The following is a 57,671-nucleotide window of genomic DNA, read 5'->3' as shown; positions in this document are numbered from 1 at the left end:
TTAAATATTATGGATTATTGTTATATAGAGTTCGCATCAAAAGATACAAATTCTCTCTCCCGCGCGATTGAACTCTTCACAATGATTAAGGTTGCAAAAGAGACCGATGAGACAACCAACGATCGGCCATTGATAAACTATTTGACCGACGCAGAACGTTCATATTTTTGGAATCCCTCCCCTGAAGAAGAACAAGAGTGGAGCGACGAATGGTTTTCCACGCCGATCGAAATTCGCCTCTCTTCTAGAATGCTGACCCCACCGTGGGATTTAGAATCTATGCTCGATGGGTTTTGGATGGGAGATTACGAGCTGATTGACATTCAAGAACAAAAAGGAAAATACTACTTAAGGTTCGCTCCGCATGGCTATCCATACGGTGGTACAGGTTGCATGGTCGCTTTACTTGAGTGCTTTGGTCATAGAGTTGTGGGCATAAATGATGGCGCTGGGTACGAGAAATACACGCCGAAAACTGAGTTTTGGAAGCCGAAGCAGAAGGGATAGAATGCACCTCAACTTTCACAAAACAGAATCTGGGATTAAATACTAACTATCTTGAATTGTGGGAGACATTGCCATATTTTGTGCTTGTTTCTGCATGAATTCAATGTCCGATCGCAACCAAGTGCGGGCCCGACTGCACTGATGAGCAACTAACAGCCCCCACAGCCCTTTTTTCGTTAAAATTGGCACGACTAAATTGGCGCGAACCTTCATGCTGCGCAGAAACTCTCGGTGGCATTGGTGAATTGGTTCTGTTTCAATATCTGCAATTGCTCTGACTCTGCCGTCTTGGTACAAAGCAGCGTATTCGCCGTTAAAACACTCGTCTGGCCCCGTCGAACCCAAGATTGAGAGTTCGATCGCACTTAACATCTCGCAGGTAACTTGACCTTGCCACTGCCTGTAAAAATAATACAGCACCGCGCGATCGCTCTGCAACACTTCTCGAATGTCGTACAGGGATTTTTCTATTAATACGTCGCGCTTGAGAGTATCTGTCAAGCGGTTAACAATGTGTTGCAGGCGATCGCCAGACATGGTATTAACTCCTTAAGTATCTGCCTAAAGTTTACCTCTATTAAAGGTAGCAACTGCTAGGATAACTTTACAGCTAGAGGAAACATCAAATATGTCTGTAGTAGAATCTGCTTGGAAACACGAATTTATCGCTACAAACGGTATCAAACTGCACTGTGTCACTCAAGGCTCGGGGCCGCTGATGCTGATGCTGCACGGATTTCCTGAATTTTGGTATTCTTGGCGCCATCAAATCCCGGAATTTGCATCAGATTATAAAGTGGTGGCTGTGGATCTCAGGGGTTACAACGACAGCGATAAACCCAAGGATAAATCTGCTTACGTGATGGCAGAGTTTGTCCAAGATGTCAAGGGAATTATTCAGGGTTTGGGATACGAAAGCTGCGTTTTAGTCGGTCACGACTGGGGAGGCGCGATCGCCTGGAATTTTGCCTATGCTTATCCCGAAATGGTGGATAAATTAATTGTGATGAATCTACCGCATCCGGCAAAGTTTGCGGAAGGTTTACGCACTCCCCAACAATTGCTGAAAAGTTGGTACATTTTTTTGTTTCAGTTGCCTTTTTTGCCGGAATTTTTAATTAAGTTGGGTGACTATCGGGCAATTTCTGCTGCTTTGGAAGGCATGGCAGTTGACAAAAGCACCTTTACCCCCTCAGATATCGAAGCTTACAAAGATGCGGCTGCCAAACGGGGCGCTCTGACTGCTACTATCAATTATTACCGCAATATTGCTCGCGGATTTCTCGATCGCCCCCACAGGGATGTGCTGCAAGTTCCGACACTGATGATTTGGGGCGAAAATGATGTTGCTCTCGGCAAAGAGTTAAGTTACGGAACTGAAGATTACGTGCGGGATTTTCAGATTCAATACATTCCCAATTGCAGCCACTGGGTGCAGCAGGAACAGCCGCAGTTAGTGAATCGGTACATGAGAGATTTTTTGGCAAGCAAGGCTGTTTGAGCAAATATGCAGTTTGATTCGCCACAAGCGCCGATAGCCAACCGATTTTAAACAAAAAAAATAGTTTGCAATTAGGACTGAAGTCCTTACTACAAACATTTTTTATTATGAGCTATTCCACGGAGATTATATTAAATCTAGGTAACGGATTCGCCTAGCCCAAAGTGTCTTTGAGCAAGCTGATAAAGCTTTGTTTGGTCAAAATTTCGATCGCCAGCAGGGAAACAAAGCCAATCATTGCAAAGCGTCCGTTAACTTTCTCGGCATACTCGGTAAATCCGGTGTTGACTGTGCTGTCTACATACATCTTAGGCTCGATCGCAAAGTTGTTCAGCAGGCCTTGGTCGTCAATAATCAGGTTGCGTGAAGTCATTTGTTTTTCCTTTGTTGCTTTATGTAAATAAATGTAACAAAGTGTTAAGTTTATTAAAGTGATATAACGCACAAAAATATGTGATGCTCGTCACATACTTTTGTACTAAGCTTAGAATCAAAAATTTAAAATCCCAAATCTAAAATGGTATAACCCTTGCTTCGCGGGCATTGTGCCCGATCGCCAAATTAAATTTAAATGTATGAGAGCGGACAGTGCGGCATTTTGAACTCTTCTCTTCGTGGTTTTGCGGGCGATCGGGCGAGTGCGTTTGAGTATCAATTACAGGGAAGTATTATCAATAACTCTGTGCAAACTCTTGACTCTCAAGAGCGAGTGTCAGCGGTCTCTGCAACCGGGCGGCGGGTGGTTGGAGTGGGGAAGGTCGGTCGTTTTCCCGATCGGGCAACTTACACTCTTTACGACCCCGACACCGACATTGTGAAGTTCCGAAACCTCTGCTACAGCAGGCGCAAAGGGTTTGGGTCATAGTTCCGTCCCCAGTGGCGACTGCGGCAAAAATCCCTAGGGCTGACGCACTCTAAGAGCCTGAGAAACCGGGTTTCTTGTCAGGGGATTAGCATCAAAGCGTAGATTTTTGTCAAGAAACCCGGTTTCTTGGATTTTGGGTCAGTCCCGATCTCAAATTAGTTGACATAAATTATCAATTAACTTAAACTGCATATTGTATTCCAAGTAGCGGTGAATCCCATGACTTTTTCCACCTACACTCCAGCCTTGTACGCTAGTTTCAGACACCAGACTTTCACCTGCCGCCAGTTAGTCCCCGTGCCTTCTAAAGGCTTGCTGCGAATAGAACGGGGAGCTGTCCGAACCGTGACTTGGAGCGATCGGGGGACACCAATGACGCTGGGATATTGGGGAGTTGGAGACGCGATCGGTCAGCCGCTGTCAGGTGTCCAACCTTATCAAATTGAATGCAAAACTCATGTAGAAATTAGCTACATTCCGGAAAATTTGTGCGATCGATCCTTGGATGAAATTTTGTCGCACGTTCAGCAAACTCAAGCATTTTTCTGCATAGTTCGCACCGAATCTCTGCGCGATAGACTGCTGCAACTATTGGTTTGGTTGGGACAAAAATTTGGTCGCGAAGTCGCACAAGGATTGTTAATTGATTTGAGATTGACTCACCAGGAGATTTCCGAAGCTATTGGAATTACGCGGATTACAGTAACGCGGCTGATGGCGAGGCTGGAAGAGGAGGGATTTATCGATCGATCGCGCCCTCAATACATTGTTTTAACTTCGCGTTAGTTTGATTTTCACATAAGAGATATTTTTAATCGCAGATCGGCGCTGATTAACGCAGATGCTTTTTGAGAGCATCTGCGTTAATCTCAACTAATTTAAGTTGTCGGGATTGCCTTCAACAGATAAGCGCGAGTTCCCGTTAAGGTCGCGCCCTTGGCATCTCTGTACGTGTAAGTTCCGTAGGCAGAAATATCGCCGAAGTTATTGATGCCACTAGCGCGAGTCAAAGTCACTTGCTGGCCGCCAAAGCTGGGATTTGTGAGTACCAATTTATTCAAGTCTTGGAGTTTACCGTTGTTCCAGACAAAAGCGCGGTCTTGAGCAGACATATTTTGGGAGTAGCCGACTACTTGACCGAATTGGTTGATGCCGGCGGTTTGGCCGTTTGCACCGCCAAAGCTGCCGAGGTCGATTTTTTGGCCGTTTTGTAACAGGAATGGGGAACTTGTGGCTGTCGCGCCGGTGCCGCTGGCAGTCCAACCGATGATTTGTCCGGCATCGTTGATGTCGCGGAGATTGGCTTGTTCGGCTCCAAATGTGCCGAGGTTGGTCAGTTTGTATTTACCGTCTGGGCCTTTTTCCCACAAAGCCGCAGTGTTGACAGTTTTGTCGTTGAGTCCGTCACTGTCAATTTGTCCGACGATCGTACTTTTATTGTTAATTCCATTTGCGACACCGGTGTCACCGCCTAAATCGGGCAGCGGGTTTATGAAACCCTGGTTTACAGAGAAAGGTCGGGTGCGATTGGCAGCCGTTGCAGTTCCACCGGGCCCGTAAATGTGGCGGCCGGCGATTTCGTTTTTGTTGTTGATGTCGAAGAAATAGCTTTCTACACCGGGCAAGTCGGTGATTTGCAGGCTGTAGTCAGCCCCATCTTTCTTTTGCCACAGCAAGCCGCGGTCTGTGGCTTGACCGGCAATTTCATCGCTTGTACCGGCGATCGCGCCTAAATCGTTGATGGCCGCAGTAAAGCCACCTCCACCCCGCTGAGTAACGGTTTGTCCGGTGAGGAGGCCGCCGCCATTTTTCACGCCGGTGCTAGTCAGCGGCTTGAGTTCCCCGTTTTCCCAAATAAACCCTTGGTTGCGGAACCCCGTGCCCAGCACTTCGGTGGTTTGGGAACGGCCGACTATCTGTCCTCGGTCGTTAATGGCATTAGCTTGGGTGGCATTGCCTGTGGGTGCGATCGCACCCAAATCAACAACTTGGTAGCGGTAGAGGGGTATATCGGCCGAAATTATTGCTTTCTCGACTCCTGCAGCTACATTTGTGACCATTGCCAATAGGTCATCTTCGGCTTTGACGAGGGTGTTGCCCCCTTCGATGACAAGGGAGATGGGTTTACCTACGAGGCTGCCACCTAAGCGCAGTTTATCGGCGATCGGATTAAATCCAGATATGGTAACAGAACCTTCGCCTGCTTCGAGAACGATTTGATCGCTGCCATTGCCGACAGAAACTGCATCATTGCCAGTTCCTGGTTTAATCACGTTATTGCCGTCGCCTGCATTGATGTTGTCGTCGCCTTGACCGGTGTAAATTTGGTCGTTGCCGTCGCCTGCGGTGACGAAATCGTTGCCGCTTCCTGTGACGACGCGGTTGTTGCCTTTGCCGGAGAAGACGCGATTGTTGCCTTCTCCACCGTTGATGATGTCGTCGCCTGCTGTGGCGTAGATGGTATCGTCGCCGGGGCTGCCGGTGATGATTTTATTGCCGTCGCTAGCAAAGATGGTGGTTGCTGTCGATCCGGCATCAATAATGTCTTTACCTTGGCCTGCAAAAATAGTACCGCTGGCGTCGCCAGTGATGAGGCTGTCATCATTTTGGAAATTAATTTGTGAAGCGGTTCTTTCTGCATTGAGACTGCTTGGTGAGCCGATCGACTTTGACAACAGGCTTTCTGCAGCTGATAAACCGCTGGATATTCCCAAATCTGCGACTGCCGTGTTGGGAAATAGGGGAGATGTTGTTGTATTTGCGGATGTATTGAGCACGTTATCGGGAACCATTGAGAACTCCTTTGATATTTACGGTTGAACGGTATTTAAGCGTGTAGAACTGCACCCAAAAGTCAGAGTTGTGGGGAACAATATTGATGCTATAATCTCGAAAAAACCTTACGAGAGTTGAGTTGATTTGTTAAAAAATCAACAATAATTTACCTGGAATCCAGGGCCAACGCATCTAATGAAAGAAGTTTCCCCGCATAGCGTTTTTAGCTTTCACAAGCGCTATCTGCGGGTCAGTCGATTTTAGATTTTAGATTTTAGATTTTAGATTTACTCTCGCATTGAATTAGGGAGCAGGAACTAGCGTCTAAAATTTTTGGATCTCCACGACAGGAGTCGGAAAGCAAGTATCCGTTTTTGGGCGGGTCAAGCAATGTCAACAGGATGCAGCAATCTCGATCGATAGATCGATCGAGATCCGCCCTTTCTCTGACAGGCTCGGATTATTTTCTCAGTCAAAAGACTAGGAGAATCATGTATCTGCAATTACTTTGAAGCGTTTGGCTCCAATTAATCTAGACGAAGTAGATTGTAAAGCCTATTGCTAATTAAAGTCAACTAGCTTGTCTGAAATAATAATTTTTTTTACATCCAAAATCTTTGTAACTACCTATATACAAAGGTTTCACGGCTGAAATCAGTTATCGACCGTTCTCGTTAATAAGAATGTTATCAATAAATTTTCTTAAGAATTGTTTAAGAAAACTAGCCGATTAACTGGTTGGGCTTAAAATCCTTGTCGCAACTATCTCTTGAGTATTATTTTCAATAAATGCCATGAATTCAAAACCGCGCAAGTCCCTGAATTCGACTTTAGTTCTCGTTTGTCTGGCAGTTAGTTCGATCGCCGGTACAGCCACTATTAGTTCTAACTTGCAAGAAACTGCGCTCCTATCGCTCCTGCAACCGGAAAGCGCGATCGGCCAAACCCCGACTCGCACCCAAGAATCTCCAGATGCGATCGTCCGCTGGAACGCTCTCACATTAGATATCATCAAAGCCGAAAAAACATCGCCGCCAATGGCAGCCCGCAACTTAGCGATGGTTCACGCTGCCGTTTACGATGCCGCGAACGCTGTTTCCAAAACTCGCAAACTATACAAAGTGCAAGTGCAACCTCCCGCCGGCGCATCAGCCGAAGCAGCAGCAGTAGCAGCAGCACACCGCGTATTAGCAAATTTGTACCCGAAACAAACAGAAACTTTAGATGCAGCAAAAACAGCATCTTTGGCCGCAATAGCTGAAGGGAAATCAAAAACCGACGGCGTGCAATTGGGAGAATTTGTAGCAGGCAAAATCTTAGAATGGCGCAAAGATGACGGCGCAAATGCCGAGGTGACATATACTCCTACTAATCAACCCGGTTATTGGCAACCTATACCGCCCGATTTGAAACCAGCTTCCATGCCGCACTGGAAAAATGTCAAACCTTTTGCAATGACAAAAGGTTCGCAGTTTCAGATTGCAAATATGCCAAGTTTGACAAGCGAAGAATACACAGCAGAGTTTAACAAACTTAAAGAACTAGGAGCCAAAGATAGTAAAGTTCGCACAGCAGATCAAAGTGCGATCGCCAAATTTTGGTTGAACAATCCAGGTACTGTCACTCCTCCCGGACATTGGAACCAAATTGCTGCGGATATTGCCGTTCGCCGCGGCAATACCTTCGAGCAAAACGTGCGTTTATTTGCAGTGTTGAATATCGCCCTCGCGGATGCCAGCATCATCGACGGCGACCAAAAATACACCTTCAATCGGTGGCGGCCGCTTACAGGAATTCAGCAAGCAGATAAAGACGGCAATCCCCAGACAGCAGCCGATGCAAATTGGACGGCGTTACTGAATACTCCATCTTCCCCAGCTTATGTTTCTGGACACAGTACCTTTGGCGGTGCAGCGGATGCAGTTTTGACTGCTTTTTTCGGCGATAATGTTAGTTTTACCGCCGTCGCAGATGCTTCGGTAAATTTGCAGCCTCGGGCTTTTAAAAGTATTGCTGAAGCTGCGGAGGAAGCCGGGATGAGTCGCGTTTACGGCGGTGCTCATTGGCCGTCGGACAATCGAGATGGGTTGAAGGCGGGCAGGAATTTGGGCAAGTATGTTGTGGAGAAGTTTTAGTTACAGGAATTACGCAAATTTTCTCAATGTATTTGACTGTTGACTCAGGACTAATAAAATAGACATCTCCAATAACTCTTGTGGGAAGTAGGGGTTAGGCATCCTGCAGGCCCAAGACTGGGTTTTATGGAGATGTCTATTTTTAAATTGGAGCACCCATCCCTTGCGATGGGTGCAGCAGGCGGAAAGTACGCGCGGCGAAGCTATCGTCCGCTGGAATCGCCCAAAGCCCTATTCGCGAGTCTCAAGATGCGATCGTCCGCTGGAACGCTCTGACATTAGATATCATCCCTGTATAAAAAAACCTCGCGTGCCAATGGCAGCAAGCAATTTAGCGATGGTTCGCGCTGCGGTTTACAGCGCGGCAAATGCGATCGGCTTGGCACTTATGAGATAGACTAGAAGTTGTGCCAAATCCTAAGAGCGATCGAGTAAGTCCTAGGCTTGACATTGTAACCGTCCTGGCTGTTGATATAAATTTGAGTAAAACGGATATTTTTATTTATGAAGTCTAATCGATTTCAAGAATTAGATATGATGAGAGGCTTTGCTGCCTGCTGGGTACTGGGGGTTCATTTTTGGTACTTCAATTTCATCCCTCCATTTTTTGGATACAGTAACTTTTTTGAGTATGCAAAAGTAGTGGGCCCAGCCTCGACTATCGCCAAGTTTTTACCCCTGCCATTTAATAGTCTGGGGAATATAGTTTTGGATTTGCTGAATATATTTTTCTTGCTTGGATATCAGGGAGTTCATATTTTTTTCATTCTCAGTGGTTTTGGACTGGCTTATTCAAGAATTTTAAAACCTGATGAAAGCTGGAGCATTTTTATCAGAAAAAAGTTTTTCCGAATCTACCCTACCTACTGGATACTTTTAGCCGTATCTTTGATAATTCCTCGGTTAAGAGCGGATTTATTTTATGGCTATTTTGATTGGCATTCATTGTGGAGAAGTTTGATTATTCTCGATAAAGCAATACCATTTTCTTGGTTTATGTTTCCACTGATTCAATTTTATTTGTGTTTCTTTTTGCTCTTTAAATACTTACAAAAACTTTCGGTTTTTCAGTTTATTTTTACTTCTCTTTTCATTAAAATAACCTATGCTTTTTTAGTTTTAACGTTAGGCTTTAACCGATTTCAGCCAATATTAGGCGACCTCAATTATCCAGGATATTTAGCAATTTCAAGGTCATTTGAGTTTTGTTTGGGAATGGCAATGGCAAAGGTTTATGCAAGTAATCCTACTCTATTAATTAATTTCCTAACTAAGCCCGTTACAATAGCCATAGCAATTGTCTTGGAAGTTTTGGGTATTCTGGGTTCTTTTAAATTTACAAATAACATAAAATTTTTAGGCATAATTTTACCTTTTGGGCTGTCTTTTTATGATGCTTTCATTGGATTTGGCATATTTGTAATTGTATTTAATATATGTAAAAATTTAATAAATCTATCTGGATTAATAACTAAATTTTTGACATGGGTTTCTCGGATTTCCTACGAACTATATTTGACGCAGTTTATTGGGTTAATTGTGATACCAAATTTTTTTACTGTGGTTGTTCGAGGTGAACCGGCACTTTTGACTGCTAGCCGTGCTATTTTACTTTATGTATTAATCATTGAAATTTGTATAGTTAATGCTTGTTTATTGCAACAGCTAACAAACTCGATCGCCAGTCGAGTTAAATTAGCGATGGCTCTCTTTACGTCTGACAGAAAATAACATATAATCCGGCTGCCTGGGAATAGTCCACAGTCAGCCGACTTGAGATTCTAGTCTAGATCGCTCCTGGACGCACTAAGGCCAGAGAAACCGGGTTTTTTACCCTTACTGTGGACTATAGCGAATGATTTTCGTACAAAAACTCGGTTTCTGACTACCCGTGCGTCCAGGACTATAGATTTGAGAATTATTCCCGTCAATCAGCCTGCGAAGGAATCCGGGGGATTTTGAGAAACGATGCGGAGATTTTATGTATTTTAAAAGTTTTACTAAAGTGGCGAAGTCATCGGGGATGAGTCGCGTTATAATTTTTGACATTGCCTACCTCAAAAAAAGCGATCGAGCAAATCAATTTTTTGCAGTCTGTTTTTATCACATCAGACTGATCAGAAGCCCAGAGTTTTATCCTTAGACGTAAGTTATCAACCTAGTGTTATCAAAAACAACAATTAGGAATTTTACCCTCGCCCTTTTAATTGCCATCGGCATAGAGTTGTTCAGCGGAACGACAATTTTTGCTCAAAACGTCGTCGCAATTAAATTCTCCCGCACTGCTGCGGGTGTCAGCACTCGCTACATCGGTGCAGTCGAGGGCAACATCAACTTTGACCTCAAAGATTTGCAAGATTTGGGAATTAATACCTACCGCATTTACGGCGGGATGTCCCGGTGGGAACCCGAAGACGATGACGCTAAATACGGCTGGCCGGAAATCTCCCAAATTAAGGCAAATCCCAATATAATTAATTGGGCGCATTGGGATAAAATTATGACCGATCCGCCCCAGGGCAGCGATTATTGGTGGTCGGGAGCACCTGGCACTGTTTGGCAAGGCAATGCCAGGACTATTTTTAATACTCTCAAACAAGCAAATATTCGCCCGGTTGTCAGCATTCGCAATGTTGATAGTAGCTGGAATCCGTCCTGGGCGCTGCAACTGAATCCGCCGCGCGCTAAAGAAGATTGGAACGAGTGGTGGGAACACGTTTTTGCTACTGTTTATTGGTTGAACGTGCGCAACGATTACCGCGTTGATGATTGGGAAATTCACAACGAACCGGATAACCGGGAACAGGGTTGGGGCGGGACTAGGGCTGACTATTTTGAGTTGGTGAAGGTGGCTAAAGATGCGATCGACTTTGTTTACAAAACTTATTTGCCTGCGCGCGCTTACCGCATCCACGGCCCGAAAACCGTAGGCGGCAGCAATTGGCCGGCTGATGCTTTGCGAGAAATACCCAATTATTTCGATACTGTCAACTTCCACAATTACGATGCAGATCTTTCTAACTACACCCGCAAAGTGCGCGGCTGGATGAAGGGTACTGTCCGCGCCAACTCGCAGCTTTGGGTGGGAGAATGGGGAAGTTATCAAATTAGCTATAACGATTTCCCTTTAGCTTTAAGTTTGATTAAAAATTTGATCCGAGCTTCCCAACCGGGGGATAATTATATTTATGGGAGTCACGTATTCTGTTTGTACGACTGGGGAAAGCCGGGACTGGCGGAAGGTTTGCTGGGGGACGGAGGAAAACGGCGCGCCAGCTACTATGCTTTGCGGATGGGAATTCGGGCTTTGCAGGGCGGTAGAGCTAGCTTTTTTCCTATCACTAACAGTTCGGATTTAATGGCAGTTGCAACTCTTGATGCTAGTAAGAATGTTTACTTGCTGGCTGTTAACGACCGAGCCAAATCTTATACTGTTCGTGCCGATATTTCGGCTCTGATCGAAGCTGGTAATGGTACGGTGCGGGAGTTCAGTTTTCGGTCAATGGATGAGGTTGTTGGTAGCTTAAGCCTCAAAGGCGGCAATGCGACTTTTGCGGTGCCGGGGAACAGCGCTATTCTCATCAAGTTCGATCGCCCGAATTGAATGTCAAATCCTCGGAGTTCAGAATTGGGATAAGATAGAATTAGTTACGATCGCAATTATTTATTTTCGGCCTGTTTCGCCCTATCTCCCCCTCGGACCCTCTCCCTATCCCCCTCGGACTCTAATTGCACAGTTGAAATACCTAAATCGTCATGTTGCGATCCCCCTCGTGTCGCTGGTAAATTGTTAGCGTGCAGGTATCTTGCCTCCAACAGAATCCGAGCGAGAGTTCCGTTGAAGGCCAGAAATTCGGGTGCACTCAAGACGATCGCAGAAATTATTGCTCGTAAACCCTCAGCAGTTAGACTGGGCGAGGAATTGCCGGCGAGTCCAAAGTCCACCCTCTGGCAGGTAGCATTGCTTCTGACTTGCCGAACCTGTCAATTGTCAGGATTTGGCACGGAATTAATTTTCAATGCCAAGATGCTGGAAGTAGGGGTGATTTTAATCGTACAGAAACTTTGAGCGCGTTTGGAAACCTCGCGGGCAAAGCCTCTCAATCAACCTGCTGTCGGCTGTGGCGATCGGGTTTTTCTAACAAATATCACTCTTATGCCCCCTGATGTTTATTCCCTCTCTCAGTCAGGTCATTAACCGCAATCCCCTCACCGTCACCCCTGGGACGCCCGTAGAAGAGGCGATCGAGCTGATGAGCAGCACAGGAGCCAGTTACGTCCTCGTGGTAGAACCGCGCGGGCATTCTCAACTCGGAAATCCCACGAACGGGACTTCTCCACAATCGCGCAAACAGTCGGGTTTCTACCACGGCGTACCGCGTGCGCTACCGCCATCCGTCAACGGGCCGGGTCTCAACGGCTCAAAACCATCCTATCGGGCTGGGCAGACGGTGCTGGGGATTTTTACAGCGCGTGATGTCGTACAGCTAAATTCGATCGGCGCTGCTTTGAGGGGATTTGCGATCGAACAAATCATGATCCGAACCGTAACTGTAGCAAGAGAATCGGAAATCCCCGACTTTTTTGCCTTAGCAAATCTGCTGGAGAAAAATCAGATCGGCCATTTGCCAGTCATCAACGACGCTGAAGAACTTGTCGGTTTAATTAGCTCTCAAAGCTGGGTTCAACTGTTGCAGAAAATTGGGGAATCGGCACAACCAGCAATTAGCAGCGCTTCGCCACCGGCGGCGGTCTTCGCGTTCCCTCCACCGCTGCCAATTTCACCTCCGAAATTAGAGCTGCCCGCTCATTTAATTAAACTCGATCAAATCCCTCAAATTGCAGCCTCGCGAATTATTCACGCTCCAGCTACGGCTTCGGTTCGCTATTTGGCGCAACTGATGTTCCGACACAATGTTAGTTATGTATTAATCACTGAAACCCCAGAACAAACCTCGACTGGTGCTGCTCAAAATTCCAAATTTACAAATCCCAACCTCCACAAACTGGTTGGGGTGGTAAGTTCGCGGGACATCGTGCAGTTGCAGGCCCTAGACAGAGACTCCAACAGAATTAAAGCGGGAGCAATTTGCAACAGTTCGCCGCCGCTGGTGCGATCGCACTCTACCCTGGAAGCAGCCATCGCCCTGCTGCAAAAAAACTACTGCCAGTTGCCTTTATTAGTCATCAACGACAGCAATCACCCGATCGGGATTGTCAATCCTCAAACTATCCTTTTACAAGCGCTGGATTCAAAATCTCTGCATTCAGGCTTGATCGCTTTGCAGCGCCAGCTAGAATCTAGCAACGCGCAATACAAAAAATTCTTGGCCCAAATACAGCGAACGGCCGCCAATCGCCCCCCAAGTGCAGAAATTGCTGAAAACAGTTTCGCCGGGCCTCTCAATCTCCCCGCTACCGTCAACAATCAGGGGATTTGGGATTGGAATCTCGAAACTGATGAGTTTTTTTATTCGGCGCAGTGGCAAGAAATGCTGGGCTACAAAGAAGGGGAAATCTCGAATCGGCGATCGGAATGGTGGAGTCGCATTCACCGAGACGACATTGACGGAGTAAAAGCAGCTTTAGAAGATCACTTCGCACAAAAAACACCGGATTTTGCAGCAGAATATCGGATGTACTGCAAAGACGGCAGCACTGTCTGGGTGCTGAACCGAGGTCAAGTTTTGCGGAGCGCTGCGGGCAAACCGCTGCGGGTAGTCGGAACTCATACAGATATTACTCCAAACAAGCAGTTAGAACTCAAAAACTGCGAGAACGATCTCGACCAATTCCAAGTATTTGACTCTTTGAAAGCAACAGTAATTTTCCAGATGGATGCCGGGGGAATTTGGACATTTCTCAACCGCGCTTGGACGGAAATTACTGGGTTTTCGGTTTCCGAAAGTTTGCAAACTAATTTTTTAGATTGGGTGCATCCAGATGAGGGTCAGCATTGTAGAAATTTATTGGAGTCTTTGCTGTCGTCCAAGTCGGCATTTTATCGGCGAGAACTGCGAATAAAATACAAGTCGGACTCGGGCCAAAACGAATTGGGAATTCACAGTAATTCGGGCTTTGTTTCGGTTGAAATATTTGCCCAAGTCCGGCGGAATTCCCAAGGTGAAATAGTGGGAATTTTAGGGACTTTGCACGATGTCTGCAACCGCGTCGAAGGGGTTGAGGAACTGCGGGAAAGCGAGCGGGCAATTCGATCGCTCTACGAGGTAATGGTGGGCTCGTCCGGCTCTTTTGACGAGCGAACGGCTCGGTTGCTGGCAATGGGTTGCAGTCAGTTTGGGATGGATATCGGGCTGTTGGGCAGGGTTTTGGGCGATCGCTACGAAGTGCTCGCGGCTTATGTACCGCAAGATTTTCCCTTCGGATTTGCCAAAGGAGACGGTTTTGCTTTGAGCAGAACCTTCGAGCGAGAGGTTTTGCGATCGAGCGAACCTATTTCGATCGAATCCGCCGGCACTACTGAGTGGCGCAACCACCCCGCTTACGCCGTGCGCCGGTTGGAGGCTTTTGTCGGCACGCGGGTAATAGTACAAGGGCGAATTTTTGGGACTTTGAGCTTTACTTCCCGCACCGCTAAACCTCCTTTAAAACCGCTGAATTTTGAAATTTTAAAGTTGATGGGCAATTACATCGGCGCGGAAATTGCCCGCGAAGAGCGAGAGCGAACTTTGCAGCGTCAGTACCAGCGCGTTTTGCTGCTCAAACAAATTACTCAAAAAGTGCGATCGACCTTAGACACTCAAGAAATTTTTCAGACTACCGCCACCCAAATCGGCCGCGTATTCGGCGTCAATCGCTGTACAATTCACACCTATCTTGCCCAACCTTATGCCCACCTTCCTTGCGTCGCAGAATACTTAGAACCAGGTCACGAATCGGCTTTAGATTTAGAACTTTCTGTCACTTACAACCCCTACACAGAAAAATTGCTCGCTGAAGATATAGCCCTGGCATCTCCCGATGTGTTTGCCGATCCTTTGCTCGAATCTTCCGTGCCGATGTGCCGCCGCATCGGATTAAAATCTATGTTGGCGGTTCGCACTTCCTATCAAGGAGAACCGAATGGCATTATTACTTTGCACCAGTGCGATGCAACTCGCCAGTGGACTCCCGACGAAATTGAACTCTTAGAAGATGTTGCCGCTCAAGTCGGAATTACATTAGCTCAAGCACGACTTTTAGAAACGGAAGTTCAGCGACAGCAACAGTTGGCCGAGCAAAATGAAGCTTTGGATCAAGCGCGACAAGCGGCGGAAGTTGCTAACAGAGCTAAGAGTGAATTTTTAGCGACGATGAGTCACGAAATCCGCACTCCGATGAATGCGGTAATCGGGATGACGGGTTTGCTGCTGGATATGCAACTAACTCCAGAACAGCGCGATTTTGTGGAGACAATTCGCACCAGCGGCGATGCTTTGCTGACTATTATTAACGATATCCTCGACTTTTCCAAGATTGAATCGGGCAAAATGGATTTGGAACGCAGCCCCTTCGAGCTGCAAAACTGTATAGAAGAATCTATGGAATTGCTGGCTCCGAGAGCGTCGGAAAAAGGTTTAGAGTTGGCTTACTTTATTGATGATTCTGTTCCTAAAAAAATCTTAGGAGATGTCACGAGGCTGCGCCAAATATTGGTAAATTTGCTGGCAAATGCAGTTAAATTTACAGAATGTGGAGAAATTGTCGTCTGCTGTACGGCGAGAAAAATAGAGCTTTTACCTGCTAAGAGTTTGCCGGAAATCAGCAATATTCTAGAGCCGCAAAAGTTGGCAGGTAGGAGACAATACGAGATTCAATTTGGTGTCCAAGATACGGGCATTGGCATTCCGCCAGACAGGATCGATCGCCTGTTTAAAGCTTTTTCGCAGGTGGATGCTTCGACAACGCGACATTACGGCGGGACGGGTTTGGGACTGGCTATCAGCCAGCGTTTGAGCGATATGATGGGGGGTAAAATGTGGGTTGTCAGTCAGGTTGCTCCGGGAAATTCTAAGTCTCAACCGACAGTTTCTGCGATCGGACAAAGTACGGCAGGAAAGCCGCCTGCGGAATTTTCTGCGCCGTCGATATCGGGTTCGGGTTCGATTTTTTATTTCACGGTGATTGCTGAAGCGACGGAAAGCGCGGCTGAGGAAAAACAGCCGGAATTTGCGGCTGGTAAGCGTTTGTTAATTGTCGAGAATCATGCCATTAACCGGCAAGTTTTGATCCGGCAAGCTGAGTCTTGGGGCATGATACCCGTGGCTGTAACTTCGGGTGCTGAGGCTTTGGAAATCATCAAAGAAAATTCGGCGATCGATTTGGCTATTTTGGCGATGAATCTACCAGATATGGACGGTGTGGCTTTGGCTGTGGAGATTCGTTCATGGGAGCTGAGCAATTTGTCTGGCCGCGACGGGCTAAATCCGAATGTCATCAAAGTTAAAAGCCCTCGCAAAGTTACGCTGCCTTTGGTGCTGTTTACTTATTTGAGCAAGGCGGAAGTTTGGAAAAAACTTGAAACTACAGAAGTACATTTTTCGGCTTTTTTAACTAAGCCTCTAAAACAGTCGCAGTTTTATAATGTATTGCTGCAAGTTTTTGGATATGTTGCCGGCAGAAGCGGCAAGGGAGAACTTTCAAATGTGGCGACTTTGACTTCGGGATTGAAGTATTTTGAAAATTCTCAAGAACAGCACCGCGTGCAGCGGACGCCTGCGGTTTTGAGGCAGGTTGCGAGCAATTCTGCCGCACACGATGCAGCTAATTCTAGTCAGATTCGGATTTTGCTGGCCGAGGACAATGTGGTGAATCAAAAAGTCGCTACGCATTTGCTCGACAGGATAGGATATCGGGCCGATATTGCGGCTAATGGGTTGGAGGTTTTGGAGGCCTTGAAGCGGCAATCTTACGATGCTGTGCTGATGGACGTGCAGATGCCGGAGATGGACGGGTTGGAAGCGACGCGGCGCATTTGTCGGGAATGGCCAGCTAACAAGAAGCCGAGAATTATTGCGATGACTGCTAATGCGATGCAGGGCGATCGCGAAAAGTGTCTGGAAGCCGGTATGGACGATTATATTACTAAGCCGGTGCGCCGGGAAGAGTTGGCGATCGCCCTCAGCAAGTGCCAACCGCTGCATCGGGATGAATTGAATGCCGTTACTGAGTCGAAACATCCAGAAATTTCTGACAAAATTGGCAGTGAGGCTGCTAGAAATTCGAGCGTTCAACCGCCAGCAAATTCGCCGATAGATTTTCATGTTTTGAAAAATCTCCGCGAGCTAGACGATGACGAAGATCCGGATTTTTTGGGGGAGTTGATTAAGATATATTTGTTGGACGCACCGCAGCATTTAGAAACAATGAAGGAGGCTATTTTTCTCGGCGATGCTGACAGTTTGAAGCTGGCTTCTCACACGCTGAAGTCGAGCAGCGCCAATTTAGGAGCGGTGTCTTTTTCGGAAGTTTGCAAGGAGTTGGAGTTGATGGGCCGCGTGGCGGTTGAGTCTGGAGGGGAACAGGTTTTTGATGCGAGGACGGCGCGCGATCGCCTGTTGGAAGCCCAAGCGGAGTGGGAAAAGGTGCGGGCGGCTTTTGAGACGGAATTGAAAACGGGGAATTTGCGATCGCAAATTGAGTAATTGCTAATTGGTAATCGGGAATTGGTAATTGGTAATCGGGAATTGGTAATCGGGAAGATAAACATAAATCCTGTAGGGGCGGGTTCACCAAAATCTCTAAGACAAGTCAGACAGCCTAGTAAACCCGCCCCGAACCCAACCAAGATGCTTCATTAACCGCACTCGATCTAATATAATGTCCCGTTTGCCCGTAATTAGCGAGTGTTCGATCGTTCGGAATGCAAGTCCTCTCTTTATATATGAATTAATAAGGACTTGCATTCCGATGCTGCGAACTAAATTATCGTTGCATAACCGGACATGATAATTACCCATTCCCAAAATAGCTATTTAACTTTCACCTAAATACGCTTTGCGAACAGTTTCATTCGACTGCAAATCGCTAGCAGTACCGGCGACTACAACCTCACCAGTTTGGATGACATAGCCGCGGTGGGCTACACTTAAAGCCATGCGGGCGTTTTGTTCCACCAGTAAAATAGTTGTTCCTTCAGCATTAATATCGCGGACGATCGCAAAAATTTGACTGACTAACATCGGCGCCAAGCCCATACTCGGCTCGTCCAACAATAGCAAACGGGGGCGCGACATCAAAGCCCGGGCGATCGCCAGCATTTGCTGTTCCCCCCCGCTGAGAGTTCCCCCTTTTTGACTAATTCTTTCTCGCAAACGGGGAAATAAATTTAAAGCTTTTTCCATATCCGACTTGATACCGAGAGTATCGTTGCGGAGATAAGCACCCATTTCCAGGTTTTCTTGCACCGTCATGCGCCCAAAAATCAGCCGCCCTTCCGGACTTTGAGAAATGCCCAAACGGACGATCGCCTCCGTAGACAGCGATTCCAAAGGCTTTCCCTCAAACAGTACACTACCCTGGCGCGGGCGCAGCAGCCCTTGAATCGTGCGCAGAGTTGTAGTTTTCCCCGCCCCGTTGCTACCGATTAATGTCACAACTTCTCCCTGCGAGACTGTTAGCGAGACTCCTTTGAGAGCGTGAATATTTCCGTAGTAGGTGTGTATGTCTTTGATTTCTAGCATAATTACTCTTTCTGCTTTGTCCTTTGTTATATTATCCCGACTAATCATAAATTTTTATTGCATTTATTTAAAATTAACCTTTTTTAGAGTAAGCAGTAATTTTACTTAAATCAACACGCAGCGATCGCTCGAATATCAGGTATTTTGAGCAGTTGTTGCCGCCAACTTTACAGAAAGTTTAATCAAATAAAAGATTTCTTGACCGTAACTTTACAACAATCTCTAAGTAAAGGGATAGTATGAATACGTAAGGGAAAACCCCCACTAGAAATTACCCAAATCACAGCACTTAAAATCCTGCAAATTTAAGGAGATTTACCATGAAATTAACTCCCCGTACCGGAGCGATCCTCTTCGAGGGCTTCGCTAACGCATTTTTATTAGCAACTCCTTTAGTAACCGGGTTGACTGTAGGTATAGCGCCCAGCAGTGCTGCCACAATAGCAGGTTCTGCAGCCGAAGTAAGCATTGACAACTTCAGTCACCGACCCACAGAAACAGGTACATCTACTAACACTAACACTCAGACAATAGCTAACCAAGGTATTGTGATTAGCGAAGCGAAAGCTGACGCAGTTTTTATATCTAACTGTCAGGAATTGCTGGCAGCAAATCTCTCTAAAAGTGAAGTCGCAGGCAGCGGCAGCAACTATGCAGGTTTAGCCCAAAGTCAAGCCAAAGTTATCGGCGACTTCGACATAGATGCCGCAGAAACTTTTTCCTTCAATTTTCAGACAGTTTTACATCTTTTTACATCAGTTGACAACAACAAATCAGAACGCGCCCGAGCGATTGGAAGTATATCTTTCTCGTTGATTAACACTGTTACTGACATTCTGTTAGACTCTTTTCAACTTGTCAGCAGTTTAGACTCTTCTGGGGGACGTTCTTTGAATTTGTCCGCCGACAACAGCTTTCATCCCACAGCAATTAATTTTAATTTTATGACTGAAGGAAGTGCAACAAAAAGCCTCCTGTATACTTCTGGGGTGTATTCGCGGACATTCGACAGCGCCACTAAATTAACATTAGTAGAAGTTAAGAACAATTTCGCAGAAGCAGAAGCACAACCAGAAGCAGTTCCCGAACCGAGCACAGTATTAGGTACTGCAATATTTTTAGGCTTATTTGTCAGGGCGCGAAAACTCAAGAATAAATTGTCTGAAATCCCATCAAAAGTTTAGCAAAAATCCCCGAACATCAATCCGTAGGGTGCGCCCCGCGCACCTCACTTATCTGTCGGCGCACAAAACCCATTAAGTTTAAACAAAGAATGCAACTTTAGACAAGCTTGAAAGCCCGACAGTCATCAGTCATCCCCAATGTAAAATCGTTCGACGCTCGCGCTAGCCGAAGTCTCAAATCTCAAATCTAAAATTGTATTACCCATTGGCATCTTCTTCTTTTCCCAAATATGCCTCAATCACGCGAGGATTTGCGCGAACTTCTGCCGGAGTTCCCTCAGCAATTTTAGTACCGTACTCCATCACACTAACCCGATCGCTAATTCCCATCACCACCTTCATATCGTGTTCGATCAGCAAAATACTCAAATCCAACTCATCGCGAATCCGGTAAATAAACCGAGTTAAATCAGCCGTTTCGTTCGGATTCATCCCCGCAGTCGGTTCGTCCAAAAGCAACACTTTCGGATCGGAAGCCAAAGCCCTCGCAATTTCCAATCTGCGCTGGTCGCCGTAGGAAAGGTTTTTTGCCAACTCCGGCGCTTTCTTCACGCCTAAACCGACAAAATCCAGCATAGTCAGGGCTTTTATTTTAGCTTCCCGTTCCTCGGCCATCGCAGTCGGTGGGCGGAGAATTGCACCCAGCAAACCTGTCTTCATTCTGCTGTGTCTGCCTACCAAAATATTGTCCAGCACTGTCATATTGTTAAACAAGCGGATATTTTGAAAGGTTCTCGCAATCCCGAAGCTGGTTAGGCGATCGGGTGGCAAACCGGTGATATTCTTATTTTCTAGCAGCAACTGACCGGCACTCGGTTTGTAGATACCCGTCAGCATATTAAAAAACGTGGTTTTGCCCGCACCGTTGGGGCCGATCAAACTGGCGATCGAGCCTTTTTCCAAGATTAAACTAACCTGGTTGACCGCTGTCAAACCGCCGAATCTCATTGTAAGTTGCTGTGCTTCTAATAGTGACATTTTGGTTGTTTTTTCCTAATATTAGTTTAGTTGTTAGAGAATTGCCTCTTGAGTTTCAGGACAAAAACCGTGGAAAATAAAATGACACTGGAAGTTTTTCACTGGCGTCAGGTATTATGCTAAGGCGGATTTGGTATAATATCTCTCCAGCGTCTAGCTTCAATGTGGTGCTGTCTTAGCAATCGGTTAAAGTCTTCGGTGTCAGTTGTTGCAATGATTACATCTATTCCTATTCTCTTAATAATGATGGCTTGGGCGGCTATAATTAAATCTGCATCGTAGGCTGTATAAGAATTATTGCGTGCAAAAGCCCATAGCTCAGCCGCTTCTTGCATTACGTTGCCCTCTTCGCAAGTAACTGGAAAATATACAACTTTTTTTGTGATTAGCGCATCTAGTTTTTCAATAGCTTTAAGAGCTTTTTGTTTCTCTTCTAGTCCAGATTTGCGATCGCGGATTCGTCTGATATGCTCGCGCCTTGCTTCATAGTTTACGATTTCGGATATAACTACACGATATCCCTCATTTGTTAGCCTCTCTAACCACTCATTACATTCAATTGCTTCTCTAGTCGATTCCCTAACTTCACTTTCAGCGTTTTGAACCAACCTATTTTTGCTTTGGTCAACAAGGGGATGTATGAGTTTTCCGACGACACCCGTATCTAAAAAAATTAACGTACTCATGAATTAGGTTGCTAGTTGTCTGATAGCTTTTCCAGCTCATTAATGTACTCTTCACGCCAGGAACGCAGAGTTTTAATGAGTTCTTCTTTATCATCTGTTGTTAGTGGATTGTTGGCTTCTTCATAGAGTGATTTATACGAAAATTTTTTGCGGTCGTGCCTATCAATTTCCCACAAAATTGCTTTGGCTGCATTTCTTATGCCTAGAGCTTGGCTGGTGATTTCATCTGCTGGTCTTTTCTTGGCATAATCTTCAAATGTTTTATAGCTGATGAATGCCTGAGCTATAGCTTTGGCTAATTCGCGACCTCTTTCCGTAAAGAAGCTTAGATAATTTTCTGCAATATCTAATAAATTGATGAGTCCTGTGTAAAAAAATCTTAGTTGCTTTATTTCGTTGTCTTCAACAGATGCAGCAAGCGTATAAGATTTGGCAAACATCATTGTTCTAGATATTTTAGCCCAAAGTTGTACATTTTCTATGCCATCAACAGCTTCCTTCGGGGCAAAGTCTTTGTACTTGGTCTTAAATACTTCGACGCTACGTTCAAGTTCTTCTAAGCTTTTAAGTCTCTCCGAAGGATTGCTTTCTGATTCAATATGGAGATAAAGGTCGTAGATTGACAGCAGCTCTCTAAGCGCCTCCTGTGGTGCCAGAGCATCTTGAGATTGGAATGCTTTTTCTAAGGATTGTTGTATCGCTGCAAATTGTTCTCCAACTCCCTTAATTTCTTCGGTATAATTGCTGTTTTCAATGATTTGTTTTGTCGCTAAAGTCATAGCATTGAATAATTGGAGTGATTCGACCTTGGCCAGACGATACAGAGGATGGCTAATCCTGCTGCCGTGACGGTCAAGCTGGTTAATTCCTAGTTTAGCCTACCTGAGACATTGGCAAATACTTTTGGAGGCATTAGGGTACAGCATTGATACAGGCCTAACTAAGAGCAATCGTAACACCATCAGCACCTTCTTGTTGGGTGGCAAACGTAAGAACGTCTTCATCACGATAGTTTGTCCTGCGTCGTAGGAAAAGTCGGCTCAATCGGGCGTTGCAATTTGTTCTTAAAGGAGCTGAGCCACGACTTCCTTCAGTTGACACGCACCGAAGCGATCGCCTCGGTGCCTTTGTGCAACAAAAGTTAATACAGTCCTATTTACTTTTGTCCGACTACTTACTACATTTTATAGCGTACACACAAAGTGCGATCGTCTGCGATCTGCGGTGCGCCAGCAGCCAATTGTGTCAGTTAAGTCAAATATCGGGACAGACTGACGCTACTGAATTCTCTAACGTACACACAAAATAGAACTTAAAAAGATTAGATTCCAGCGAACGGAGAGGGCGATATTGTGCGTGCAAATCTGCCGTCGAAAAGTTCTCAATAAGTTTGAGATTGAGTTCGTCAGTCAAAGTGGCAATTTGGTCAAAACCAGTAATCCACGGTGCATACATACTTTCGTATTTATCTATGTAATCATTGATATCTTGGTAGCCCGTCGTTCTCAAAATCACCTTTTCCGACATATAATCAATGGACAATCGGAAAGTATTAACATTGTCGCGAATTTGTTATAAGACAAATATTACATCTTTCTTGTCAAGCAAGGTAGTGTTGCCTTCCCACAAAAAATATGTCGGTATATCGAAATCAAATTCGCTCTCTTTCAGCAAGGAGATTAAACCGTCTTTTACGTAATCGCCGGGAATGTAGCGAACATTGGCAGTAATTTTGTTGGCTTTGAGAGTTTCTTCCTTTAATTGCAGTGTCGCGCGGTCGTCTATTTCAAAATAAGTCGTTTTTTCTCCATTAATTCTCGCAGCGCGAGTATCCAACCCGGAGCCTAAAATAACTACTTGTTTGCAACCTCCTAAAATTTGATTTGACAAAACATCATCAAAATACTTAGTCCGCAGCTTAATCATTTCTTTGGCTGCGGGAGAGTTTTGAGCGATTTCGCAGGCAAGTCTGTTGGTTTCCTCATTCAGCCAGATTTTTACTACATTATCCGTGTAAAGCGGGGCTGTTTCTTGGTTTTCTTCTGCTCTAAATTCGGCAACGATAAAAGCAGTACCAGTTACATTGTTCATGGCTAATATTTTACCTTTACTATTGACTTCTGGCATCTGCTAAAGATTCGTTGCTCGCTTCACCCTCCGAATGCAGTTCGGCTTGGTGGATTCGATCGGGAATCAGCCCCTCGGGCCGCACGAGCATCATCACAACAAGAGTTAAACCGAAGAGAAATAAGCGCAGTTGAATCGGGTCTAAACTGGTTGCTAGAAAGTCTGCCAACTGGGGAATTGCAATCCTGGGAAGTACAAAAGTATTCAGAAAACCTTTGAGGACTTGGGCGAGTTGGGGCAGATAAAGCCGATCGGCAGACATGATAATGATAGCGCCCAAAATCACCCCAGTCATGTTGCCCAAACCGCCTAAAATCACCATACACAGGATGATCACCGACACCGAGAAATCGAAAACGCTGGGAAAAATTGCGCTGATGTAAGCGGCGTAAAATGCGCCTGCAAAGCCCGAAAACGTCGCTCCCATCGCAAAAGCCGAAAGTTTGGTTTTGACCAGGTTGATGCCCATCGCACTTGCCGCTAATTCATCTTCGCGCATGGCATTCCATGCCCGTCCCAAGCGGGAATCTCGCAGCCGCGAAATCATGAAGTAAGAGAAGACAACGAGCAGTAAAATTAGGTAGTACCAGGGAAAGTAGTTGCCGGTGCTGAAAGTGCCGACGATGGGGAGAGATGGACGCCCGATCGGGTTTATGCCCGCTTCGCCTCCGGTGAGGTTGAAAGGTCGATCGCACCCAACGAGACAAAGCACCAATTCCGGCTTACCCAAAATGGAAGCTACAATCTTCGAGATTGGTTCATCGATGCGAATCGCGGTTAAATTCCGAAATACCACCGGGATAATTTCGCCAAAACCGAGGGTAACAATTGCCAAATAATCGCCCTTGAGCCGCAGTGTCGGAATACCCAGGATAACGCCCGCAATGCCAGCTACACCGGCGGCGATCGGCAAAACCAGCCAAAAATTCCAAGCAATATTTAACTGTCCAGAAGATAGCAAAGCCGTGGTGTAAGCGCCGATCGCAAAAAACGCCGCATATCCCAAATCCAACAAACCCGCAAAACCCACAGTAATATTCAAACCCAGCGCCAGCATAATAAAGATTTGAATCTGTACTACCGTAGCAATCCAGCCAGTCTTAGCTTGAAGGTCGATAAACGGAAACAGAATTAAGATAAAAGCTAATGTTACCAGAGTTGCTTGCCGCTGGCGTTCTCCCTGCAAACCCTGCAAAGCACCCATTAACGAAGCTGTCAAAGTTGCGATCGTCAAACTTGAAATCCCGTACAGCAGAGTAGTGGGCAAATCCACAGCAGATTGACCCGAAAAAGGTCTAACTAAAACCCCTTCGAGCACGCTAGCAACTAACAGCCAAACGCCCAATCCCAAACCCGCCAAACTGCCAACTGTCGCACCAATTTTCGGGCTTTGTACCTTCGGATTTTGACAGCTAATGAAGCCCGCAGCCGTGCCCATCAGCCACCCGATGACGGTGCCGCTCCAACCGCCGAATAGCACAACAGTCAAAAAGGCGATCGCCCCTAATATACCGCTCGATTTAATTGCTTGTAGGATTTTGTTTGACATAAGAAGGAAGTTCGGCAACGGATTATGTACGGGATGTAACGGATTTATTTGGGAACTGCCGATCGGATAGTTATCGGGCTAGTTGTAGTGTAGGATATTTTGGCTTCATTTTTTCTTACCGAAGCGATCGAAAATTGAAATATACTGGAACTGTTACCGCAACACAATTCAAAAGGGCGATCGCTATATGGTACAAGCTCCTCAAAAAACAATCACCCTGGACGAGTTTTTGCAATTGCCAGAAACCAAACCCGCTAGCGAATACATCAACGGTGCGATCGTACAAAAACCTATGCCACAAGGAAAACACAGCAAACTGCAAGGGAAACTCGTAACAGTCGCCAACGATATTGCAGAGAAACCGCAAATTGCCCTAGCCCTGCCAGAACTTCGGTGTACCTTTGGCGGACGTTCTATTGTTCCCGATATCGCGATTTTTGTTTGGAATCGAATTCCCCTAGACGCTGACGGTGAAATTGCCAATACATTTAATGCTTACCCAGACTGGACAATCGAAATTTTGTCGCCTGGCCAAAGCCAAACCAAAGTCACCAACAATATTTTGCACTGTTTGAATGCCGGTTGCCAGATGGGGTGGTTGCTCGATCCCGATGAAAAAAATATTTTAGTCTATCCGGCAGGGCAGCAGCCGATTTCGATTGAAAAACCGACAGATATACTTCCGATTCCCAAATTTATGCCGGAAATGCAGTTAACTTTAGGCGAAGTTTTTGGCTGGCTCAAACCAGGGAATATTTAAGTTGATAGTGGGTAGTGGTGCAGGAGTAAGGATTTTCTGATTCTCGATCCTTATACTGAAAGGGTTGTACTACATTGAACCGTTGAAAAAAGCAGGACTACCCAATTGTTTTTACCGAAGCGTTCGCAACTTAAATAATCTAAAATTGACGTTAGCTGGATTAGTCGGACATGATATAGAATAGGGTTGGGACACTAGCAAATGCGGAATTGTCTCGATCTTAGTTTGTTTGTGACAACTTGAGGCTCTTTTCGCCCTCGGTTGACCGCTAGGAAAAACCGCCTGCTTGTACGCTGTGAGATTTAAGCTGATGCAGTCTATGTCTGTCATTTCTCCGGTGCAAAAACCTGTGAGCCTGATGCAACTGGCTCCGGGCAGTTTGCTCGCGATCCCTAACGTCACCTGGCGCGAGTTTGAAGCCATCCTAGAGGAGTTAGGAGAACAGCGTTCGTCTAGAATTGCTTACAGTAATGGAACGCTAGAAATTATGGTTCCCCTGCCAGAACATGAAAAACCAACTGACTTGATATCGGATATTGTCAAGTTATTATTAAAATCAACAGGGCGACGCTACGAACCTTACCGATCGACCACTTTCAAAGGCAACAATGCAGGAGTAGAACCAGATGCCTGTTTTTACATCCAGAATTACCAGCGCATGATCGGGTACCGCCGACTAGAACCGGGCGATCCGCCACCGGATCTGGCTGTAGAAACCGATGTAACCTCTAAAACCGCTCTGGATGCCTATCGAGCACTGGGAGTCCCGGAAGTATGGATCTACGATCGCGGCAGGTTGACGATCTATTTGCTTAGAGACAGCGGGTACGTGGAATCCCCCCGTAGCCCTAACTTTCCCGACTTTCAGCTTGGTGAGATGATTCCTGCAACAGTCGATCGGGCTGCACGAGTTGGCGTCTGTCAAGCTTTAGAAGAGTTTGAAGCAAATGTTACCAGCATCCTGTCCTCAAACTCAAATTGAGTTCAGATAGACTCGCGATCGAATCCGACTTTCATACCCCCTCTATTCTTTAGTCTGCGTGGGCTAAGCCTGGTTTCAACCGCCGAGTCTTAGGTTTCAAACCTTCTCCTGAACATTCTCGCCCAACAAACCCCCAGGCCTAAAAGCCAAAATCACCACCAAAACCCCAAACACCCAAGCATTAGTCCAGCGGCTCGACAAATACTGATCGCTCAAAGACGAAAGCAACCCAATCAAAACCCCTCCTAACATCGCCCCCACAATATTGCCAATTCCCCCCAAAACCGCCGCCGTAAAAGCCCTCAAACCCGCCGTAAACCCCATCGTAAAAACAATAGTATTGTTGTACAGACCAACCAGAATCCCAGCCGAACCAGCCAAAGCTCCCCCAATCAAAAAAGTCAGAGCAATAATCTGATCGACATTAATCCCCATGATTTTAGCAGCATCGCGGCTTTGAGCAGTAGCCCGCATCGCCTTTCCCAGACGAGTGTACTGCACAAACACATGAAGCAAAACCATCAATACCACCGCCACCACCAACACAATTAAATCCTTAGTGGTAAACACAATACTCGTTTGAATTCCCAAAGCTTTGAGAATATCAACTCGCGGCAACAAATCAGGAAAGCTTTTCGGAGCAGCAGAATTAGAACCCATCACCGGAATAAAAGCTTTCAATCCTCCCCAAAACAGCCCCATATTTTGGAAAATAAACGACACCCCGATCGCCGAAATTAAAGGAGCCAAACGCGGAGCATTGCGCAAAGGCCGATAAGCGTACTTTTCCACAACAATATTCAGCCCCGCACAAAACGCCGAACATACAATTAAAGCGACTAACATCACCGGTATCGCAACAGCTAAAGGTGCGCCGTCTTGAATGCCAAAAGCGCCGAACACAGTGAGGGAAGCAAAAGCACCCAACATATACAAATCGCCGTGAGCAAAATTGATTAATTCAATAATGCCGTAAACCATCGTATAACCTAAAGCAATAATCGCAATCAGCGCGCCGTTGACCAGACCAACTAATAATTGTTGGATCAAAACTTCAGGACTGCTGGCTATTTCTCCAATTATTTTGGGCAAGTCAAATCCGGCGATCGGCCCTAACAACAAAACTATATAAGCTACACCTAGATATAGAAGAATACTCGGCCATTTTTTCATGATTTTGGGAATTGGGAATTGGGCATTGGGCATTGGGAATTGGGAATTGGGAATTGGGAATTGGGAATTGGGAATTGGGAATTGGGAATTGGGATTTTTTTGTGTTCCGACCGCTATTATTTATTAGCGATTATTTGTCAGTTATTACCCATGATTGATGACCGATGACCGATGACCGATGACCGATGACCCATTACCCATTACCAATTCCCAATTATCCATTATTCCGTCTTAAGCGCGCTCACAAACTCCCACTTGCCACCTTTAACAACATTTCCTGACATTGTAGTCAAGCTCGTGTCGCCGTTGGCGTCAAAACTCCAAGTGCCGAGTACCCCGTTAAAATCTTTAGTTGCCAAGACAGCATCGCGGATCGCAGCGCGGTCATTTTTGCAGACTTTATTAATTGCGCCGATCGCAACTTTAGCAGCTTCAAAGGCGTAAGCTGCATAAGCTTCCGGTTCAGCATTATATTTGGCCTTGTAACTTTCGTACCACTTGGCGCCCGCACCAGTCAATTCTTTAGGAGGCAAGCCGCCAAAAGTAGCATAAACACCTTCGCCATCTTTTCCTGCTGCGTCAATTAAAGCTTGATCTTTGATGCCGTCGGGGCCCATGAACTTAACTGCATCAGCCGCCATCCCGACATTTCTCATGTCTTTAATTATTTGTCCGGTGTTGCTCTGAGTAGTGCCGCCGAAGTAAATCATGTCTGGATTTAAAGCTTTGATCTTATTCATTAACGCCTTGTAGTCGCTAGCTTTGATATCAATTCCCTCCCTTCCCAGGACTTGAATTCCCAACTTTTTAGCAGTTGCTTCAAAAACGTCAGCGACACCTTTGCCGTAGAGTTCTTGGTCGTCGAGAATGTAGACTTTTTGCACGCCTAAAGATTTCGCCCAGTTGCCAGCTACAGCTCCTTGAAGGTCATCAGCAGGGACAACGCGGGTGAAATTGCGAGTGCCTGCGGGATAATAAACGTTGGGTTCTTTGGCTTCGCCTTTTCCCGGTTTAGTCAGTCCCGGATAAGTGTTGGCCGGACTGATCATCACGACGTTAGCTTGGTTGAGCACGGGAATGGAAAGTTTGGCTGCACCGGAGTTATAGTGACCGATAACGGCAACTACCGAACCGTCAGCGGCGACTTTGTTAGAGTTGGACGTTACTTGGGACGGGTCCCATTTGCCGGCCGCTGCGGTGGCGTCATCGAGAACTTCGTATTCGATTTTGATTTTGCCGTCGCAAGCTTTGGAGTCGGTTTCGGCGAGTGCTTGTTTGATGCCGTTGACCATTGTTTGAGATTGACCCAAGGCGCTGCCTGTCATGGGGAGCATGGAGACAATTTTGACAGTATTTGGGTCTCCGGGGCTGCTGACTGCGACGGGAGTGGCTGCGGGAGTGGCTCCCCCGCTGGTTCCTGGACTGCTTCCGGGAGCTGTGGCGGTCGGTGTTTGAGGACTTTGACAGCTAGCGCACAGAGAGGCTATGCCGGCGGCAAAAAGTATTTTCCGCAATCCTGTGCCGAGATTCTGGGTTTTGTTGGTTTTTGAGGGTGTGGCACTCTTGCCCCCGGATTTCTGGGAAAAGTTCATAGGTTGGTTCGTTTGTTGGTTGCGTTTTTGGATATTTTTCACTTTAGTCAGTATGTAGTCAAGAGTTAGCACAGATTTTCAAATTTTAGGTCAACTCTTAAAGATACACTGCTGCGACAAGCTCGGGACTTGGGGCAGATATCCTGTCTTCGGGGCGGCGGGGGCTTTGTCCGTACAATGCGTAAGTTCACGATTTGATTGCGGTTAACTAGACGCGCGATCGCAAATTACAGTCAATGTGTTGACATTGTGTATACAAAAAGTTAAAATATAAATATTCTAGAGCTACTAGCTCTAATTACTGCTCTGTTTAGCCAGAGGTAACTGTTATGCACCCGCCAGCATCTGAAGGGTCAGTCAGCCAGACCCGCGATGTGACAATCAATATTCGAGCTAAGCCGAATCAACGCGCTCTCATCGATCGCGCGGCACAATTACAGGGAAAGAGCCGATCGGAGTTCATGCTTGAATCAGCTTACCAAAAAGCTCAAGATGTTCTTCTAGACAGATGTTTTTTTGGGTTAGACGAACTTAAATTTAAGCAATTTTTGGCGCTGCTTGATGCACGACCAACCCCAAATCAGAAGCTCAACGCAATACTAAAAACAAAATCTCCGTGGGATTAGATCGAGATTTAGAACAACTGTGTCCGCCTGAAAAACTCAACTCGTTACATCAAATTGAGACCTTTGATTCAGGCAACAATCAGTTAGATGAATGGCTGAAGCGCCGCGCTCTGAAAAATGAGTTAGAGGGGGCTTCACGGACTTATGTTTTGTGCGATCGCCAAACAGTAATTGCCTACTATTGTCTGGCAACTGGAGCAGTAGCACAAACTGCTGCAACGGGTAAAGTCCGGCGCAATATGCCCGATCCGATTCCTTTTATGGTGATTGGACGGCTTGCCTGCGATCGCAACTGGCAAGGCTGCGGCATCGGACGCGCTTTGCTGCGGGATGCAATTCTTCGCAGTTTGCAAGCTGCTGAGATTGCAGGAATACGCGCAATTCTCGTACACGCTATCTCCGAAGATGCGAAGCTGTTTTACCAGAAGTGCGGGTTTACTGTTTCGCCGATCGAGCCGATGACACTCATCGTGAAAGTTAGCGATGCCATTGCTTCACTTTAGCTCAGACGTTAGTTGCTCTCGTTGGAGGTTTGCTCGCGCATGGTTGAGTTGCAATCGGATTTAGAATATGTAGTGAGCGATCGCCTAAAAGTCTCTTTAGATGCGATCGCGCAATTTTGCCAGCGCTGGAACATTATCGAGTTTGCCCTGTTTGGCTCAGTGCTGCGGGATGATTTTCGCCCTGATAGTGATGTGGATGTACTGGTCACCTATGAGCCATCGCACCGCCTCACGCTGTCTCATTTATTGAGTATGCAGGAAGAGATAGAGCATTTATTTCACCGTCCTGTAGATTTGGTGGAAAAAAAGCTGTTAAAAAATCCCTATCGGCGATCGAACATTTTGAAAACGCATCGAGTGATTTATGCCAGCGAACGATCGGGATAGTGCTTCACTTTGGGACATGACCCAGGCAATCCGTCGGATTCAAGAGTTTACGGCTGATGCCTCATACGAGACTCCGGCTTGAAAGTTTTTTTATGCAAAGTGCCGTAGAGCGGCAGTTGGGGATTTTGGGGGAGGCAGCTCGAAGAGTTTCGATCGAGTTTCAGCAGTTCCATTCCGAAATTGATTGGCGAAATGCGATTAACTTACGAAATATTTTGGTTCACCGCTATGACCCAGTGAGATCGGAAGTTATTTGGAATATTGTTACAGGTGTTTTGCCTAGTTTGCTGGTACAAGTAGAGGCATTATTGCCGCCGTTACCTGATGATAGTTGATATCAGAGCCGACCGACTTTGCCCCACGCTTTCCCGGCTGTCCCCTCCACCCTACTGTTAGATCGCTCTTTCGATCGACAAAACGCATTCATTCCTCGTTCACTTTATTAAACAGAAATGGTTTAACAGATTTAATCATACGATCTAACTCTGTTTTGTTGTGTTTGAGAAGATCGTGCCCCCATAATCCATTCGTGTTATCATTGGAACAGTCGTTTGCAAGGGTGTCTCCGAGCTGCTCGAGCTTGCCCGTTCCGATACTCTCAAACCTCTTTTTAATACGCTTTAAATCCTCTGGGTCAGATAACACTCCAAGAATAAACACTCTATCTTGCAGCTCTTCTGGAATCTGACTCTTTACATGATTCAACCGCTCTCCTTTCCGATCGAAATCAATCAGCAAGACCATCCTTCTTTTTGAAAGTTTTTTCATTTCATCGGCCTGATTTTTTAGGAATTTCTCCACAACTTTTCCCCAACCACCAGCAATCGGTAAGACTTGAATAGCACGTTCCTTAACGTTTAAGTTGTTAATGAATCCGTTGGCAATTTGGCGATTAGCATCATCTTCTGGCAACACAAGAACATGGTCTTGATAGTTATTCACACTCATAATTCTATGTCGTCGCGAATCAAGGTATCTACAAGATCCCCACTGACATGTATATCACTGAGCAACCTAACTAAGGTTGGCTCTAAATGACTTTTTCGAGCGAGTACAAAGGTATTTTCATTTGAAAACTTTCGGATTGCTTCCTCATTATGTGAGGTTGCTATAATCTGACCGCTATTTTTAAATGAGCGTCGCAGTGATGTAACAAAATGTCCAACCTCTGACAGGGAAAGATAGTTATCAGGTTCGTCCCAAAAGCAAAAAAGTGGGCCGTAATACTTGTTAGCAGCTAAGACAACAGCACAAAGAAAAAAGCATTTCTCCCCATCAGATAAGTCTTTAAAGTCAACACTCAGGTTGGCATTCTTTTCTTCAAACCGAACCACCATACTTTTAGAGTCTTTCCCGATTTGTTCATTCAGAAAATCCTGAAAGTCAGGCATAACTTCTTGGAGGTATCTGTAAGCCTGTGTGTAGGCAGCAGGGTAGCGACTGAGTAACCCAGAGAACCACTCCCCAAAATTTGAACCGTCTCGTTTGGGTTCCAACGTTTCCCCGTTAGAGTCTCCAGTCATCAGGCTTGGAATCGGGGCTAAAATAATCGTGCGCGCCAGCCAAGTCTTGAAAATACGAAGCGGATCGGTTTCTGATTGTTCTTGAATCACTGGAAGAGCAACGAGATGCCAATCCACCAGAAACTGAGCTTCAGGATTTCGCGGGCTGGTGTAAAGAGTGACTTGGGCTTCCTTGCGAGAGTAAATTGGATTTCCTGAAATTAACAGTTGCTCTTCAAAAACTCGAAGCTCTCTAAAGTTTTCTGGTAATTCCAATGCCAGGATATATTTGTATAATTTATTATCAAGTAATACTTCTATTTCAAATCGAATTGGAACATCAGACCTGCCTCGATTGAAATCTTTCGGATCGATAAGACCAAGATGATTTTTATCAAATTCACGCATTCTGTTAATGCCTCGACCGATGTGTTGAAGGATTTCCAATACAACACGGATGGTTGATTTACCTGCACCATTTTTCCCAATTAAAAGGGAGGATGGCATCTCTTTGAGAATCAGTTCAAAGTTCTCCAGGCATCTGAAGTTATGTACGTATAGTCTTTGGAGCATAGAAAAACGACTGCGAGTCAAAAGTTAAAAAAATGGTCAGCTTAATTAACCAATATACAATATTTCCACTTCAGAGCACCTAAATAGGTTGTAGTAGATGTAGGGGAGTCCCCCCGTACCTACCCCGGATGAAGCGACGCAACTGAGCGGGGGATTGCCCGTACAAGATTATGCGGAAAATATGAACCGGCGATCGCCCTTTCAAGTCTGAGTTAACTCACATTGTCACAACTACAGTTCCCAAAAATCAACTAGACTGCGAAATCAAAGACGCATCTCTTTTTTCCTTTGAGCGATCGGCACTAAAATCTTCATAGTACGATCGCTCAGTATTCACATCCCACAAATCGTGCTTTTCGCCCAGAAGATTTCTCACTGCCAGCATCCCCGTCAGCATAGAATGGTCTTGATTGTTGTATCGGTGCATACCGTTTCGCCCGATCGTCTGCAAATTGTCAATCCCAGTCAAAAAACCTTCAAGTACCCGCAAATGTCCGCGATATTCCGCATCGTACACAGGATAAGCCTTCGGCTGCCGCAGCACCACCCCATCTTCAACATCCGCCGAAGTGGCCAAACCCAACTCAACCAACTCCCGAGTTGCTAATTCCACAAGTTCATCGTCCGACATTTTCCAAATTTCGCCGCCTTCATTGCAAAAATATTCCATTCCCAAACAAGTTTTGCTAGCGTCGGGAACTAATGCAGCGCTCCAATTCTTAAAGTTCTGAATCCGTCCGACTTGGACTTCGGGAGAATGAATGTAAATCCAGTTGTCGGGAAACAAATTTGGGCGATCGACAATCAGCGATACAATCAAAAAATCTCGATATTTGAGCGATCGCGCGGCGTGCAGCACCTCTTCAGGAGGCTGCGGTTTCATCCGTGCTACCAGCGCCGATATCGGCATACTCGTAATGAAATTATCCGCCGAATATTGAACTAATTCTCCGTTATGCTCAGCAGTAATAGTTTTAATTTTATTACCTTCCCGCTCAAAGCTAATCACCTTAGTATCGAGATAAACTTTGCCGTCTTTACTCTCCACAGCTTCCGCGAACTTTTCCCACATCATCCCCGGGCCCAAAGCCGGATAATCAAACTCTTTGATTAACGTTTTAGTGTCGTTGCTACCAAACAAAGCATTAATAATCGCTGTTGTCAGCGACAATCCTTTAATCCGCTGCGCCGCCCAATCCGCTTGAATTTCCGAGCAGGGAATTCCCCAAACTTTTTCAGTATAAGTCTTAAAAAATGTTTTGTACAAGCGTTCCCCAAAACGATTTATCACCCACTGTTCAAAAGTTGCTTCTTCCCGAAGCGGCCAGATTCTCACTTTCAGATAGCTCAAGATAATCAGCGCACTCTCAATTAGGCCCAAATTAAAAAGAGTATTGAAGGCACTAATCGGATAGTTAAAAAATCGACCTCGATAAAAAATTCTGGACAATCGCGGCACTTTAATAAACTCATTTCCCAATACCTCTTGCCACAACTGCTGCACGGCTTCAACTTTAGTATAAAAGCGGTGGCCGCCAATGTCGAAACGGTAGCCTTTGTAGCTTTCGGTGCGGGCCAACCCGCCAACTTTATCTCCTTTTTCGAGTACAACAGGGATGATGCCTTGCTTGACCAGCTCGTAAGCAGCAGTCAAACCAGCAGGCCCAGCACCGACGATCGCCACAGGATAATGTTTCACTCAGCCTACCTCCAGCTTTTTTATCTAACTATACAATTATTTATAACTTCTAAAATTGATAGATGCACCCGTGAATACCCTGAAAAACTATCGATCGACCTACAGAGGTTGAAGGACAAGTTGCCTTGATTTATTGAGCGGATACTGGCAACCTAACTTTGCCAGTCAACGGCTTTTTTTGCGATAAGTGGCGAGCCGTGCCGATCGCAAATGCCAGTCCGCTGTAAAAATAGAAAAGCCAGTGCCAAGGAATTGTTTTCAGCGCAAATAAGATACCGTGTTTTTGCTGAAAAAATCGATAAAGCTGTGAATTAATTGCTACTAACGGTATTGCCAGCAACCCAGCCAATAGCAGAAAGTTCAGCGACCAGCACGTCCCCACCACTGCCAGCAGCATGGCATAAGTTAAAACTACACTAATTCGGTTCGATACTTGCAAGTTGAGGTCGTTATTCAATTTGCGATCGCGCCAAATCAGTTCAGTCCAAGGCAGCGCTCGGTAAAAAAAGTCAGCCTTCACCATCCCCACCGCTTCCCAGCGCTTTAAATGCTTGACTTGTAATGTTTTACACAGCCGAATTTTATAACCAGCTTGTTTCAAACGGTAGCCGAGCTCAATATCTTCTATGGAAGCTCGGCGATAACCCTCATTAAAGCCGCCCATCTGCAAAAAAATTTCCCGGCGAATCACTCCGCAAGCGCCCCAAAAAGTCGAAGCTTCTTCGTTACCGGTTTGGTGCACGTAGTGGTGCAGCAAGTTCCTGTACTGCGATAAAAAATCTGGATCTCCAGGAGCATCGTCATAAGAGCCGATCAAAGCAGCTAAGTAGGGATTATTTTTAAACACCGATTTCGCATAACCCACAGCCTCAGGACAAACAGCGACATCAGCATCCACAAAAAACAGAATATCTCCCTTCGCAGCTTGCGCTCCCAAATTTCTCGCTCTGGCCGGGCCGCCACATTCGGGAATTCTGATGACTTTTGCCCCGAATTCCTTGGCCAGACGCCAGGAACCGTCACTTTCACCATCTGCTACTACAATAATCTCGATCGGTCTCGGCACAGATTGAGCCAGTTTTGACAAACAGGTGCGGAAGTAAGATCCCCCGTTGTGGACGGGGATAATCACGGATACAGTCGGCTCTGCGGTATAAATCATCACCTAAATTGTTTAAATTACATCGAAATAAAATCTTTGATGGTCAATGCTACTACTTTACGAAGGGTAAAATCAGCTCTACTTTTTTGTTTATAACCCGATTTCTGTTTCTCTTCAACTAAATTTTTTGCTGGTATTGTAGACTGAATTTTCCCGATTCATGCCTGTATTCTACGCCACATCTGGCTGAGACTGACCTGATGCAGGTAGCAGCTTTACAGAATCTTTATATATATGATTGTTTTTGTAAACCTTAGAAAAAGCCCCACCAGCCATTGTCTCTGGCAGCGTTCCCACCCGCAAGACTTTCATTTTCTAGTGGGTTGTTAGTATAAATAGCAACATCTTCCTACGGAAACCAGCCGACTGTGAGGACTTGCCCCGTACAGTTTCTTTGACACACCTCATCCGCCAAGGACTCTTGCACCAAGTCTGTATCCCGACTGCTGTGTCAATGCACATTTTATGAGTTTTGGCAATATATTGAAAATGTACATTTTAAAATTTCCGACGGTGTACGATCGAGCTTGGTTCTTTGTTAACATACCATTAGATAGCTGCCTGAGAGCCAAAACTTTTAGATAAACAAGTTTCTATATTACATGAACCTCTCCAAAAACGATTTAGAACGACCTTTAATTTCAGTAATCATACCTGCTTACAACGCTGAGGAGTTTATTGTTAAAACATTAGAGTCTGTATTATCTCAAACCTATCAAAACATAGAAATTTTAGTAGTTGACGACGGCTCAACAGATACAACCGCTGAAATCATCAAATCTTTTGCTAAAAAAGATAGCCGGATCATCTTATTGCAGCAGTCAAATGCCGGCGTAGCCGCCGCTCGCAACCTAGCCATTGAAAAATCCAAAGGCGAATATATTGCACCCATCGATGCAGACGATATTTGGTATCCGCAAAACCTAGAAAAACAAGTAGAATGCCTAATCAAATCAGAACCATCTGTCGGAGTTGTCTATTCCTGGTCACTTGATATCAACGAACAAGACTTGCTCACAGGTGGATTTTACAACTCCACCATCGAAGGAGAAGTTTACACAGCATTAGTTTATAAATATTTTCTAGGCAATGCCAGCTCATCTCTGATCCGTCGCGTTTGTTTCGAGAGAGTCGGCGCCTACAACTGCAAACTTAAACTAGAAGACGCTCAAGGCTGCGAAGACTGGGAACTTCACCTCCGCATAGCCGAACACTATCAATTTAAAGTAGTGCCAGAATATTTAGTTGGCTACCGACAGATTTCCAGCAGTATGTCTTGCAACTATGCAGCAATGGCAAAAGGTCACTCTTTAATTATGGCAGATGTCCGGCAGAAACATCCCGAAATTCCCAACAGTATTTATCGCTGGTCTAGCAGCAATTTCTACATTTATCTAGCTGTAAAAAGCAACCGCAGCGGCAATCACCGGAGTACATTGTTTTGGCTGTATCGAGCTTTCAAAGAAGATTTATTTATGGCACTCTTGCGTCACAATCTGTATTTGCTTTCAATAGAAAGCATCTTAAAATTTATAGTTTCGCCGCCAACAGAATCCGGCTTAGAATTAAAACAAACATCAGAAGCGAGTGCAGGGACGACACTTGCTAAGATTGAGACGCGGACGAAAGTTCACAGAATGTTGCCGTCGCAGGTGTATGAAAGAATGCGGTTTAACAGTTTAGCAAAATGATAGGCATCAACTCTATTTGTAGGGTGCGCCGCGGCGCACCTTACCAGGCATCAACTCTATTTTTAGGGTGCGCCGCAGCGCAGGTTTTTTCACGGCTAAAATTATTAGGTCAACCGAATTCGTAAAGAATCAATCAAACCATGTTTAGTCAGCCAATCTTTTACTTCGGGAGTTAAAAGACTCAGGGTAGCACCCTGATTAGCAGCAACTCTGAGAAAACAAAGCGCGGCTTCCGGGACTTCATCAGCATCCAGCCTATCCCAGCATTGGTTCAATTGCTCAATTAGCCGATCGACTTTATCAAAATCCTCACTGCTTTGGGGAATTGAGTTAGACTCCCGAATTTGCACATCTAAATTTCTAATTCGTTGGACAGTTGGCTTAGATGCCGAAACTCGATCCAGCACATTCAGGAATTCCTTATTCGTGTTCGGCATCTTTTCAGTTCGGTACAGCCCCCAAGCTTGACTCAATTGCTCTCTCAGAGCTTTTTGTAAGTCCTTTACCCGAGAGTCAAAATTATTTCTGTTGAAATTTTCATTGTCTATAATCCACTCAGGATTTTTTTTTAATTCTGCCTCAACATTAGCAATAAATGTCAGCAAAATCTCAGCCTTTTGAGTTAAATCAAAATTGGCAATTCCTCTGTCGCGAAAAGCTCTTAAAGATTGCACAAGAGGTAGAGTTCCAGTGACAGCTTGCTCGATCTGTTTTTGTCGAGATTGAAACCCTTGATAATGCTCTGCATACTTCCGAAGATTAATTGTCTTTTGAGACAACTCACTCAATTCATAGGATTTTTCTAGAAGCATATTGTCTATCCTTTAACCTCAGTAATTAGATTCCGCAGTTTAGCCAATCCATCTTGAATAGCTCTATGGCTCGATTCTACTGTTCCACCGCCTGACACTTCTAACTCCTCAATCCGGTTTTTGACCTCCTTTAGAGAAGCATCAAGAAAATTATTGGTACTCTTGATAAAATCGGCAGATTCTGTCATTGCTTTTTGATGATTTTCGCTGAGATACTTGAGCAGCTTCCCAGGTTGAAGGTCTGGACTATCTTTTTCAATTTGCAAGCGTTTCATGGTATCTACATAGCTAGAAAGTCCGATCGCCTTAAACTGTTTCAAGACAGGTGTTAGCTCATCGAAATTCTTCATTCCCCGAATTACAGCGGCGTCTCTTGCTCGCTCCATTGCCTGCTTGACAACATCAACCACATCCTTTTTATTGATATCTTCTCCGAGTTCAGATACTAGAGAACGATAAACAGCTAGTTGCCGATCGCACTCCTCTTGCATCGCTTTTTCTAGCAATTCATCCACCGCTTGACGCGCTTTATCAATTTCAGGAAACTTCTCCCGAACATCAGCCGGAATTTCAGATTGAGGCAGCCAAGATTTGCTAACCTGCTTCAAAGGTTCCAAAATTTGAACAGTATCAATAATTTGAAATTGTGTAGAGCTTCCTTTCGTGCAAGCGGTTCGACTCCTAACAATGTCTAGTAAAGCATCGCGGTGTTTTTGTAAAGTACCAAATAGCTTTTTCCAAGTAGCTGAACGATGTTCTAAATCTTTTGGGTCTAGTTTGAGAAACAAAGCATTTATCAAATCTTCAGTAGAATTGGTAGAATGTCCTGCCATTGTTGCTGCGATCGCCAGTAGCTCAACAGCAGCAGGTACAGGGCTCCAGGGTTCCCCAGACTCGCGGGGATACAGGCGAATTTGCTCAACTACATACTGACTCCATCTTTCCAGTTGTTTAGCATAGGTGCGGAAGTAGCGAGATCCCTCGGGGAACCTCCAATGCTTGTAATGGCTGTATTGCAAGATACCTTGAAAGGCGATCGCCGTTTCCCGAAACTCATCTGCATCATCAGGATTCAGAGGAAGAGATAATTTAACTCCAGAAATCGTCTCCCTCGTCACTTTTGGACTAAAAAAAGTAATATTTCTGCTTTTAAAATATGCCGTCCCGCTACTAGCAAAAACTCCCTTAAGCAGCATTTCCGTATCCCATTCGATCCGCTCGCCGATAGCTGAATAGATCGACGGCCGCAGTTCCCCAGCGATATCTTGCGGGAGAATTTCTTGATTGTTCCAGCCATTAAGAATTTCTATTTGCCTCTTCAGCTTGTCGGGAACTTGTCCGGCTGCTGTCAGATTTTTTTTAGTTTGAGATTGTGACTCAACTTGATAATTACTAACAGAAGACCTAGACTCTTTAGCACCCGAAACAGATGATGATTTTTTTGTAGGCTGAACCTTCACGCCCAGCGCCGGAATATCAAATGCAGAGTGAACTTCTGGGTGCAAATCGCAAAGCTCGTTACTATTCGTCCACAAATCGATCAGAATCTGGCGGCGATCGCAATTTTCTGGATCTTTCGCTTGAATATCTCCCTGAACAATTGCACTCAGCCGCATCTTGCCAAAGTGTTCTCGCACAGAAATAGCAGGAAACTCTCCGCCCTCGATATCAGCAGCAGAATTTTCTAGCGTCCACTTAAGAACATCTTTAATCAAAATCCGAGGGTTAAAATTGCCGGGATTGACTCTAGAAAGCATTTGTTCTAATGCTTCCGGAGTGAAAGGATACAAACCAAAACCGTCTGCTTCTGCAAAACCCGCATGACAAGCTAGTTTGTGTTCGCATTCATTGCAAGCACTAGGTAGAGATTCTCGATCCGAATCTTCGCGATTGCGAGAGTCAGCCCACCAATTTTGAATTGTTTTCTCCTCCAAACGCACCGCGTTGAGATATCGACCCACAAATTGTTTGATATCTGCATAATTCACTAAAGATTGTTCGCCAACTGTGCCAAGGTCAAGATTAACGCTAAAAGTAATCCGCTGTTTTACTGTATCTAACCTCAGACTGTCAAAATAGCCCGTAGTACAAGCTAGCGCCGTTCTGATCGCGCACAAAGGTTTGGGTCCCGGTTGTTGAGGTCGCGCTAAAACTGCTTCTAAAACTTCGCGATCGATGCCTTGCAATTTAGCAAAATCTTCAATCAGCAAAACTAACTCTATTCCTTGTTCTGCTAAAGTTTCGCGAACTTCCCGCATTAATCTTTGTAAATCTTCGCGCCCCAGACTCAAAACCTGAGCGATCGCTTCATCTAAATGCCGGTTCAACCAATCTACAGTTGCCTTTTGAGTATCCTCATCGCCGATGAGGAAGCTATAAAAATCCTGTGCTTGCTTGCCAGCTTTTCCCAAGTTTAAAACATTAAGAGGCAAGTCACCGAGCGAAAAATGCCTCCGTTGTTCCACAATTTCTACCGTATCTCGCTGTCCGAGAATGTGGATAACTAATTGATGGATAATACCCCCATCCTTTAGCCAGTGTTTTCGGAAAAATGGATCGTAGAGTAGAGCATCAACAGCACCGACGAGGTAATCTTCCACATCAGAAAGTTTAGTGCGATCGCCCCGACCGTTTGGGCCAACAGCAGCCGCAAGCTGATTCAGAAGTTGTTCCCGCGCTTGGGCTTCTGTCAAGCTGCTAGTGGCTCGATTTAAACGCTGCCGGTATTCATCAAAACTTGCTCCTGGCATCCCTTCTAATATTAAACTGATAATATCTTTGAGATTCGTGCCAATTTTGGGAATCAGCAAAACTCGGCGCTTTTGGGTCGATGCAATATTGGCGGCCAGCCAGCGAATCAGGTGAGATTTTCCCGTTCCCGAACTTCCTAAAACTGGCACGAAAGCGAAATCTTGTTCGGCGAGAAAGTCTTTCAGAAATTGTTCCTCACTGTAGGTAACTCGCGACGGTGCATCGATAAGTTCCTGGCGGTACATGGCGATCGGATGGTGAGTTGCCACAAATATACTATCTGGAGTTTGGGTAGCCTCCACACCCATCACGCGGCGAACGCGATCGACATCCCAGCAAACAAATTTTGTAAAAGTCATGGTTCTACCCCCGTCAAAATAATATGAGAAAATCCCGCTTCTTTGTCTCCACTTGGAAAGATGAATAAATCAGCATCCGACTCTTTTACAAGCTTGATGCAACCATCATCCTGAAGGCGAAATAAAGCAAAAGCCGTGCTAGTTGATAAGTGATTTGGTAAGCGACCACCAATTTTTTCTTCTACCTGTTCTCGAAATTTTCCATTTTCAAACAGAGGACATTTTTTAGCTAGGCGATCGAGAAAATCTCGGATTGAAAGTTTAGCTTTTGCTTCTCCTTGAAATAAATCCTTTAAATTTCGTCTGAGATAAGCAGTTGGCTCAGCCACAACAAGTTTTTTGTTTGAATCTAAAGCATGACCCCAAGCAAATCCTAAATAACACATCCAGTCCTCGGCTTGACCCAACAAAGCATCGCTCGATGCTTTCAAATCTAAAGACCGATCGACTCCCTGCTCTACGACAAGCTGTTCTACTTCTTTGTAAGTACGGGGAGCATCATAAATATCCTGTGCTAAATACCATGCTATTAACCGACCTAAATCTTCTTCATCTTCGTTATCAAAAGCAAACAATAGCTCTACCAGCGTATCGGGTAACAATTTATCACCCATTTTAGGATGTCGAGATGCTTCGGGAAGCTCAAAATTTATAGCAATATCATCATTGTCTGCGATTAATAAGCGACATTTTATGCTTTCTCGCAGTGCATCATCAAACATCGGATGTTCGGCACTTTTGTTTCTCCCTTCTGACAATTCATGTGGAGAAAGCAGGCGAGTGAGTTTTTCCTTGTTTTCGCGCTGTTTGGGTGCTTCAAGTAAATATCTAAATATTCCTCGCATTCGACTAGGAGTAGCTCTACCTGTTTTTAAGACGCTCATAAATTAACCTCCCTGCAAAAGTGGTCAAACATAAAAAGTTTCCCCGAAAAAATATCAATCAGCTTGCGGTCATCGCGGCTCGGATCGGGTGTATCTCTGGGAAGTACGATAATCAGCGGAGCCTGAGAAGTTCTGTTGAGTGACAGATAGTGGTGAGGGATAGCCTTTCCGGGCGGATGAAATATCAGGGTGGGAATGCGCGGCATCAGCAGAGGCTCGTATTTTTGAAACAAAAATATACAAGCATCGGCTATCCGATTTGTTTCTGCTATCAATATACTCTGAAATTCATCAGCCACCACCAGATTATTAATTCCCTGCTCGATTAACCAGTTAAAAAGTTTAGGGCTTTTGAGTTTCCAGCTTTGAGCTTCAAGAGACTCATAGAAAACTAGCATTAACTTATCTTCTCCTAGCAATCGTTTGAGTTTTTCACTTACAAAAAAATTAGGTTTTTGCCATACAGGTAATGGCGCGGGCATAATTCCCGAAAACTCTGGTTCCCTGTTTTTTCTGCAAACAGGACATCCACCGCAAGCGGGAGAAACTCTGACCAGTTTTCTCGGTTCTGGCACTACACGGGCGGGAATAGTGTAAGCTTCAGCAAAGATTTCGGAAATACAGCGTTCCGGCCGCAAAACCTCGCGCATTAATTGCAGGTTTTTATAGCTCCAGTTTTGGCGCTGCTGGCGAATTGGCTCTACTTTATGTTCCCAAGTTTGACGCTTGAGGTGCGATTCATCTCGGATGCGGATGAAACGGGACTCTCTGTGAACTTCCCAAGCTTCGTTATAAGCTGCTTCCGATTTAAAATTTCTTCTTCGCGGCGGTTCATCGGCATCAATATCGATTAAACCCGATCGACTCATCAGCGTTAAAGTGCGGATGTTCCAAGCCTGATTCTGTTGGCTGTTCATGTCAATGTCTCCTGGTTGTAAGGATGGAGGAATATTGACGGGAACGCGAAACCGCCCATCGGGAAGAATTTCTTTCCTCAAAAACATCCTTTTCCACCGCTGAAAACCCCGATCGATCGTAATGGCAGATTTGTCATTAAGCGATTTGGCAATCTCTAAGTCTTCATTGGTGTGTAAGGTGAGCGAGATTGCTGCTTTGCCGTCTCGACCACCTCGACCCACTTCTTGATAGAAACGATCGATCGTTTCTGGAATGCAAGCATGAATTACTGCCCGAACATCTGACTGATCCACACCCAATCCGAAAGCAGAAGTAGCAACCACTATATCAACTCGTCTCTCGCGCAAGTTTTGAATCAGTTGAGAGCGTTCTAGCGAGCTCGATTCTCCGGTCATAATGGCACACCGTTGGAATCCAGCAGACAATAAATCCTGTTTCCATCGCCTGACATCTTCGCGCTTTGTGGCGTAAACAATCAAAGGGCGGGGAAGATGATAAACTGCTTCAATTAATCGCTGTTTCCTGACTTCTTCACTTTGACACCAAGCAAACCAGTAGGACGGTTCCGGTCGCAACTGTACGGCAGATATCACTTGAAAAGGGCCGGGTTTTCCGAATAAAGTTTCAAGAGTATCCAAACAAGATTCTGTTAAGGTTGCAGTCAGCAATAAAGTAGTAAAAGAAGTTAAGCGCAACAAATCTCTTCGCAAGCCGGGAAGTTCTTGGAAAGCGGGGCGAAATTCATCACCCCACTGTTCGACGATATGCGCTTCATCTATTACGAAATACCGCAGCATTTCTGATTTTGCTGCTTCGTAAAGAGCAGGTGCGAGAGAATTCATCAAGCTTTCGGGTGAGGTGAAAACGATTCGCTGGGTGCCATTGCGAATGCGATCGCGAATTTCCTGCCGTCTCTCTTGTTCTTGCCCAAACTCGTCGCCATAATAGGCAGTGGCATGGTTCACAAAAGGTTTTACAGCTCTTTCTTGGTCGATCGCCAGTGCTGTAGTCGGCACTACAACAACAGTTACACCAGCATTTTTCGATCGCAACAAAGCAGGCAATTGAGCGCAAAGACTTTTGCCCGCTCCAGTAGGCAGGTTAATCGCTAGTGTCGATTTTTCAGGAGCAGTTAAAACAGCACGAATCGCCTCGCGCTGTCCCACACTCCGGTAATTTTTCCTACCCACCAATTCCCAAAACGGATCTCCCTCAACTGGCTCGTAATTGCGACGTTTTTTATCATCAAATACGGGTTTGTCTGGGGGATATTGTGCGGAAAAATCCAGCCAATCAGGCTGCCAAGGACGGGCGCTAATTAAATAGCAATCCGCAGTTTCACCCAAAATATCGATACCGCTTTCTTGCCACATTTCGCGATCGGGAAAAAGAGAAGTCCGAGGTACTTTCAAAGTTGGGGGTATCCCGCCCTTTTGCTCGTATTCCCGCCGCAGAACCTGACGGATCGCAGCCGCAATATCTCCCATTCCCGGCGCGCAATCTGTTCCCGCAGCACCCAAAGTTTCCAGCAAGCGCCTGTGACAAACTTCTGAAAACTGACTTGTACCGGCAGGAATCTTACCTGTTTGGAGAATTTCTCTGAGTTCTTGAAAAGAATCAGCCATCACTCATCTCCCCCTTCCTGAGATTCAACCGGAGGTCGCCCAGAAACTACAATGAATCCTACAGAATCAAGCTTGGTTCGGGGATAGCGAATCCCTTCTAACATCGCTTGACTTAACGCAGTTTCTATGTTAACTTCCTTGGCTAGTAAAGAATGCGAAGTTTGTGCGCTTTCAGCCATTCGGTTGAGGCGCAGCCGCAGTTGGTCTAGTCTATTTCCTAATTTCCGATCGGCGATTTTGGCGCGCTGTTCGCAGAGTTCGATGAAAGAAGTGCGATCGCGCAACAGTATTTCCGAAGTCTCACGCGCCTGAGTGCACAAATCAGGCCACTTACTCTCATCAACAAACTCATTGAGAACCGATAATCGACTTTTTGCTAAATTATAATCTCGGCAGGGATGAGAACTTTTACCCTTGTACGAACCTTGCAGAATCTTCAAAACAGCTTCATCTTCAACAATGCTCATTGGTTCGTAGCGAGCATCAATAAAAATTGTCTCTACGAGCGGAGGAAATAACGCATCAGCGCGCCGTTTCACAGATACAAATCTACTTCGATCCAGCTCAAAATCTGTTAAAACTTGCTGGGCTAATTCCAAATCGGTCTCGACTACATAATTAAAGCGAAAACCGAACCATTCCATCCCTTCTCCAGCATCCCAAGAGCGATCGCACCGCCACATCGCAAAGGCTTGACCTCGGTCATCCCAATGAATGTAAGATGCTAGTGCCTCAACAAATTTTTCCCCGATACGGTAGAGATTGACACCGGGATTTTGAGTTGATATTCTCCGGTTATAAGTACCAGATAGTTCTCCACAATCGGCAAAGTGAGTTCTTAGATCGTGAACGGGAATTAAAGTGCGCGCAGTATGTTGATAATGCTGCACTTTTGCTAAATTCGGATCGTCAATTGCCTTGAATTGTAGCGCTTGACAAATCCAGTCTTCTGTGACTCGTTTTATTTCTTGATGGCGAGCATCACAATCATCTAAAGCTTGAAAATATTCGGTAGCATTTTCATCCCGAGCATCAATTTCATCTAAAGCGTTTTGTTCGCTAATTTTCACTTGTTCCCCAGCGATTCCTTCCCGGAGCGACTCGATTTTTTCTAAGAGTCCGCTAGCACCAGATTGAAACAGCGCTGATTCCAGTTCCGGCAGTTTTTCATCTACATAAAACTGAAGGCTGGCAATTGATTGATGAAAAATGCCGAAACCATCTTTTAATAATTCATACCAAGCACTGTGAGGGCTATCCTCTAAGTCTGCACCCGCAAATAGTGTAAGCTGAACCTTCATCGGGCGACCAATGCGATCGATCCTGCCAATCCTTTGTTCTAAACGATTTGGCGATCGGGGAAGATCGAAATTAATCATCCAATTGACAAATTGGAAGTTGCGGCCTTCTTCACCAGAGGAATCGCACACTAGGATAAAACAATTGGGCTCATTTTTAAAGCGATCGAGGTTTTTTTCAACATCAGAGCGTTTCATCCCTAATTGATGGCTAGCTACATTTGGGCTACCGAAAGTACCTGATAAGCACCGGACAATCTCAGCGCCGGTTTGAATAAAACTGGTGAAAATGATAACTTTTGGTAGGGTATCTCCCGGTATCGGGCGGCGAATTCGCTGCTGCACCTGTTCCAGCAATCTATCGAGGTTGCTGCGATAAGATTGAAGTTTCAAACATTCTGACAGATGATAAAGTAGAACTATCTTGAGTAATTCGATGCGATCGCCTTCTGCAGAAGGTTCTTGAATAATTCGCTGCAAAGATTGCAGAATTTCTGCTTCTGGTGAAAATTTAGGGGTTTCAGTCAGAATTCGGATGCTATCGGCGCCAAATTCTTGAATCAAACTAGAATGGGAGATGCCGCTTAAACGGGTTTCAAGCACTCTTTCTAAAATTCCCAGCCAAGTACCAGCAGCGCGAAATAAAAGCAGAAAAATCTGCTGGTATTGTTGTTCTTTGGGGGCGATTGTGCGCCATTCGTCGATGAGCTCGTGAATTTGGGGCGATCGCTCATCTAAGTCATACTCTACTTTTGGTATGATATTGCGATCGAAAATGACATCTTCTACGGAAGCGCGGCGGTTCCGCAGCATTCGACGGTGTAACCGATAGGTGTCGCTGATGTGGGTGCGAATCGATCGCACAATTCGATCTCGAAGCGCGGCAGGTGTTTCTTTAGTTTGCAAGCAATTTTGCAACTCATCTGCGAGGTTTAGCAGATACGGATCTTCCGCAAAAAGATTTCGCAGTCGATCGAGGTTAGTTTTAAGAACAAAAGGATTTGCTCCCTCCTTAAATGAAAGTAAAACTCGACCAATTTGTTGGCGGTTTTGTACCCTCGCACGAAAACCTTCCAAATCGTTAAGTTGATAGGTTATTGGATCGAGCAAGTGCAGCATCGCCAGGAAATCTTGCTCGTGATTGAGAACTGGGGTTGCAGATAATAGGAGTAGGCGATCGCTTTTGTGAGCGAGGTGTTTGCAAGTTTCAAAACGCTGGCGCTGTACCGCACCGGCAGAGGTAGCCATTGCTGCGATGTGATGCGCTTCATCTAAAATTAAAAAGCCTAAATCCGCATTCGGGCTGACTCGATCGACATCCTCTACTGCAAGTACCTGCACTCGCTTGTCTGAGCCAGAGATATAAAATTTATTTTCTAATTCTTGAAACCATTGTTCCCGCAGGTATTGCGGTACTAATACCGCTGCGCGTCCCTGCGGTTCGTCGAGGAGATATTGGCGGAGAATAGCACCAGATTCGATCGTCTTTCCCAGTCCAACTTCATCTGCTAAGAGGTAACGTTGAACAGGATCTTCCAGTACGCGCCGGACAACTTCAACTTGATGGGAATAAAGCTCAATATTGGCGGAAATCAGCCCCCTCATCCCGCGACTGACAGCGCTCTGTTGAGTCAGACATTTGACAAAAGCTAAACGCCGATCGTGAAAGTAAGGTGTTTCTTGACCTTTTAGCGCCAGAATTGCGATCGGATCTTCAATGGGGATATTGCAGCGCACGCACACATCTGCTTCCGCGGCCCATTCTGTTTGGCGATCGGGTAGGTGAATTTCGTATCGACAGCTATCTTCATCCCAGGCAAAAATCCGACCAACCATCCAAGTTTGTTTGCTTTGGAACCAGAAATAGCACCTCGTCTGATGTTGCAGCCTAACTCGATCGAGCAAACTTAAGTCTAAGGTTCGTTCTATCCGGTTCCCCACCGAACAAAAATACTCAACTAAGGCATCTGAATTATATATTTTAACAACTTTTCCTATACCGAGGTCGTTGTTGCGCGATCGCACCAGACAACCAAGCTCTATCATAATTCGCGTCTCCTGAGAGCGATCGGTTGACGAACCAAACACTTCGCCAAAGCTATAGCAGCAGAAACTAAGTTTCCGACTAGCTGGCTAACCTGCGTCTTTAAATTTTGTTTGTAAATTTTGAAGCCTGACCTGCATAAAACTAACTTGTACCATAGGCAATGTCCTAGGCTCAGATTGGCGGAGTCTAAAAAAATTGCGGGTTAAAAACCCTTTTATTGAGTTTACCCTGTTTAACTAAAAAATTCTAGTCTAGTATAATTTTATTCATAATACGGACGCACTCGCCCGACCCAGAAACCGGGTTTTTGACCACATTAAACCCTAAACCAGTATTTTCCTAAAAAACCCGGTTTCTGCCAACCCGGACGCACTCGCCCGACCCAGAAACCGGGTTTTTGACCAAATTAAACGCTAAACCAGTATTTTCCTAAAAAACCCGGTTTCTGCCAGCCCGGACGCACTCGCCCGACCCAGAAACCGGGTTTTTGACCAAATTAAACGCTAAACCAGTATTTTCCTAAAAACCCGGTTTATGAGAGTTCGCGTGGGCGATTCCCGTACAATCAATCTAAGCGTGAGAAGCTGTAGGAGTTTTAGCTTGTGGCTGCTGGCCGTCCGGCGCAAGCGATTCCCCTTCAATAAACGATCGCAACATCCAAGCCATTTGTTCGTGCTGTTCCATCAAACCAGTCAAAAAGTCTGCTGTTCCGTCATCCTTAAACTCTTCGCCGCACTGTTCGACGTGTTGGCGGAGATTGCGAATAATCAGTTCGTGGTCATCAACTAAACGCGACACCATCTCAGTCGCTAAAGGCAAATCGCCGATATGTTCTTTAATCGAAGCATACTTGAGAAAACCCTCAGCAGTACCAATTGGGTAGCCGCCTAAAGCTCGAACCCGTTCGGCCATAGCATCAATATTCTCAGTCAATGCCTGGTAGTGTTCTTCCCACAATTGGTGGAGCGATCGAAACTGCGGGCCAACTACATCCCAGTGATACTTTTTGGTTTTGATTAACAGCAGATAAGCATCTGACAGGTCATGATTCAACAGTTCGATAACGCCTGCACGTTGCTCGTCAGATAGACCTATGTTTAACTTACGCATTGAAACTGTTCCCTTAACTCTCTGTTTAGATTTATTAGAACAAATTTCCCCAGCCACTTACATCAACCCAGAGGACGATCGCACTTTAGTAAAATATCTCCATCTCAGGTTAAAGTAATCACAATATAGATACCCTTAGATAGATGCAATGAAACTTTTTGTTCCGGGCCGCCTTTGTTTGTTTGGCGAGCACAGCGATTGGGCCGCCAGTTATCGATCGCACAATCCCGCTATAGCAAAAGGCTGCACTCTGATAGCCAGTACAAATCAAGGAATTTATGCCGAAGTCACAAAACATCCGACACACTTGATTTTGCGGGCCGCTTTAAATGACGGCACAAAAATTGAGGCTGCACTCCCGATGGCAAAAAATGCTCTGCTTGCTGAGGCCCAAACAGGAACTTTTTTCAGTTATGCAGCCGGTGTTGCCGCTCAATTTCTCTCCCACGGCGGCACGGAAGGACTAGAAATTGACAATTATTTAACAGATTTGCCAATTCAGAAAGGCTTGTCTTCAAGTGCCGCAATTTGCGTGTTAGTAGCCCGCGCTTTTAACCGCTTGTACGATTTGAAAATGAACGTCCGCGCCGAAATGGAAATGGCTTATCTCGGCGAGACTGCAACACCTTCGCGCTGCGGCCGCATGGATCAGGGTTGTGCCTATGGAAATCGCCCGATTATGATGATTTTTGACGGCGATAAAATGGATGTTGTTGAGCTAAAAGTTGCCAAAGATTTGTTTTTTGTCATCGTAGATTTGGGCGCCAGCAAAAACACTCAAGAAATTCTGGCAAGCCTAAATCAGGCTTACCCCTTCGCTGCGAATGAAGTTCAAGAAAACGTGCAGAAATATCTCGGCACGATTAGTTATCAAATTACCCAAGATGCAGCCGCAGCTTTACAGCAGGGAGATGCAGTCAAAATCGGCGAGTTGATGAAAGTTGCCCAGAGGGAATTTGACAGGTATTTAATCCCCGCTTGTCCCGGGCAATTAACGGCTCCTGTCTTGCACGAACTCCTGAACTATCAACCGATTGGGCCTTATATTTTGGGTGGCAAGGGAGTAGGTTCTCAGGGAGACGGCACGGCGCAGTTTATCGTGAAAGATGCCGAAAGTCAACAGCAAGTTATCGAAATTATCAGCAGGGATTTCCCCCTGATGGAATGTCTGAAACTTACTATTAGTTCTCAGACCCCTTTGCAGCCTGAAACAGAATTTTATACAGCAACCCCAGAAATATACAGGCGTCCCGCCTGTTCCACGCAGATAGAAGAAAGAAAAGATGCAGAAAAAGCTTCCCGACTGCAAGTCAGAAAAGCCGTGATTCCGGCCGCTGGCTTCGGCACTCGGATGTTTCCGGCTACTAAGGCAGTGAAGAAGGAATTCTTGCCAATTATCGATCGCGACGGCCGCGCTAAACCAATAATTTTGGCAATTGTGGAAGAAGCTTTGAGTGCGGGAATTGAAGAAGTTGGTATAGTTGTGCAAAAGGGATCTCGCACTTTTTTTGAAGATTTCTTTAAAACTGGGTCGTCTCCCGAACTTTTCCAAAAATTGTCTCTGCAAAATCAGGAATACAGCCAATATTTGCAAGAGTTGGGGCAGCGCGTTACAATTCTCACTCAGGATGTCCAAGAAGGATTCGGCCACGCGGTATTCTGTGCTAGAGAATGGGTGAACAGCGAGCCATTTCTGCTGCTTTTGGGCGATCACATTTACTCGTCGCAAACTGAAATTTCTTGCGCGCGCCAGCTATTGGATATTTACTCGCAAGTGCGGCAAAGCGTGATTGGTTTGAGAGTAACACCATCTGACGTAATTCATCACTACGGCTGTGCGGCGGGTGTTTGGCAGCAACAAGATGCTGTTTTGTGGGTGACGCAAGTTTACGAAAAGCCGGATGTCGAGTATGCGCGGCAGCATTTAAGCGTAGAAGGCATGGCGGAGGATTTATTTTTAACTATGTTTGGGATGTATGTCCTCGATCCTAAAATCTTTGATTATTTGGCAGAACATATTAATGCCAATTTTCGAGAAAGAGGCGAATTTCAGTTAACGTCGTGTTTGGATAAGTTGCGGGAGTTCGAGGGAATGGCTGGTTATGTGGTGCGAGGGCGGTGTTTTGACACGGGATTGCCGGATGTTTACCGGCAGACTCTGATTGATTTTCCCATATCTCGGGGGGCGATCGGCTAATATGGCTGCGCCCGGATTGCCCGCAGCCTGTTCGATCGTTCGGACTTCAGTCCTCATAAAACGAATAACCCCAACTCGCCATGAACCCGCCCTCTGGGCAAATCCACAAACGAACCTATATATATAGTCGATCGACCTTGACGCTACCGCATACCAATTTCAAAAAAGAATGCAACTGCCTTGCCAACTCCAAACCCCGATACCGCTGAGTCCTTCCCCAATCTAAAATCTAAAATCGTAATATCTGCCGCTGCCTCATCAGCTATATCCATTGTTTTTGCGTTGTTAACCGCCCCAAAATCACGTCAATTGTAACGAAATATTACAGAATGACGCTAAAGCAGCATAGAGGCTTGACAGCAAAGAATTAAGCGGCTAATCTGATATACATACCCGGGTAAGTCAATTCACTGTCATATGCAAGAAAAGCAAAAAGTTACACTGTATCTTCCACCTGAACTGCATCGCCAGCTCAAAATCAAAGCCGCAGTCGAAACAGAACCGATGTCATCAATTGCAGAAAGGGCAATTGTCTTCTACCTAGGAAACCCCGAACTGGTTGACGAAGTAGAAGCCTCCTACGGACAAACCCACCGGGTGTACACTTGTCCAGAATGCACGGGTTCTGTAGTAATGCGAGATGGAGAACTGGCATCCGTAACAAGTCAGCCGAGCGTATTGGCTGAGCAGGACCTTCCAGTAAAGCAGGTGTCGGGCGTCAGCGCCAGCACAGCCCAACCGGGAGAGGAAGAATTGGTTCCCTGCTAAGAATGCTTTGCTTCCCCAAAAATCTCTAACTGAAATTTTCTGTAATTTTCAGTAACAGGGCGAAGGGCAGCATGGAGATTCAGCAAAGATAGCACCGTCTCTAGTGGGTCGAGGAATATGCAAGAAGAGATCAGTATCCTAATCCAAGCTCAATATCCTCTGATCTACCTCGTGACATCCGAGGAAGAGCGGTGTGAGCAAGCAATTTCGACAATAGCTCAAGTCAAACCGCAAAGACGAGTATTTGTCTGGACTGTAACCCAAGGCATGATTGAGCGCACGGAGCAGGGTCAACCTCGTAACAATCAGCAAAGCACCCTCTCGCCACAGGCAGCCCTTGAATGGGTGATCAGGCAGCGGGAACCAAGCAGCAACCCTAGTGGAATCTATATATTCAAAGACCTTCATCCTTTTAAAGATGATGCAAATGTAACAAGGTTATTGCGGGATGCGATCGCCAACTTCAAAGGAACGCAAAAGACAATTATACTGATGTCTCCTTTGCAGCAAATTCCGATCGAGCTAGAAAAGGAAGTAGTGGTATTAGACTTCGCGCTTCCAGACATGAAGGAACTCAACCAAGTATTGTCTGGCCAGTTGGAGCAAACCAAATCGCGACGCATTACCACAGAAGGGCGAGAAAAACTTTTAAAAGCAGCCTTGGGATTGACTAAGGACGAAGCTGAAAAAGTTTATCGCAAAGCCCAAGTTTCCACAGGGCGCTTAACAGAAGAAGAAGTAGACATAGTTCTGTCGGAGAAGAAGCAATTAATTCGGCGCAACGGCATTCTAGAGTTCATTGAAGAAGACGAAACCCTAGATGCAGTCGGCGGCTTAGAAGAGCTGAAACGGTGGCTCAGGCAGCGTTCCAACGCCTTTACAGAAAGAGCGAGAGAATACGGCCTGCCCCAACCAAAAGGGATGTTAATTCTCGGCGTACCGGGCTGCGGAAAATCGCTGATTGCCAAGACTACCTCCCGCCTCTGGGGACTGCCCCTGCTGCGGCTAGATATGGGTAGAGTCTACGACGGCTCGATGGTAGGTCGATCGGAAGCTAATCTCCGCAACGCCCTCAAAACCGCAGAATCCATCTCTCCAGCCATCCTCTTCATCGACGAACTAGACAAAGCCTTTGCAGGAGGCACTGGTTCTGCCGACTCGGACGGAGGCACCTCCAGCCGGATTTTCGGTTCCTTCCTCACTTGGATGCAAGAAAAGACTTCCCCAGTCTTCGTAATGGCAACAGCCAACCGCATCGAGCGTTTACCCGGGGAATTCTTGAGGAAAGGTCGATTCGACGAACTCTTCTTTGTTGACCTGCCGACGAAGGAAGAACGCCAAGATATATTCAAAATTCACCTGTCAAAACGGCGTCGGGAAATTTCTCGCTTCGATTTAGAGCAACTTTCCAATGTTTCCGACGGCTTTTCAGGAGCAGAAATTGAGCAAGGGCTAGTAGCAGCCATGTATGAGGCCTTCGCTCAAGATAGAGAGTTTACCCAGCTAGATATCATCGCGGCCATTAAATCCACATTGCCACTGTCTAAAACCATGACCGAACAGGTTACTGCCCTGCGGGATTGGGCTAGACAGCGCGCGCGGCCCGCTGCGTCTTCCGTCGCTGAATACCAGCGAATGGAATTCTAAAAGCTTTCTCCTGGTCCAAACAGGAGCAAAGGCTAGCAACAGCTAGCAGTTCGATTGAAGAGCCGCCCAGCGGCACCGTTAAATCCAGACCGTTGTTGTTTCTCTCTCAGTTTTATTAGGAGGAAATCCAATGTCTCACTTTAGCACTCTGCGTACCAAAATCACCGATGCCGAAATCCTGAAAGCTTCCCTGCGCGACTTGGGCATTTCAGTCAAGTCAGAAGCTGATGTTCGCGGTTATAACGGTCAGCGCGTTCGCTCCGACATCGTGGCGATTCTGGAAGGCGAATATGACCTGGGTTGGTCTCGCAATAGCGATGGTTCCTTTGACCTGATTGCCGACCTCTGGGGCGTCGCCAAAAAGCACAATCAAACTGAGTTAATCAACTCCATCAACCAGAAGTACGCAGTTAACAAGACCTTGGCAGCAGTCAAGCAGCGCGGTTTACAAAACGCCAACGTCAAGTTGGTAGTCCAAAATTAATCGCTCTGCGCGTTTCTAAGCTGGCGGGTTAACCAAATACGGGTTAACCCGTTTTTTGCTGGGATGTAGAGTGGGGTTGTCAAATCCTCAGGAGAGTTAGAGTTATAGGACTTACGCACGCACTGGGTAGGGCGACGCACACTACACCTTAGTTCTTGCTAGAGGCAGCGTCTACACAGGTAATTTGCGTAAGTCCTGGGTTACCTGAGTCAAGCGACTTTAGATTAAATGTTTTCGCTCGCTCTTAAGTCAGGCGGATTAGTTTTTGCAAGTTCTTCCAAGCATTGAGCTAAAGTTTCTGCACTGCGGTGGTGGCTAAATTTGGCGATAATTTTTTTCCGGGATTCTTCAGAGAGGCTCAAAGCAAGCTCGGGATTCTGGAGGATGTTGGCGATCGCATCTGCCATTTCTTCTGGTTTTTCCGATCGGACTAATACAGCATCCACACCGTCATCTACCAGCTCGGAAGTTCCGCCTACATCAGTCACTACCGTCGGAACTTCCATCGCCATTGCTTCCATCACGGCCACCGGAACTCCTTCATTCAAACTTGCCAAAGCAAAAATATGAGCTTCTTCAAGACCTTGGCGAATTCGCTTTTCTGAAACAGCCCCCAGTAACTCTACATATTCAGACATCGATTTATTATCAATGATTTTTTCTAATTCTTGATGATATCCGCTGCCCCCTTGTTCGTCCTCGCCTGCAATTTGCAGCCGCACGTCAAATCCCCGATCTCGGAGCAATTTTACAGTTTCAATCAAATATTTGTGTCCTTTCACCAGGTTGAGGCGGCCGCAAGAGAAAATCCTGCAGGAACTGCCGGCCTGCCAGGGCCCGTAGGGAGTGTGGCGTTTGATTTCAGCAACATTAACCCCCATTGGAGCAACAGCTAATTGCTTGGGAAGAAAGTTTGCCAATTTGTTTTTGACATCACCCAGCAGCAGTTGAGATATTACAATCACAAAACTGGAATTTTTCCACTTTTGTTCTTGATTGGGCCCGTATACTTCTAAAGTCGGCCCGTGCAGAGTCATGCTGTAAGTACAGCCTGTAAGAATTGAATTAAATAAGGCTATATCGCCAGCACTAGCACAGGAATGAACGTGGATGTGCGACCAACCTTGGGTTTTTGTTAATCCTGCTAGTTTGCTAGCAACAGCCACCATTGCCAAGAGTTTAACTTTTTCAGATAAGGATGTATCTCTCGCTTTGGCAATAACTGCGAGGCACTGCCACCATGCAGCAGGCCCAGCTTTGAGAAACTCTGTGAAGGAGCTGATAAAATCTTTAGCTGTAAAGGGAAATAGATAAACTGTATTTTTTCGAGCTTCTTCTGCCCATAGGTGGGAAGAAAGCGCTTTGACGGGAGGTTGAGTTGATACCAAATCTGTTTCAATTCCCAGTTCTGCCAGAATTTGTCGCTCCCGCCACAAAAAAATGTGCGTTTGTCCTGGAAATTGTGGTAGAAAATATCCAATCTTTGCTTTCATATCGCATCCGACTCCTTGAGTTTTTTTTCACCAACAATATTTATCGGTTATGCTGATGCAGAAACACCTTTTTTGTCGTCGAGCATTTTTTCGTAAAGTTCGACTATTTTTCTGGCCTTGTTATCCCATTCAAACTCTCTAGCTCTTTCGATTGATTTGGCTGACATACTCGATCGCATTTTTTCATCCTCAACTAAAATCTTTATTTTTTTGGTTAATTCTTGGGTGAGATACTCTCGAGAATTGGGCTCGATCTTAAAACCTGTTTCTTCAGTTACGTATTCGCCAATACCGCCGTTGTTTGCCACAATACAGGCCAGCCCGCAAGCCATAGCTTCTATTACCACTGCACCGCCAAACTCCCTGATCGAAGGGAAACAAAAAATATCTGCTTTCCTGTAAAAATCGCGAGTTTCCTGTTGATTCACCCATCCGGCAAAGCTGACTATTTCACCTAAATTAAGTTCCTGCACTCTGTTTTCCAAGCTACTTCTTTCAGAACCGTCTCCCACTATAGTTAAGCGTATTTTACTTTGAATTACAGGGTCTAATTTTCCAATAGACTCTATAACCACATCGGGGCATTTATAGGGAACTAATCGGCCCACAAAAAGTAAATTTATCTGGTCGCCTGCTTTTTTTGCTGGTTTTGCAGGCATTAAAAAATCCTGGGAAATCCCATTTTCGTAAAACAGCTCTATTCTTCGATCTGGGATAGCAAACAATTCTTTTAGCAAATTTAAAGTATATGTTGAACCTGCCAATACTTTGTCTGCTTTCTTGTAAGTTTCTACGTAGCCCGGTACTAACGATCGACCTACAGCTCTCAAAAAGTTTAAGTAAGCAAATTCCTGTCTGGCTACTTCTTGAAAGCCGGGGGGAAAGGGAACGCCTCCATTCACGGGCCCCAAAAGAAAAGGAGTTTGCTTGCACGCCTTGACTGCTTTGACAGGATATCTAGGCATCATCGGAGTTAGAGCGTGAACTAAATCGTAATCTCCTCTCTGGATTTGCTCTTGGAATTGCTGATAAACTTTGTGATTGAATTCTGCATATATTGGGTAGCCGAGAGTATTAGCTAAAGGCCAGTTATTCCGACCTTTTAGTGTCATGCTTGCCATCAGAGGGTAGTATTTTTTTGTTAACTGACTCTCGTTTATATAAACAACATTATTATACTGGTTGAGTTTTTCCAGGGCTTCTTTATTTCTAATGTGGGTAACTAGCGTAGCATCTACCAGCTTGTTAATTGCTTGAAAATATTTGTATCCTTCCAAAGGGACAGATGCCATTTCTGGATTGCACTGCTCTATAATTAGCAATATTTTTAAATGGTTTTCTCTCATTTGTTTGCAACTTTTGAATGTAGGTTAATTTGAGTATAGCAGAGGTGTTGAAAAACAGCAAGTCCGCTGCCTTTAAGATTAATTCTAATTATTAACTATGTTAATTTGGTTAGCGGTCTTATATTCGATCAACTTGCTGCGCTGCCCTAGCAATCGGCGCAGGTGAAACTGAATTTGACCCTGTAGCTGAGGAAATTTGGCTATTACACAAGACAGGGCATACACGGCAGCGTTTTTAGCTGTGAAATTCCGCTGCTTTGCATAATAGTTATAGGTGCGATAGGTTGCCAAAA

Annotated in this window: 49 protein-coding genes (1 of these 49 cut by a window edge); 22 read left to right on the top strand and 27 right to left on the bottom strand. The window is 45.5% G+C overall.

From position 1 onward, the window contains the following. The first annotated feature begins 9 nt into the window (after positions 1-9). Positions 10-507 carry a hypothetical protein gene (locus QUB63_RS19875; RefSeq protein ID WP_332946999.1) on the top strand — a complete coding sequence of 166 codons (498 nt, stop codon included), beginning with the start codon at positions 10-12 and terminating at the stop codon, positions 505-507. 42 nt (positions 508-549) lie between these two features. Here the strand turns inward: QUB63_RS19875 and QUB63_RS19870 are convergent, their stop codons facing one another. Beyond that, positions 550-1,044 carry a GAF domain-containing protein gene (locus QUB63_RS19870; RefSeq protein WP_332946998.1) on the bottom strand — a complete coding sequence of 165 codons (495 nt, stop codon included), beginning with the start codon at positions 1,042-1,044 and terminating at the stop codon, positions 550-552. Between the two features lie 91 nt (positions 1,045-1,135). On the opposite strand from QUB63_RS19870, the gene QUB63_RS19865 reads away from it, so the two are divergent. Further along, the gene (locus tag QUB63_RS19865; RefSeq protein ID WP_332946997.1) at positions 1,136-2,008 is read left to right on the top strand and encodes an alpha/beta fold hydrolase; all 873 of its coding nucleotides are present in this window, start codon (positions 1,136-1,138) and stop codon (positions 2,006-2,008) included. A 154-nt stretch (positions 2,009-2,162) separates the two neighbouring features. On the opposite strand, the gene QUB63_RS19860 is transcribed toward QUB63_RS19865, so the two are convergent. Then, on the bottom strand, positions 2,163-2,381 hold the full coding sequence (locus tag QUB63_RS19860; RefSeq protein ID WP_332946996.1) for a chlorophyll a/b-binding protein: 219 nt from the start codon (positions 2,379-2,381) through the stop codon (positions 2,163-2,165). Positions 2,382-2,579: 198 nt separating this feature from the next. Here QUB63_RS19860 and QUB63_RS19855 point away from each other — a divergent pair, with 198 nt between their 5' ends. Together QUB63_RS19855 and QUB63_RS19850 are read left to right on the top strand one after the other, a co-directional pair. Beyond that, positions 2,580-2,873, top strand: coding sequence for a hypothetical protein (locus QUB63_RS19855; RefSeq protein ID WP_332946995.1), 294 nt, complete (start codon positions 2,580-2,582; stop codon positions 2,871-2,873). A gap of 219 nt (positions 2,874-3,092) precedes the next feature. Continuing rightward, positions 3,093-3,659, top strand: a complete 567-nt coding sequence (locus QUB63_RS19850; RefSeq protein WP_332946994.1) for a Crp/Fnr family transcriptional regulator — start codon at positions 3,093-3,095, stop codon at positions 3,657-3,659. A gap of 92 nt (positions 3,660-3,751) precedes the next feature. Here the strand turns inward: QUB63_RS19850 and QUB63_RS19845 are convergent, their stop codons facing one another. Next, positions 3,752-5,665, bottom strand: a complete 1,914-nt coding sequence (locus QUB63_RS19845; RefSeq protein WP_332946993.1) for a hypothetical protein — start codon at positions 5,663-5,665, stop codon at positions 3,752-3,754. A 777-nt stretch (positions 5,666-6,442) separates the two neighbouring features. Between QUB63_RS19845 and QUB63_RS19840 the strand changes: the two genes are divergently transcribed. From QUB63_RS19840 to QUB63_RS19820, 5 genes are all read left to right on the top strand, one after another. Further along, positions 6,443-7,783: a vanadium-dependent haloperoxidase gene (locus QUB63_RS19840; protein ID WP_332946992.1), complete on the top strand. Its 1,341-nt coding sequence runs from the start codon at positions 6,443-6,445 to the stop codon at positions 7,781-7,783. 504 nt (positions 7,784-8,287) lie between these two features. Continuing rightward, positions 8,288-9,514 (top strand): acyltransferase family protein, encoded by a 1,227-nt coding sequence (locus tag QUB63_RS19835; RefSeq protein WP_332946991.1) that lies wholly within the window; start codon positions 8,288-8,290, stop codon positions 9,512-9,514. A 430-nt stretch (positions 9,515-9,944) separates the two neighbouring features. Beyond that, positions 9,945-11,387, top strand: coding sequence for a hypothetical protein (locus QUB63_RS19830; RefSeq protein WP_332946990.1), 1,443 nt, complete (start codon positions 9,945-9,947; stop codon positions 11,385-11,387). Between the two features lie 234 nt (positions 11,388-11,621). Further along, entirely contained in the window at positions 11,622-11,852 is a 231-nt protein-coding gene (locus QUB63_RS19825) for a hypothetical protein (protein WP_332946989.1), read from the top strand. 97 nt (positions 11,853-11,949) lie between these two features. Then, positions 11,950-17,427, top strand: a complete 5,478-nt coding sequence (locus QUB63_RS19820; protein ID WP_332946988.1) for a response regulator — start codon at positions 11,950-11,952, stop codon at positions 17,425-17,427. A 330-nt stretch (positions 17,428-17,757) separates the two neighbouring features. Here QUB63_RS19820 and QUB63_RS19815 read toward each other — a convergent pair whose 3' ends face one another. Further along, on the bottom strand, positions 17,758-18,465 hold the full coding sequence (locus QUB63_RS19815; protein ID WP_332946987.1) for an ABC transporter ATP-binding protein: 708 nt from the start codon (positions 18,463-18,465) through the stop codon (positions 17,758-17,760). Between the two features lie 320 nt (positions 18,466-18,785). Between QUB63_RS19815 and QUB63_RS19810 the strand changes: the two genes are divergently transcribed. After that, complete coding sequence (locus QUB63_RS19810) at positions 18,786-19,649, top strand: PEP-CTERM sorting domain-containing protein (RefSeq protein WP_332946986.1); 864 nt, start codon at positions 18,786-18,788, stop codon at positions 19,647-19,649. A 198-nt stretch (positions 19,650-19,847) separates the two neighbouring features. Here the strand turns inward: QUB63_RS19810 and QUB63_RS19805 are convergent, their stop codons facing one another. The 6 genes from QUB63_RS19805 to QUB63_RS19780 all read right to left on the bottom strand — a co-directional run bounded on the left by QUB63_RS19805 (position 19,848) and on the right by QUB63_RS19780 (position 24,989). Continuing rightward, positions 19,848-20,627 (bottom strand): ABC transporter ATP-binding protein, encoded by a 780-nt coding sequence (locus QUB63_RS19805; RefSeq protein ID WP_332946985.1) that lies wholly within the window; start codon positions 20,625-20,627, stop codon positions 19,848-19,850. 119 nt (positions 20,628-20,746) lie between these two features. Next, positions 20,747-21,313, bottom strand: coding sequence for a hypothetical protein (locus QUB63_RS19800; RefSeq protein ID WP_332946984.1), 567 nt, complete (start codon positions 21,311-21,313; stop codon positions 20,747-20,749). Between the two features lie 11 nt (positions 21,314-21,324). Next, the gene (locus QUB63_RS19795) at positions 21,325-22,092 is read right to left on the bottom strand and encodes a hypothetical protein (RefSeq protein WP_332946983.1); all 768 of its coding nucleotides are present in this window, start codon (positions 22,090-22,092) and stop codon (positions 21,325-21,327) included. Positions 22,093-22,567: 475 nt separating this feature from the next. Further along, positions 22,568-22,855 carry a hypothetical protein gene (locus QUB63_RS19790; protein WP_332946982.1) on the bottom strand — a complete coding sequence of 96 codons (288 nt, stop codon included), beginning with the start codon at positions 22,853-22,855 and terminating at the stop codon, positions 22,568-22,570. A 30-nt stretch (positions 22,856-22,885) separates the two neighbouring features. After that, complete coding sequence (locus QUB63_RS19785; RefSeq protein ID WP_332946981.1) at positions 22,886-23,404, bottom strand: class I SAM-dependent methyltransferase; 519 nt, start codon at positions 23,402-23,404, stop codon at positions 22,886-22,888. A gap of 19 nt (positions 23,405-23,423) precedes the next feature. Beyond that, positions 23,424-24,989 (bottom strand): branched-chain amino acid ABC transporter permease, encoded by a 1,566-nt coding sequence (locus QUB63_RS19780; protein ID WP_332946980.1) that lies wholly within the window; start codon positions 24,987-24,989, stop codon positions 23,424-23,426. A gap of 187 nt (positions 24,990-25,176) precedes the next feature. On the opposite strand from QUB63_RS19780, the gene QUB63_RS19775 reads away from it, so the two are divergent. Continuing rightward, on the top strand, positions 25,177-25,749 hold the full coding sequence (locus QUB63_RS19775) for a Uma2 family endonuclease (RefSeq protein ID WP_332946978.1): 573 nt from the start codon (positions 25,177-25,179) through the stop codon (positions 25,747-25,749). Between the two features lie 319 nt (positions 25,750-26,068). After that, entirely contained in the window at positions 26,069-26,731 is a 663-nt protein-coding gene (locus QUB63_RS19770) for a Uma2 family endonuclease (protein WP_332946976.1), read from the top strand. A 96-nt stretch (positions 26,732-26,827) separates the two neighbouring features. On the opposite strand, the gene QUB63_RS19765 is transcribed toward QUB63_RS19770, so the two are convergent. Both QUB63_RS19765 and QUB63_RS19760 read right to left on the bottom strand, forming a co-directional pair. Further along, positions 26,828-27,937, bottom strand: coding sequence for a branched-chain amino acid ABC transporter permease (locus QUB63_RS19765; protein ID WP_332946975.1), 1,110 nt, complete (start codon positions 27,935-27,937; stop codon positions 26,828-26,830). A 188-nt stretch (positions 27,938-28,125) separates the two neighbouring features. Then, positions 28,126-29,568 (bottom strand): branched-chain amino acid ABC transporter substrate-binding protein, encoded by a 1,443-nt coding sequence (locus QUB63_RS19760; RefSeq protein WP_332946974.1) that lies wholly within the window; start codon positions 29,566-29,568, stop codon positions 28,126-28,128. Positions 29,569-29,825: 257 nt separating this feature from the next. Here QUB63_RS19760 and QUB63_RS19755 point away from each other — a divergent pair, with 257 nt between their 5' ends. From QUB63_RS19755 to QUB63_RS19740, 4 genes are all read left to right on the top strand, one after another. Further along, positions 29,826-30,122: a type II toxin-antitoxin system TacA family antitoxin gene (locus tag QUB63_RS19755; protein ID WP_332946973.1), complete on the top strand. Its 297-nt coding sequence runs from the start codon at positions 29,826-29,828 to the stop codon at positions 30,120-30,122. After that, entirely contained in the window at positions 30,113-30,625 is a 513-nt protein-coding gene (locus QUB63_RS19750) for a GNAT family N-acetyltransferase (protein WP_332946972.1), read from the top strand. The genes QUB63_RS19755 and QUB63_RS19750 overlap by 10 nt, the downstream gene beginning before the upstream one ends. Positions 30,626-30,664: 39 nt before the next feature. Then, positions 30,665-31,012, top strand: coding sequence for a nucleotidyltransferase family protein (locus tag QUB63_RS19745; RefSeq protein WP_332946971.1), 348 nt, complete (start codon positions 30,665-30,667; stop codon positions 31,010-31,012). A gap of 92 nt (positions 31,013-31,104) precedes the next feature. Beyond that, a complete protein-coding gene (locus tag QUB63_RS19740; protein WP_332946970.1) occupies positions 31,105-31,347 on the top strand; it encodes a HepT-like ribonuclease domain-containing protein in 243 nt (80 codons plus the stop codon). Positions 31,348-31,435: 88 nt separating this feature from the next. On the opposite strand, the gene QUB63_RS19735 is transcribed toward QUB63_RS19740, so the two are convergent. The 5 genes from QUB63_RS19735 to QUB63_RS19715 all read right to left on the bottom strand — a co-directional run bounded on the left by QUB63_RS19735 (position 31,436) and on the right by QUB63_RS19715 (position 36,260). Continuing rightward, positions 31,436-31,954, bottom strand: coding sequence for a hypothetical protein (locus tag QUB63_RS19735; protein ID WP_332946969.1), 519 nt, complete (start codon positions 31,952-31,954; stop codon positions 31,436-31,438). 2 nt (positions 31,955-31,956) lie between these two features. Further along, positions 31,957-33,087: an AAA family ATPase gene (locus QUB63_RS19730; RefSeq protein WP_332946968.1), complete on the bottom strand. Its 1,131-nt coding sequence runs from the start codon at positions 33,085-33,087 to the stop codon at positions 31,957-31,959. A gap of 247 nt (positions 33,088-33,334) precedes the next feature. After that, a complete protein-coding gene (locus tag QUB63_RS19725; protein ID WP_332946967.1) occupies positions 33,335-34,786 on the bottom strand; it encodes an NAD(P)/FAD-dependent oxidoreductase in 1,452 nt (483 codons plus the stop codon). A 130-nt stretch (positions 34,787-34,916) separates the two neighbouring features. Next, on the bottom strand, positions 34,917-35,948 hold the full coding sequence (locus QUB63_RS19720; RefSeq protein WP_332946966.1) for a glycosyltransferase family 2 protein: 1,032 nt from the start codon (positions 35,946-35,948) through the stop codon (positions 34,917-34,919). A gap of 171 nt (positions 35,949-36,119) precedes the next feature. Next, positions 36,120-36,260 carry a hypothetical protein gene (locus QUB63_RS19715; RefSeq protein WP_332946965.1) on the bottom strand — a complete coding sequence of 47 codons (141 nt, stop codon included), beginning with the start codon at positions 36,258-36,260 and terminating at the stop codon, positions 36,120-36,122. 290 nt (positions 36,261-36,550) lie between these two features. On the opposite strand from QUB63_RS19715, the gene QUB63_RS19710 reads away from it, so the two are divergent. Then, positions 36,551-37,639 carry a glycosyltransferase family 2 protein gene (locus QUB63_RS19710; RefSeq protein ID WP_332946964.1) on the top strand — a complete coding sequence of 363 codons (1,089 nt, stop codon included), beginning with the start codon at positions 36,551-36,553 and terminating at the stop codon, positions 37,637-37,639. Between the two features lie 104 nt (positions 37,640-37,743). On the opposite strand, the gene QUB63_RS19705 is transcribed toward QUB63_RS19710, so the two are convergent. The 6 genes from QUB63_RS19705 to QUB63_RS19680 form a co-directional block, all read right to left on the bottom strand. Then, positions 37,744-38,451 (bottom strand): hypothetical protein, encoded by a 708-nt coding sequence (locus QUB63_RS19705; protein ID WP_332946963.1) that lies wholly within the window; start codon positions 38,449-38,451, stop codon positions 37,744-37,746. Between the two features lie 5 nt (positions 38,452-38,456). Continuing rightward, complete coding sequence (gene dpdH / locus QUB63_RS19700; protein WP_332946962.1) at positions 38,457-41,561, bottom strand: protein DpdH; 3,105 nt, start codon at positions 41,559-41,561, stop codon at positions 38,457-38,459. Beyond that, complete coding sequence (gene dpdG, locus QUB63_RS19695; protein ID WP_332946961.1) at positions 41,558-42,445, bottom strand: protein DpdG; 888 nt, start codon at positions 42,443-42,445, stop codon at positions 41,558-41,560. The genes dpdH and dpdG overlap by 4 nt, the downstream gene beginning before the upstream one ends. Next, entirely contained in the window at positions 42,442-44,988 is a 2,547-nt protein-coding gene (dpdF, locus tag QUB63_RS19690) for a protein DpdF (RefSeq protein ID WP_332946960.1), read from the bottom strand. Before dpdF ends, dpdG begins: the two co-directional genes overlap by 4 nt. Continuing rightward, positions 44,988-48,332, bottom strand: coding sequence for a protein DpdE (gene dpdE, locus QUB63_RS19685; protein WP_332946959.1), 3,345 nt, complete (start codon positions 48,330-48,332; stop codon positions 44,988-44,990). Before dpdE ends, dpdF begins: the two co-directional genes overlap by 1 nt. A 571-nt stretch (positions 48,333-48,903) precedes the next feature. After that, entirely contained in the window at positions 48,904-49,443 is a 540-nt protein-coding gene (locus tag QUB63_RS19680; protein WP_332946958.1) for a Dps family protein, read from the bottom strand. On the opposite strand from QUB63_RS19680, the gene QUB63_RS19675 reads away from it, so the two are divergent. Both QUB63_RS19675 and QUB63_RS19670 read left to right on the top strand, forming a co-directional pair. Further along, complete coding sequence (locus tag QUB63_RS19675; protein WP_332946956.1) at positions 49,427-49,561, top strand: hypothetical protein; 135 nt, start codon at positions 49,427-49,429, stop codon at positions 49,559-49,561. The two genes, QUB63_RS19680 and QUB63_RS19675, sit on opposite strands and share 17 nt — an antisense overlap. 30 nt (positions 49,562-49,591) lie before the next feature. Beyond that, on the top strand, positions 49,592-51,640 hold the full coding sequence (locus tag QUB63_RS19670) for a sugar phosphate nucleotidyltransferase (RefSeq protein ID WP_332946955.1): 2,049 nt from the start codon (positions 49,592-49,594) through the stop codon (positions 51,638-51,640). A 143-nt stretch (positions 51,641-51,783) separates the two neighbouring features. Here QUB63_RS19670 and QUB63_RS19665 read toward each other — a convergent pair whose 3' ends face one another. Further along, complete coding sequence (locus QUB63_RS19665) at positions 51,784-51,912, bottom strand: hypothetical protein (protein WP_332946954.1); 129 nt, start codon at positions 51,910-51,912, stop codon at positions 51,784-51,786. Between the two features lie 145 nt (positions 51,913-52,057). Here QUB63_RS19665 and QUB63_RS19660 point away from each other — a divergent pair, with 145 nt between their 5' ends. From QUB63_RS19660 to QUB63_RS19650, 3 genes are all read left to right on the top strand, one after another. Next, positions 52,058-52,408: a hypothetical protein gene (locus tag QUB63_RS19660; RefSeq protein ID WP_293186657.1), complete on the top strand. Its 351-nt coding sequence runs from the start codon at positions 52,058-52,060 to the stop codon at positions 52,406-52,408. Between the two features lie 117 nt (positions 52,409-52,525). After that, positions 52,526-54,055, top strand: a complete 1,530-nt coding sequence (gene ycf46, locus QUB63_RS19655) for a stress-responsive protein Ycf46 (RefSeq protein ID WP_332946953.1) — start codon at positions 52,526-52,528, stop codon at positions 54,053-54,055. Positions 54,056-54,185: 130 nt separating this feature from the next. After that, the gene (locus tag QUB63_RS19650; RefSeq protein WP_006635781.1) at positions 54,186-54,539 is read left to right on the top strand and encodes a DUF1257 domain-containing protein; all 354 of its coding nucleotides are present in this window, start codon (positions 54,186-54,188) and stop codon (positions 54,537-54,539) included. 224 nt (positions 54,540-54,763) lie between these two features. Here QUB63_RS19650 and epsE read toward each other — a convergent pair whose 3' ends face one another. The 3 genes from epsE to QUB63_RS19635 form a co-directional block, all read right to left on the bottom strand. Further along, positions 54,764-56,032 (bottom strand): exopolysaccharide biosynthesis GT4 family glycosyltransferase EpsE, encoded by a 1,269-nt coding sequence (epsE, locus tag QUB63_RS19645; RefSeq protein ID WP_332946952.1) that lies wholly within the window; start codon positions 56,030-56,032, stop codon positions 54,764-54,766. 47 nt (positions 56,033-56,079) lie between these two features. Then, complete coding sequence (locus tag QUB63_RS19640; protein ID WP_332946951.1) at positions 56,080-57,378, bottom strand: glycosyltransferase family 4 protein; 1,299 nt, start codon at positions 57,376-57,378, stop codon at positions 56,080-56,082. Positions 57,379-57,462: 84 nt separating this feature from the next. Then, a protein-coding gene (locus tag QUB63_RS19635) for a glycosyltransferase family 2 protein (protein WP_332946950.1) crosses the window boundary here: on the bottom strand, positions 57,463-57,671 show its end. Its footprint extends 808 nt past the window's final position; only the last 209 of its 1,017 coding nucleotides appear in the window; its start codon lies beyond the right edge, outside the window; it ends in the stop codon at positions 57,463-57,465.

Source organism: Microcoleus sp. ARI1-B5, from assembly GCF_036705795.1.
GTDB lineage: Bacteria > Cyanobacteriota > Cyanobacteriia > Cyanobacteriales > Microcoleaceae > Microcoleus.
The sequence above is the reverse complement of the archived record's forward strand: the minus strand, read 5'-3'. Positions and strand labels throughout refer to the sequence as shown.

Bases quoted from the DNA above. Each gene is read 5' to 3' on its own strand.
- QUB63_RS19875 (WP_332946999.1), top strand. From the start codon at position 10: ATGGATTATTGTTATATAGAGTTCGCATCAAAAGATACAAATTCTCTC.
- QUB63_RS19870 (WP_332946998.1), bottom strand. From the start codon at position 1,044: ATGTCTGGCGATCGCCTGCAACACATTGTTAACCGCTTGACAGATACT.
- QUB63_RS19865 (WP_332946997.1), top strand. From the start codon at position 1,136: ATGTCTGTAGTAGAATCTGCTTGGAAACACGAATTTATCGCTACAAAC.
- QUB63_RS19860 (WP_332946996.1), bottom strand. From the start codon at position 2,381: ATGACTTCACGCAACCTGATTATTGACGACCAAGGCCTGCTGAACAAC.
- QUB63_RS19855 (WP_332946995.1), top strand. From the start codon at position 2,580: ATGTATGAGAGCGGACAGTGCGGCATTTTGAACTCTTCTCTTCGTGGT.
- QUB63_RS19850 (WP_332946994.1), top strand. From the start codon at position 3,093: ATGACTTTTTCCACCTACACTCCAGCCTTGTACGCTAGTTTCAGACAC.
- QUB63_RS19845 (WP_332946993.1), bottom strand. From the start codon at position 5,665: ATGGTTCCCGATAACGTGCTCAATACATCCGCAAATACAACAACATCT.
- QUB63_RS19840 (WP_332946992.1), top strand. From the start codon at position 6,443: ATGAATTCAAAACCGCGCAAGTCCCTGAATTCGACTTTAGTTCTCGTT.
- QUB63_RS19835 (WP_332946991.1), top strand. From the start codon at position 8,288: ATGAAGTCTAATCGATTTCAAGAATTAGATATGATGAGAGGCTTTGCT.
- QUB63_RS19820 (WP_332946988.1), top strand. From the start codon at position 11,950: ATGTTTATTCCCTCTCTCAGTCAGGTCATTAACCGCAATCCCCTCACC.
- QUB63_RS19815 (WP_332946987.1), bottom strand. From the start codon at position 18,465: ATGCTAGAAATCAAAGACATACACACCTACTACGGAAATATTCACGCT.
- QUB63_RS19810 (WP_332946986.1), top strand. From the start codon at position 18,786: ATGAAATTAACTCCCCGTACCGGAGCGATCCTCTTCGAGGGCTTCGCT.
- QUB63_RS19805 (WP_332946985.1), bottom strand. From the start codon at position 20,627: ATGTCACTATTAGAAGCACAGCAACTTACAATGAGATTCGGCGGTTTG.
- QUB63_RS19800 (WP_332946984.1), bottom strand. From the start codon at position 21,313: ATGAGTACGTTAATTTTTTTAGATACGGGTGTCGTCGGAAAACTCATA.
- QUB63_RS19795 (WP_332946983.1), bottom strand. From the start codon at position 22,092: ATGACTTTAGCGACAAAACAAATCATTGAAAACAGCAATTATACCGAA.
- QUB63_RS19785 (WP_332946981.1), bottom strand. From the start codon at position 23,404: ATGAACAATGTAACTGGTACTGCTTTTATCGTTGCCGAATTTAGAGCA.
- QUB63_RS19780 (WP_332946980.1), bottom strand. From the start codon at position 24,989: ATGTCAAACAAAATCCTACAAGCAATTAAATCGAGCGGTATATTAGGG.
- QUB63_RS19775 (WP_332946978.1), top strand. From the start codon at position 25,177: ATGGTACAAGCTCCTCAAAAAACAATCACCCTGGACGAGTTTTTGCAA.
- QUB63_RS19770 (WP_332946976.1), top strand. From the start codon at position 26,069: ATGTCTGTCATTTCTCCGGTGCAAAAACCTGTGAGCCTGATGCAACTG.
- QUB63_RS19765 (WP_332946975.1), bottom strand. From the start codon at position 27,937: ATGCCCAATGCCCAATTCCCAATTCCCAAAATCATGAAAAAATGGCCG.
- QUB63_RS19755 (WP_332946973.1), top strand. From the start codon at position 29,826: ATGCACCCGCCAGCATCTGAAGGGTCAGTCAGCCAGACCCGCGATGTG.
- QUB63_RS19745 (WP_332946971.1), top strand. From the start codon at position 30,665: ATGGTTGAGTTGCAATCGGATTTAGAATATGTAGTGAGCGATCGCCTA.
- QUB63_RS19740 (WP_332946970.1), top strand. From the start codon at position 31,105: ATGCAAAGTGCCGTAGAGCGGCAGTTGGGGATTTTGGGGGAGGCAGCT.
- QUB63_RS19730 (WP_332946968.1), bottom strand. From the start codon at position 33,087: ATGCTCCAAAGACTATACGTACATAACTTCAGATGCCTGGAGAACTTT.
- QUB63_RS19720 (WP_332946966.1), bottom strand. From the start codon at position 35,948: ATGATTTATACCGCAGAGCCGACTGTATCCGTGATTATCCCCGTCCAC.
- QUB63_RS19715 (WP_332946965.1), bottom strand. From the start codon at position 36,260: ATGAAAGTCTTGCGGGTGGGAACGCTGCCAGAGACAATGGCTGGTGGG.
- QUB63_RS19710 (WP_332946964.1), top strand. From the start codon at position 36,551: ATGAACCTCTCCAAAAACGATTTAGAACGACCTTTAATTTCAGTAATC.
- QUB63_RS19705 (WP_332946963.1), bottom strand. From the start codon at position 38,451: ATGCTTCTAGAAAAATCCTATGAATTGAGTGAGTTGTCTCAAAAGACA.
- dpdH (WP_332946962.1), bottom strand. From the start codon at position 41,561: ATGACTTTTACAAAATTTGTTTGCTGGGATGTCGATCGCGTTCGCCGC.
- dpdG (WP_332946961.1), bottom strand. From the start codon at position 42,445: ATGAGCGTCTTAAAAACAGGTAGAGCTACTCCTAGTCGAATGCGAGGA.
- dpdF (WP_332946960.1), bottom strand. From the start codon at position 44,988: ATGGCTGATTCTTTTCAAGAACTCAGAGAAATTCTCCAAACAGGTAAG.
- dpdE (WP_332946959.1), bottom strand. From the start codon at position 48,332: ATGATAGAGCTTGGTTGTCTGGTGCGATCGCGCAACAACGACCTCGGT.
- QUB63_RS19675 (WP_332946956.1), top strand. From the start codon at position 49,427: ATGTTTAACTTACGCATTGAAACTGTTCCCTTAACTCTCTGTTTAGAT.
- QUB63_RS19680 (WP_332946958.1), bottom strand. From the start codon at position 49,443: ATGCGTAAGTTAAACATAGGTCTATCTGACGAGCAACGTGCAGGCGTT.
- QUB63_RS19670 (WP_332946955.1), top strand. From the start codon at position 49,592: ATGAAACTTTTTGTTCCGGGCCGCCTTTGTTTGTTTGGCGAGCACAGC.
- QUB63_RS19665 (WP_332946954.1), bottom strand. From the start codon at position 51,912: ATGGATATAGCTGATGAGGCAGCGGCAGATATTACGATTTTAGATTTT.
- QUB63_RS19660 (WP_293186657.1), top strand. From the start codon at position 52,058: ATGCAAGAAAAGCAAAAAGTTACACTGTATCTTCCACCTGAACTGCAT.
- ycf46 (WP_332946953.1), top strand. From the start codon at position 52,526: ATGCAAGAAGAGATCAGTATCCTAATCCAAGCTCAATATCCTCTGATC.
- QUB63_RS19650 (WP_006635781.1), top strand. From the start codon at position 54,186: ATGTCTCACTTTAGCACTCTGCGTACCAAAATCACCGATGCCGAAATC.
- epsE (WP_332946952.1), bottom strand. From the start codon at position 56,032: ATGAAAGCAAAGATTGGATATTTTCTACCACAATTTCCAGGACAAACG.
- QUB63_RS19640 (WP_332946951.1), bottom strand. From the start codon at position 57,378: ATGAGAGAAAACCATTTAAAAATATTGCTAATTATAGAGCAGTGCAAT.